Origin of the sequence: Chryseobacterium sp. CBo1 (assembly GCF_001693475.1) — a bacterium.
In the GTDB taxonomy this organism is placed as follows: Bacteria; Bacteroidota; Bacteroidia; order Flavobacteriales; family Weeksellaceae; genus Chryseobacterium; species Chryseobacterium formosense.
In genome coordinates this window covers 1-57,671 of record NZ_MAUH01000018.1, presented here as the reverse complement: position 1 = coordinate 57,671, position 57,671 = coordinate 1, and the positions used below count along the sequence as shown (strand labels likewise).

General features: G+C 34.6%; 48 protein-coding genes and 2 tRNA genes (1 of these 50 running past the window's edge). 21 read left to right on the top strand and 29 right to left on the bottom strand.

The annotated features are described in order from the left end of the window. The 3 genes in view from BA768_RS11745 to BA768_RS11735 are tightly spaced (at most 24 nt apart) and all read left to right on the top strand, a layout consistent with a single transcriptional unit that may run on beyond the window. Positions 1-155: the 3' portion of an RNA polymerase sigma factor gene (locus tag BA768_RS11745; RefSeq protein WP_065720907.1), read on the top strand. The gene continues 934 nt to the left of window position 1, outside the view; the window shows 155 of its 1,089 coding nt (coding positions 935-1,089); its start codon lies off the left edge, out of view; it ends in the stop codon at positions 153-155. Between the two features lie 12 nt (positions 156-167). After that, entirely contained in the window at positions 168-1,052 is an 885-nt protein-coding gene (locus BA768_RS11740) for a hypothetical protein (RefSeq protein WP_034674256.1), read from the top strand. 24 nt (positions 1,053-1,076) lie between these two features. Then, entirely contained in the window at positions 1,077-2,057 is a 981-nt protein-coding gene (locus tag BA768_RS11735; RefSeq protein ID WP_065720906.1) for a chorismate-binding protein, read from the top strand. An 84-nt stretch (positions 2,058-2,141) separates the two neighbouring features. Here the strand turns inward: BA768_RS11735 and BA768_RS11730 are convergent, their stop codons facing one another. The 9 genes from BA768_RS11730 to BA768_RS11690 form a co-directional block, all read right to left on the bottom strand. Continuing rightward, positions 2,142-2,342, bottom strand: a complete 201-nt coding sequence (locus tag BA768_RS11730; protein ID WP_034674250.1) for a hypothetical protein — start codon at positions 2,340-2,342, stop codon at positions 2,142-2,144. A 3-nt stretch (positions 2,343-2,345) separates the two neighbouring features. Beyond that, complete coding sequence (locus BA768_RS11725) at positions 2,346-2,948, bottom strand: MarC family protein (protein WP_034674248.1); 603 nt, start codon at positions 2,946-2,948, stop codon at positions 2,346-2,348. A gap of 42 nt (positions 2,949-2,990) precedes the next feature. Beyond that, on the bottom strand, positions 2,991-4,724 hold the full coding sequence (locus tag BA768_RS11720) for a BatD family protein (RefSeq protein ID WP_034674244.1): 1,734 nt from the start codon (positions 4,722-4,724) through the stop codon (positions 2,991-2,993). Then, positions 4,724-5,464, bottom strand: a complete 741-nt coding sequence (locus BA768_RS11715; RefSeq protein ID WP_065720905.1) for a tetratricopeptide repeat protein — start codon at positions 5,462-5,464, stop codon at positions 4,724-4,726. Before BA768_RS11715 ends, BA768_RS11720 begins: the two co-directional genes overlap by 1 nt. 102 nt (positions 5,465-5,566) lie before the next feature. Next, positions 5,567-6,574 (bottom strand): vWA domain-containing protein, encoded by a 1,008-nt coding sequence (locus BA768_RS11710; RefSeq protein WP_065720904.1) that lies wholly within the window; start codon positions 6,572-6,574, stop codon positions 5,567-5,569. Further along, positions 6,574-7,566 (bottom strand): vWA domain-containing protein, encoded by a 993-nt coding sequence (locus BA768_RS11705; RefSeq protein WP_065720903.1) that lies wholly within the window; start codon positions 7,564-7,566, stop codon positions 6,574-6,576. Before BA768_RS11705 ends, BA768_RS11710 begins: the two co-directional genes overlap by 1 nt. Further along, complete coding sequence (locus BA768_RS11700) at positions 7,559-8,461, bottom strand: BatD family protein (protein WP_065720902.1); 903 nt, start codon at positions 8,459-8,461, stop codon at positions 7,559-7,561. Before BA768_RS11700 ends, BA768_RS11705 begins: the two co-directional genes overlap by 8 nt. A 71-nt stretch (positions 8,462-8,532) precedes the next feature. After that, positions 8,533-9,396 carry a DUF58 domain-containing protein gene (locus BA768_RS11695; protein ID WP_034674235.1) on the bottom strand — a complete coding sequence of 288 codons (864 nt, stop codon included), beginning with the start codon at positions 9,394-9,396 and terminating at the stop codon, positions 8,533-8,535. 81 nt (positions 9,397-9,477) lie between these two features. Continuing rightward, positions 9,478-10,482: an AAA family ATPase gene (locus BA768_RS11690; RefSeq protein ID WP_065720901.1), complete on the bottom strand. Its 1,005-nt coding sequence runs from the start codon at positions 10,480-10,482 to the stop codon at positions 9,478-9,480. A gap of 251 nt (positions 10,483-10,733) precedes the next feature. Here BA768_RS11690 and BA768_RS11685 point away from each other — a divergent pair, with 251 nt between their 5' ends. The 7 genes from BA768_RS11685 (at position 10,734) to BA768_RS11655 (ending at position 17,936) form a co-directional block, all read left to right on the top strand. Continuing rightward, complete coding sequence (locus tag BA768_RS11685; RefSeq protein WP_065720900.1) at positions 10,734-11,204, top strand: DinB family protein; 471 nt, start codon at positions 10,734-10,736, stop codon at positions 11,202-11,204. A gap of 65 nt (positions 11,205-11,269) precedes the next feature. Beyond that, positions 11,270-12,067, top strand: a complete 798-nt coding sequence (gene rlmB / locus BA768_RS11680) for a 23S rRNA (guanosine(2251)-2'-O)-methyltransferase RlmB (RefSeq protein ID WP_065720899.1) — start codon at positions 11,270-11,272, stop codon at positions 12,065-12,067. 51 nt (positions 12,068-12,118) lie between these two features. After that, positions 12,119-13,165, top strand: coding sequence for a DUF6263 family protein (locus BA768_RS11675; protein ID WP_083206658.1), 1,047 nt, complete (start codon positions 12,119-12,121; stop codon positions 13,163-13,165). A 100-nt stretch (positions 13,166-13,265) separates the two neighbouring features. Continuing rightward, positions 13,266-13,493, top strand: coding sequence for a hypothetical protein (locus BA768_RS11670; RefSeq protein WP_065720897.1), 228 nt, complete (start codon positions 13,266-13,268; stop codon positions 13,491-13,493). Between the two features lie 193 nt (positions 13,494-13,686). Next, a complete protein-coding gene (locus BA768_RS11665; protein ID WP_065720896.1) occupies positions 13,687-16,227 on the top strand; it encodes a YfhO family protein in 2,541 nt (846 codons plus the stop codon). A 58-nt stretch (positions 16,228-16,285) separates the two neighbouring features. After that, positions 16,286-16,591: a GIY-YIG nuclease family protein gene (locus BA768_RS11660; RefSeq protein ID WP_065720895.1), complete on the top strand. Its 306-nt coding sequence runs from the start codon at positions 16,286-16,288 to the stop codon at positions 16,589-16,591. Positions 16,592-16,643: 52 nt separating this feature from the next. Next, on the top strand, positions 16,644-17,936 hold the full coding sequence (locus BA768_RS11655) for a glycosyl transferase family 1 (RefSeq protein ID WP_065720894.1): 1,293 nt from the start codon (positions 16,644-16,646) through the stop codon (positions 17,934-17,936). A 37-nt stretch (positions 17,937-17,973) separates the two neighbouring features. On the opposite strand, the gene BA768_RS11650 is transcribed toward BA768_RS11655, so the two are convergent. Next, entirely contained in the window at positions 17,974-18,609 is a 636-nt protein-coding gene (locus tag BA768_RS11650; protein ID WP_065720893.1) for a hypothetical protein, read from the bottom strand. A 153-nt stretch (positions 18,610-18,762) separates the two neighbouring features. Between BA768_RS11650 and BA768_RS11645 the strand changes: the two genes are divergently transcribed. Beyond that, positions 18,763-19,725 (top strand): YpdA family putative bacillithiol disulfide reductase, encoded by a 963-nt coding sequence (locus BA768_RS11645; protein WP_065720892.1) that lies wholly within the window; start codon positions 18,763-18,765, stop codon positions 19,723-19,725. Between the two features lie 85 nt (positions 19,726-19,810). Here BA768_RS11645 and BA768_RS11640 read toward each other — a convergent pair whose 3' ends face one another. From BA768_RS11640 to fbp, 5 genes are all read right to left on the bottom strand, one after another. Then, positions 19,811-21,841: a TonB-dependent receptor gene (locus BA768_RS11640; protein ID WP_065720891.1), complete on the bottom strand. Its 2,031-nt coding sequence runs from the start codon at positions 21,839-21,841 to the stop codon at positions 19,811-19,813. A 323-nt stretch (positions 21,842-22,164) separates the two neighbouring features. Beyond that, complete coding sequence (locus BA768_RS11635; RefSeq protein ID WP_410493508.1) at positions 22,165-23,379, bottom strand: MFS transporter; 1,215 nt, start codon at positions 23,377-23,379, stop codon at positions 22,165-22,167. A 223-nt stretch (positions 23,380-23,602) separates the two neighbouring features. After that, positions 23,603-25,276 carry a glutamine--tRNA ligase/YqeY domain fusion protein gene (locus BA768_RS11630; RefSeq protein WP_065720889.1) on the bottom strand — a complete coding sequence of 558 codons (1,674 nt, stop codon included), beginning with the start codon at positions 25,274-25,276 and terminating at the stop codon, positions 23,603-23,605. A 233-nt stretch (positions 25,277-25,509) separates the two neighbouring features. Continuing rightward, a complete protein-coding gene (locus BA768_RS11625) occupies positions 25,510-26,514 on the bottom strand; it encodes an o-succinylbenzoate synthase (protein ID WP_065720888.1) in 1,005 nt (334 codons plus the stop codon). Then, complete coding sequence (fbp, locus tag BA768_RS11620; protein ID WP_034674206.1) at positions 26,515-27,531, bottom strand: class 1 fructose-bisphosphatase; 1,017 nt, start codon at positions 27,529-27,531, stop codon at positions 26,515-26,517. 313 nt (positions 27,532-27,844) lie between these two features. Between fbp and BA768_RS11615 the strand changes: the two genes are divergently transcribed. From BA768_RS11615 to BA768_RS11595, 5 genes are all read left to right on the top strand, one after another. Beyond that, positions 27,845-29,083, top strand: a complete 1,239-nt coding sequence (locus tag BA768_RS11615) for an aspartate kinase (RefSeq protein WP_034674204.1) — start codon at positions 27,845-27,847, stop codon at positions 29,081-29,083. Between the two features lie 22 nt (positions 29,084-29,105). Next, positions 29,106-30,947 carry a lysophospholipid acyltransferase family protein gene (locus BA768_RS11610; protein WP_034674202.1) on the top strand — a complete coding sequence of 614 codons (1,842 nt, stop codon included), beginning with the start codon at positions 29,106-29,108 and terminating at the stop codon, positions 30,945-30,947. Between the two features lie 96 nt (positions 30,948-31,043). Beyond that, positions 31,044-31,116: transfer RNA gene (locus BA768_RS11605), tRNA-Phe, on the top strand. Positions 31,117-31,367: 251 nt separating this feature from the next. Next, positions 31,368-32,588, top strand: a complete 1,221-nt coding sequence (locus BA768_RS11600) for a site-specific integrase (RefSeq protein ID WP_065720887.1) — start codon at positions 31,368-31,370, stop codon at positions 32,586-32,588. A gap of 245 nt (positions 32,589-32,833) precedes the next feature. Further along, a tRNA-Phe gene (locus BA768_RS11595) sits at positions 32,834-32,906 on the top strand. A gap of 326 nt (positions 32,907-33,232) precedes the next feature. Here BA768_RS11595 and BA768_RS11590 read toward each other — a convergent pair. The 8 genes from BA768_RS11590 to BA768_RS11555 all read right to left on the bottom strand — a co-directional run bounded on the left by BA768_RS11590 (position 33,233) and on the right by BA768_RS11555 (position 45,359). Next, positions 33,233-34,279: a hypothetical protein gene (locus tag BA768_RS11590; RefSeq protein WP_065720886.1), complete on the bottom strand. Its 1,047-nt coding sequence runs from the start codon at positions 34,277-34,279 to the stop codon at positions 33,233-33,235. A 26-nt stretch (positions 34,280-34,305) separates the two neighbouring features. Next, on the bottom strand, positions 34,306-34,599 hold the full coding sequence (locus BA768_RS11585) for a hypothetical protein (RefSeq protein ID WP_065720885.1): 294 nt from the start codon (positions 34,597-34,599) through the stop codon (positions 34,306-34,308). 78 nt (positions 34,600-34,677) lie between these two features. After that, on the bottom strand, positions 34,678-37,140 hold the full coding sequence (locus BA768_RS11580; protein WP_065720884.1) for a S8 family peptidase: 2,463 nt from the start codon (positions 37,138-37,140) through the stop codon (positions 34,678-34,680). Positions 37,141-37,148: 8 nt separating this feature from the next. After that, positions 37,149-38,129, bottom strand: coding sequence for an AAA family ATPase (locus BA768_RS11575; protein ID WP_065720883.1), 981 nt, complete (start codon positions 38,127-38,129; stop codon positions 37,149-37,151). 59 nt (positions 38,130-38,188) lie between these two features. Then, positions 38,189-38,749, bottom strand: a complete 561-nt coding sequence (locus BA768_RS11570) for a recombinase family protein (RefSeq protein WP_065720882.1) — start codon at positions 38,747-38,749, stop codon at positions 38,189-38,191. A 193-nt stretch (positions 38,750-38,942) separates the two neighbouring features. After that, complete coding sequence (locus BA768_RS11565; RefSeq protein ID WP_065720881.1) at positions 38,943-44,084, bottom strand: Eco57I restriction-modification methylase domain-containing protein; 5,142 nt, start codon at positions 44,082-44,084, stop codon at positions 38,943-38,945. Next, complete coding sequence (locus BA768_RS11560; protein ID WP_065720880.1) at positions 44,084-44,764, bottom strand: hypothetical protein; 681 nt, start codon at positions 44,762-44,764, stop codon at positions 44,084-44,086. The genes BA768_RS11565 and BA768_RS11560 overlap by 1 nt, the downstream gene beginning before the upstream one ends. A 76-nt stretch (positions 44,765-44,840) precedes the next feature. Continuing rightward, the gene (locus BA768_RS11555; RefSeq protein ID WP_065720879.1) at positions 44,841-45,359 is read right to left on the bottom strand and encodes a DUF6449 domain-containing protein; all 519 of its coding nucleotides are present in this window, start codon (positions 45,357-45,359) and stop codon (positions 44,841-44,843) included. A 49-nt stretch (positions 45,360-45,408) separates the two neighbouring features. On the opposite strand from BA768_RS11555, the gene BA768_RS11550 reads away from it, so the two are divergent. Together BA768_RS11550 and BA768_RS11545 are read left to right on the top strand one after the other, a co-directional pair. Next, positions 45,409-45,702, top strand: a complete 294-nt coding sequence (locus BA768_RS11550; RefSeq protein ID WP_123947106.1) for a hypothetical protein — start codon at positions 45,409-45,411, stop codon at positions 45,700-45,702. A 54-nt stretch (positions 45,703-45,756) separates the two neighbouring features. Next, entirely contained in the window at positions 45,757-46,032 is a 276-nt protein-coding gene (locus BA768_RS11545) for a DUF6520 family protein (protein WP_065720877.1), read from the top strand. 110 nt (positions 46,033-46,142) lie between these two features. On the opposite strand, the gene BA768_RS11540 is transcribed toward BA768_RS11545, so the two are convergent. Further along, positions 46,143-46,352: a hypothetical protein gene (locus BA768_RS11540; RefSeq protein ID WP_065720876.1), complete on the bottom strand. Its 210-nt coding sequence runs from the start codon at positions 46,350-46,352 to the stop codon at positions 46,143-46,145. 181 nt (positions 46,353-46,533) lie between these two features. Beyond that, positions 46,534-46,692 carry a hypothetical protein gene (locus tag BA768_RS21290; protein ID WP_165601788.1) on the bottom strand — a complete coding sequence of 53 codons (159 nt, stop codon included), beginning with the start codon at positions 46,690-46,692 and terminating at the stop codon, positions 46,534-46,536. A gap of 172 nt (positions 46,693-46,864) precedes the next feature. Between BA768_RS21290 and nhaA the strand changes: the two genes are divergently transcribed. Further along, positions 46,865-48,217: a Na+/H+ antiporter NhaA gene (gene nhaA, locus BA768_RS11535; protein WP_065720875.1), complete on the top strand. Its 1,353-nt coding sequence runs from the start codon at positions 46,865-46,867 to the stop codon at positions 48,215-48,217. After that, a complete protein-coding gene (locus BA768_RS11530) occupies positions 48,207-49,499 on the top strand; it encodes a DUF389 domain-containing protein (protein ID WP_065720874.1) in 1,293 nt (430 codons plus the stop codon). Before nhaA ends, BA768_RS11530 begins: the two co-directional genes overlap by 11 nt. Positions 49,500-50,096: 597 nt before the next feature. Here BA768_RS11530 and BA768_RS11525 read toward each other — a convergent pair. Continuing rightward, positions 50,097-50,462, bottom strand: a complete 366-nt coding sequence (locus tag BA768_RS11525) for a hypothetical protein (RefSeq protein WP_065720873.1) — start codon at positions 50,460-50,462, stop codon at positions 50,097-50,099. A 402-nt stretch (positions 50,463-50,864) separates the two neighbouring features. On the opposite strand from BA768_RS11525, the gene BA768_RS11520 reads away from it, so the two are divergent. Next, on the top strand, positions 50,865-51,245 hold the full coding sequence (locus BA768_RS11520; protein ID WP_083206657.1) for a response regulator transcription factor: 381 nt from the start codon (positions 50,865-50,867) through the stop codon (positions 51,243-51,245). A gap of 45 nt (positions 51,246-51,290) precedes the next feature. Here BA768_RS11520 and BA768_RS11515 read toward each other — a convergent pair whose 3' ends face one another. From BA768_RS11515 to BA768_RS11505, 3 genes are all read right to left on the bottom strand, one after another. Then, positions 51,291-53,801: an ATP-binding protein gene (locus tag BA768_RS11515; RefSeq protein ID WP_065720871.1), complete on the bottom strand. Its 2,511-nt coding sequence runs from the start codon at positions 53,799-53,801 to the stop codon at positions 51,291-51,293. Positions 53,802-53,986: 185 nt separating this feature from the next. Next, positions 53,987-56,506: a prolyl oligopeptidase family serine peptidase gene (locus tag BA768_RS11510; RefSeq protein ID WP_083206656.1), complete on the bottom strand. Its 2,520-nt coding sequence runs from the start codon at positions 56,504-56,506 to the stop codon at positions 53,987-53,989. After that, positions 56,506-57,671 (bottom strand): RagB/SusD family nutrient uptake outer membrane protein (locus BA768_RS11505; protein WP_065720869.1); only part of this gene is annotated, 1,166 nt, incomplete at its 5' end. The genes BA768_RS11505 and BA768_RS11510, both read right to left, overlap by 1 nt.

Below are 57,671 nucleotides of genomic sequence, written 5' to 3'. Positions count from 1 at the left end.
GCATAGATTTAAGCAAAGAAAAACAACCAAATAAAACAAAAAACTTAGTATCTTCAAAAATTATAAATAAAAAAGATTCTGCTAAAACTACGGCACATAAAGTAATTGTCGTAAAGAAGATCATTCAGAGAGACACCATTTATATCGAAAGATAAACTGACTAAACCATGCTTTTAAGAAAAATAATTTTACTTTTTTCTGCCATCGTATTTATCCAAACCTTTGCGCAACGCAAAAAAACAGATACGGTATATGTTTATGAAAAAGTGATTGTTTATGACACGATCTATATCGAAAAAGCCATCAAAATAAAACTTGCACATCTCACTTTTTCACCTCTACAGATTCAGCATCAGGAGATTCTTTCAAATAGCAAGATCATCAATAAAGAGGATCTTGAAGAACAGATAAAAAAAACTTCAAACACAGGCTTTAAATATGGAATTCAGGCCGGAATTGGTTTAAAAAATGCTAATTGGGCAGAAAATTTATCTGGTAAAAAACAGCAGTTTGGGCAAAATCTGGGTATCTGGATTTCAAAAAGCATTATCAATCCCAATTTTTCGCTCATGCTTTCTGCAAATGTTTTTCACTGGAATTCTACATTCGATCTTGATGCCAATCGGGAAGAGACTTTTCTGAACGGATTTTATTTTACTGAAAACTCTAAACCTTTACTTTTTCAGAGATTCAACAATAAACATTATGAATATGTTGTACAGCTAAAAGCAATCTACGAATGGAAAAACTTTCGTCCGTTCGCAGGTTTTCTAATCAATAAAAATAGGTACAAAATGCAGTTTTTAGTTCCTGAGAATAACATTTTGAATAAGTTGGATGATTTTAAAAGTGATCAGATCAATCTTGGTTTTTCATTTGGGCTGCAATATCGAATTTTCAGCCGTTTTCTGATCGATCTCGAATATCAACACTATAAAATCAGGAATCTTTCGTTAAAAAACAGTTCATTTGATTTTGACATTTTTAAGACTAATAATACCTTTGCTGAAAGAAAAATCAGTTTAGGAATTTCTTATTTCATTTCTAAATAATGATGCTCTTAAATTTTCAAAATTATGATCTATTTCAAATTTCCTTTTGACGAAAAACTCTATTCTACAGACGAAAATCAGAATACACATTCAATTACTTTTCACTCTTTTAATAATGATGAGAAAATTAATATTTCAGGAAATATTGTTGAAAAAGATCAGTCAGAATTTGATAATTTAAGGATCAACTCACAAATCCTACCGGAAGACAGAACACAGTTTACTGCAGAAAATAAAGAAGAATATCTGCAAAAATTGGAAGAAGTTATTGAAATTATTAAAGAAAGTAATCTTCCGAAGTTAGTTCTTTCCAGAAGAAAAATCTATATTGATTTTAAAGAAATAGATCTGAAAAGCAGCTTCAATAATCTGTGTAAAAGTTATCCGAATGCATTCAAGTATTTGTTTTATAAGGGAGAAACTTCGTGGATGGGAGCTTTTTCTGAAGTTTTAGGGAAATTCAACAAGTTAACCCATGAGTTTGAAACGATGAGTCTTGCAGGAACAATTCCTGTTGCCGAAGAATGGACGAAGAAAGAAATTGAAGAGCAGAAACCTGTTTCTACATACATCAGAAATATTTTAGAAAAATACAGTAATTCCAATTCAATTCAGGAGTCTGAAACGTATGACCATATTTCAGGAAATATCAAGCATTTACGCACCGATTTTAAAATAAAAATCAATCCTGAAAATTTAGACCATTTAATAAAAGATCTTCATCCCACCCCTGCAGTTTGCGGAATTCCCAAGGATTTTTGTAAAAAGATTATTGAAAAAGCGGAAAAATTCCCTCGTGAATTGTATGCCGGATTCATCAAGATTGAGACCCAGGATTACATACAATATTTTGTGAATCTGCGTTGTGCAAGATTATATAAAAATTCTGTTCATCTGTTTGTCGGAGGTGGAATTACCGCTCAAAGCAACCCTGAAAAAGAATGGAGAGAGACGGAGCTGAAATCTGAGGCGGTGCTGAAGAATTTGGTTATAAATCATTCCTAAATTTAGATGAAATTTAAAGTAATATAACTTACAAAAAAACCTCTTCCAAAATGAAAGAGGTTTTATTTTTATACTGATAAAGAATTACTTCTTTACGCCAATCTTACTCCACGTATTCAGGATGAAAAGGAGACCTATACCCAGCAATCCGCAAGCGATTGAAATTAAAAACTTCATATTGTCTTCAGAGGTAAGATCTGCCCCTAAATTTCTGCTTAAGGCATAACCATTAATGGCAATAATCACGATAAACACGATCAAAAATACTTTATAAAACTTCTGCATGATCTAAAAATTAATATAATTTGACACAAGTTGTGCAAAATTTGCGGTAAATAATTTAATTGAAATTGCAAGGAGAATAATTCCGAAAACTTTCTGAAGAATTGCCAAAGACGCCTCCCCCATTTTCTTCTCGATCCACTTCGCCGATTTCAGCACCAAATATACGAAAATTGTATTGAGAATGATGCCACAAATAATGTTAATATCATGAAACTCCGCTCTTAAAGACAAGGTTGTCGTTAAAGTTCCTGCTCCTGCAACCAAAGGAAACGCAATCGGAACGATGGAAGCAGATTTGGCTTCGGTGGTTTTATTGATCTCAATTCCTAAAATCATTTCGAGAGCGATGATAAAAATAACGAAAGCTCCCGCAATCGCAAAAGAATTCACATCTACCCCGATGAATTTCAAGATTTTATTTCCTACAAAAAGAAATACGATCATGATCAATCCTGCCGTAATTGAAGCTCTTCCCGCTTCAATCTGTCCGAATTTCTGCTGAAGGCTTACCACAATAGGAACCGATCCGATGATATCGATCACTGCAAAAAGTACCATAAAGCTGGTAATAACCTCCTTTATAGAAAAGCTGTCAAATATTTCCATTTCTACGATTATTAATTTCGCAAAAATATAAATAAAAAATGATTATTTACTAATTAAAGAATATAATTTAACAATATCTTTTAGCAGATCGTTAATAGAGTCTTCTGAAGTAAGCGGAGAATATTTCTCAATCTGAATTTTCTGCAGAAGCTCCTGATAACTTTCAGCAACAGATCTTCCGTTATGACGTTCAAGAAAAACTTTAAAATCTTCTTTAGAGCTTTGGAAATACTGGCTTCTCACTTCCTGATCCATCTCTTCAAATGTTTCGAAAAACTTTTGGTAATCTCCCGAAATTTTAAGATTTTCCAGATAAGCAAAATAATCGGTAATATCAGTTTTTAAACTTTCTCTAATCTCCTGTTCTGTTTCCGCAACAGATCCTAAAGGTTTCGAAGTTGGCTTTTCTTTAATTATATCTCGGTTTTTTTGCCAATTTCTAAACACCAGATAGGCTAAAAACAGCACAATTAAAATAGATATGTTCACCAAAAGCACATTCCAGTTGAACTTACTTTTTTCTTTAACCTTGAATGAAGTTGTTTTTAAAACAGGGCTATCAACGGTTTCAAGCAAAGTATTGGTGTAGTCATTTACTTTTTCTACGGTAGATCTTGCTTCAAGAACCTCATCATGAGAAAAGGAGGTAAGATCTAATTTTTCCTGTCCCAGATTTACATACTCTTTTGCTGCCGGATTGAAATAAGCAAAAGGTTCTGTTTTAACAATAAGATCACCCGCTTTTTTAGGAATCAGAATATACTTTGCCAAAACTTCTCCCTTCAATCCTGTAAGTCCCGGGCTGAGTCGGGTTGTAATTTTTGGTGCAAAAACATCATAATCGGGTGACTCTTCAATTTTAGGAAGATTAAGGTCTGCAAGATTTCCTTCTCCCGAAACTTTTACCGTTACATTAACCGGTTTTTTAACCTCAACTTTTTCTTTTGATGAATGAAAGACATCCACTTTAAAATTACCCACCGCATTTTTAAAACTTTCCGGTGAGCCTTCAGGAAGCTTTTTTACATTAAGCTTTACTTTATTGGAAGCTATTTTACTTTTATTTGAAAAAGTATTGACAGACGCAGAAACTGCAGGAACTTCAACGTAGCCTGCTTCATTCGGGAATACCATAAATACAGCCAAAATCTGCGATGCCATATTCCCATAGCCAGACGGATCTATTTCTGATCTTTTTAAATTAACTGGATGTACATTGATATTTTCCTGTTCAGGAAGCTTGATGTTCTTTACTTTTCTGAAATTGTCGATGTTTTTGGAATAAACTCTGAGAACTGCTACTGTAGGCTGATCCTGATACACTTCACGATCGTCGATTTCCATATTGAGGTAAACATCATTAGAAACATTGGCAATCGGTTTCTTTTCAATATCTCTGATGAAAATATCGAAAGGTTCGGTCTTATAGATTTTATTATTAACCGTCACTAAAACGGAACCAATGCGGATTTTGCCTTTCTGTTTGGGTTCAAGCGCAATTCTGGTGACATATTCGTCGATTGCAGTATTGGTTTCAGCGTCTCTTACCCCCTGATTAAAAGATCCGCTGCCGATCATATTAAATTTAGATAAATCCGGCAGCATCAGTTTACTTTGCTGAACAAGGTTGTCTCCGTTTAATTCTAGGGTGATCGTAAGATTTACGACTTCTCTTCCACTATAGTCCGTTTTATCCGGCTTCATGGTAAGTTTTACCTGTCCGTAAGAAATTACAGATAAAAAGGTAAATATTGCGTAAATAATTCTTTGTGTCATCACCAATCTTTCTCGTTGCTTTGCGGCTTTGAAGAAGATTTTTCGTCTAAAATTCTTCTGGCAGTTTTTCTTTCTCTACCGTTTATCGTATCAAGGATTGCTTTTTCTAATTCCTTAGGAAGCTGCTTTCCTTTACTACCATTACCTTTGGGTTTAGAATCTTCTCCTTTATCCTGTTGCGGACCATTTCCCTGTTCATTTTTCTGATTCTTGGAGTTTCCTTCCTCTCCCTTCTTTTTATCTTCGCCACCTCCGTTTTTACCGGATTTGTTCTCCTGTTCCTGTTTTTTGTTTCTCTGTATTTCCTTCAGCCTCAACTTTGCAATTTCATAATTTTTCCTTGTTGCTTCTTTGTAAGGATCCTGTTTTAGAGACTGCTTGTAATAATCTGCTGCTTTTTCGGGCTGATTCATCTGCATCATCGTATTTCCCAGGTTGTGAAGCGCCGCTGCTTTGTCTGGTAAAGTCTGAGAAAGTTTTTCTGCTTTGGCATACTCTTCTTTCGCTTCCTGATACATTTTCTTTTTATACAAAGCGTTTCCTAAATTATAATGTGCCGTAAAATCACCAGAGTTTGATTTTATAGCTTCCATATATTTTGAGGAAGCACCATCATAGTCATTAGCATCAAATTTTTTATTGCCTTCGTAGACTAAAGTCTTATAACTTTCCTGCCCAAATAATATACCTGAGAACGAAAAAGCAAATATCAACGCTAAAAATACAATTTTAGTATTCATCCCTTGCAAAATTATCCCTTTATATGTTAATAAACAGCGTATTATTTGTTAAAATTGGGTTAAAGTATTACCCCTGCAAAACTCACCATCACTTGGGTCTTTTTAAACATTAAAATCTCTTTTAGGATTAAAAAGATAAATAATGACAAATAAAAATATTGAAACTGCCAAAAAATACTGGTAATAATGATTTGCATTTTGAGTCTTTACGGTTGTACTGGTATTTGCAACTTTTTTGTTGAGCTCATCTGCAATTCTTTTCGGAGCATCATTCATATTGTTGCCATCAATATAGTTCCCACCGGTAGACTGTGCCATTTTTCTTAAGGCTTCAGTCTGTCTTTTTGAAATAACGGTTTCACCATTGCTATCAAATTTATACCCTTGCAATTGCCCATATTCATAAACAGGAATCGGAGCTCCTTCATCTGAACCAACACCAACCGAAGTAATAGTTATTCCTTCCTTATTAGCGAGTCGGATGGCTGCATTGTCATTTCCTTCATTATCTTCTCCGTCACTTATCAAAACTACTTTTCTGGCTCCTTTATTTATATTTTTAAATTTAGCTACCGCACTCTCCATTGCCTGCAGAAAATCTGTCCCCTGAATGGTGATATCTTTCGTCTGAAGATCGGAAATATAAGTTTCCACACTGCCATAATCTGTTGTCAATGGCATTACTGAGACTGCTTCCCCTGCAAAAACTACGATTCCGATTTTGTCATTTTTAAGTTCATGAATGGTATTAATGATCAGATTTTTTGCCTGGGTAAGTCGATCGGGATCAATATCTTCCGCATTCATCGAGTTCGAAACATCCATCATGAAAATTACATTATTCATTTTCTGATTGGTTTCTATTCTTTCAGAACCGCTCAAAAGATCAATAATAGAAAAGATTAAAAATAATATAGCAAGAAAATAAAGTACAGGAAAAATCTTCAAAAACCGGGAGCTTTTTTCAAACAAAACTTCATGAAATTTTGGGTCTGCAAACAGCTCTCTCTTTCTTTTTTTCCATCGTAAAAAATTGATCAGAAAAAAAGATAAAAGCGGCAGAAACAGCAATAATAACAAATACCAATTGTTCCCTAAATACCAGTTCATCAGCTTAAAAATTTATAAAGTACCCAACGTAAAATGGCATCAAAGACCAACATTCCTAGAGCAATCCAGAGAAAAAACTTGAAATACTCTTCATAATTATAATTTCGGGAAACCCGAATATCTGTTTTCTCCAATTTATTAATATCGGAATAAATTTCATCAAGCTTATTTTCAGAATCGGCTCTGTAGTAAATTCCGCCTGTAGTCTGCGTAATTTCACGCAGCATATCTTCATCGATAGAAACAGGCTGTTCACGGTAATAATATCCGAATTCATCATAATCATAAGGCATTAAAGCATATCCGTTTGTCCCGATCCCGACACAATAGACTTTAATATTATTCTCTTTGGCTAAAACTGCAGCAAGCTGTGGCGGAAAGAGTCCGCTTATCCTTGTATTTTGTCCGTCAGTCATCAGAATAACAATTTTACTTTTTGCCTTACTTTTCATTAAATGATTTACCGCAACTGCCAAACCGTCTCCTACAGAAGTTCCGTCGGTCATTTCACGCTGATTCATGTTTTCAATCTCATATTTTACGGCATCATGATCAAAAGTCAGCGGAACTTTCAGGAAGGCTTCTAATTTATAATTAACAAGACCAAATCGGTCATTCGGACGCTTATTGATAAAATCAACAGCAATTTTTTTCAGAACAGCATATCGATCGGGATCAAAATCTTTAGAAAACATACTCAACGACACATCTACAGCCAGCATAATATCAATTCCTTTCGACTCATCTCTATCCTGAGAAACCGAAAAAGTTCTCGGTCTCGCCATAGCAATGATTAACGCAGAAAGAATAATATATTTTGAGATTTTCAGCAGAAAAAGTACGGGCAGAATTCCACTATTACCATCCATATTGCTGGTCGTAGGAACTTTAATTCCTTTTCTTTTTTTCTGACTGAAATCCCTGAATAAAAGCGGAATAAACACCAAGAACAGCAGAAAAAACCACGGACTGTAAAACTCGAAATTAAACATCTTTTCTCAGGTTTTCAAATTCAATATCCTCGGATGATCTTTTTACAAAATCCCGTATTTCTGTAAAATCTTTTTCCATTAGATCTTTATCTGGGAAAGTCTTGGCAAATTTTACCAGATCACCTCTTAAAAATACATCTTCCACAATTTTTTCGTTGTCTTGTGAGATGGTATTATTTTCTTTCATTAAAGCCACCAAATCATCCGTCAATAAAACATCTGCAGGAATTCTGTATTGTTTAGTAATAAACTTTCTCGAAATATCGATCAGCTCAACATAAAACGACCGGTAATTTCCTTCTTCAATATATTTTTTCTTTTTTAAAGAATCTAATTCTTTCAAAGTCTGATTGGTCGTTACAACAGGTGAGCTTTTCTTCTTTTTTCCGTATTTCACAAACATGACGACTACAAAAATCAAAGCGGTAACGGCTAAAGCTGCAAAAACATACCATTTATAAAGTTCCCAGTAATCTATTGCTTCCAGATCAACTTCTTTATTTTTCATAATATCGTTGATCTGATCTTCTTTGGTTGCTGTATTGACAACTTCAATCTCGTAAGGAATTGTTTTTAAAAGTTTTTCTCCAACTTTAAATTCAAGTTCGGGAATTTTAAAAGTTCCTTCTTCGTAAACTGCGAATTCTATACGTCGCTCATAAGTATTGGCGTTAATACCGATACTGTCTTTGATTTCTTCAAAATGAAAAGGCAACAATTCATCTTTCGGAGCCGTGATAACCGCCCGACTTCTGAGATTTTCGATCTTAATTACCAAATGATCTGTTTCTCCCAATGCAAGCGTTTTCTTCTCGAGATTTGAAGAAAGCAGCTGTGAAAATGTATTTACACAGATAAAAAATAAGAGTAAAAAGAATATCTTTTTCAATTTCAATTCTAAATTTTGGCTAAAGCCTATTTTCTGTTTTATAATTAAAAGCGGACTAAAGTCCGCTACTGAATATTTTATTTTTTCTGAAAATAATTATATAATAATCTGGAGTAATCTGTTCCGGTATTGATATTCATAAACTCTGCTGAAGAATTGGCAAAATCTTCTTCCAGATTTCTCTGTTTCTGTTTTTGAGCTTCCGCAAAAGTGTATCTCCATCGTGCGCTCGATGTATTTACCCAAATCTGTTTTCCTGTTTCTGCGTCGTTTAAAAGTGCATAACCTACATCCGGAATATCATTATCTTTTTCGTCATAAATTCTCATTCCCAAAAGCTGATGCTTTTTAGAAGCCACTCTCAGAATTTTAGAATCATAATCATCTTCAAAATCTGAAAGTAAAAACACGAGTGATTTTCTTTTAAAAATCCCCATCATATATTCTAAAGCCTTATCGATTTTTGAAACTGCAGGTATATAATCCGCAGTCAAAATTTGGCTGATCATCGACAAAATATGTTTTCTTCCTTTTTGTGGCGGAATCACTTTATACACTTTATCTGCAAATAGAATCAAGCCTACTTTATCATTATTTCCAGCTGCTGAAAAGCCTAAACTTGCCGCAATTTCTGCGACATATTCTCTTTTAAGCTGAGTTTTCGTTCCGTAATCCATTGATGCGGAAATATCAACCAAAAGCATCATCGTCAGTTCACGCTCCTCCTCCATTACTTTCACAAATGGTTCACGAAAACGTGCGGTTTTGTTCCAGTCGATTCTTCGGATTTCGTCTCCAAACTGATAAGGACGAACTTCGGCAAACGTCATTCCCTGCCCTTTAAAAGCACTGTGATATTGCCCCATCAAAGTAGCCTCCGTTTTCCTTCTGGTACGGATTTCTATTTGCTTGACTTTTTTTACAATATCTTTTATCTGCATTGAATTCAAAATTTGAGATTCAATATTCAAAATTCAGATTCTATAAAAATTTTGAATTTTAAACCTTGAATATAGAATTAATTAGGGAGCTTGTATTTTCGCTAAAATTCTATTCACGATTTCCTCCGACGTAATTTCTTCTGCTTCCGCTTCGAAGGTTAATCCAATTCTGTGTCTTAAAACATCTTGTGCTAAAGCTTTTACATCTTCAGGAATTACAAAAGCTCTGCCTTTCAAAAATGCATACGCTCTCGAAGCAATTGCCAAATTGATAGATGCTCTTGGCGAAGCTCCGAAGCTGATATAATTTTTCAGTTCAGAAAGTCCGTATTTTTCAGGATAACGGGTTGCAAAAACCATATCCAGAATATATTTTTCAATCTTTTCATCCAAATAAATCTGATTGACAAGAGATTTTGCTTCCATAATATTTTGCAGAGAAATCACCTGTTTAATTTCCGGCTGATGTGATGTAGAAACCATTCTCATCACTTTTCTTTCATCTTCAAATTCAGGATAATCGATTTTACATTTCAGCATAAAACGGTCGCTTTGCGCTTCCGGTAAAAGATATGTTCCTTCCTGATCAATCGGGTTTTGAGTCGCTAAAACTAAAAATGGTTTTGGCAATGGCATTGTTTCGTCTCCAATCGTCACCTGTTTTTCCTGCATTACCTCAAGAAGAGCTGACTGCACTTTTGCCGGAGCACGGTTGATCTCATCTGCCAAGACGAAATTCGCAAAAACAGGACCTCTTTTTATGGAAAAATCATTTTCTTTTATGTTGTAAATCATTGTTCCTACAACATCCGCAGGAAGTAAATCGGGTGTAAATTGAATCCTTGAAAAATCGCCATGAACAGCTTCTGCCAAAGTCTTAATTGCCAACGTTTTAGCCAATCCCGGAACACCCTCTAAAAGAACGTGCCCATTTCCTAAAAGCCCTATCAAAAGACGATCGATCATGTATTGCTGACCAATGATAGCTTTATTGATTTCCTGCCTCAGAAGATTAAAAAAGAAATTTTGCTCTTTCACTTTCTCCGTCAGCTGACGGATGTCTTCTGCTTGATATGAATCTGACATTCTTTTAAATTAAATTAATGGGTAAATTTCTGATAAATCCACGCATTAATCAACATAATAAATGCCATATTTGAGTTAAAGTTTGTTAAATATTCTGATTAATTTTTTTGGCAATCAAGAGACATTTTTCTAAATCATTATCACTGAAACCTTTAATTTCATAAAAATCTATAAATTTTCGTCGATTGAATCAATCAAGAATTGTCATTTTCAGTTTATTAAACTATTTTTGAAGATTAAAATATTGCAAAATGAATTATCATTTTCAAGCTCACCGACAAGTAAGAAAAAACCTTTTAGATATTCTCCAAAACACTTCTCACGAAGATCTTTTGCTGATTCCTGATGGTTTTAACAATAATATTTACTGGAATATTGCACACACCGTTGCCACACAGCAATTGCTGCATTATTACCTGAGCGGAAATCCTTTCAGAATTGATAAATACTGGATTGAAACCTACAAAAAAGGAACTTTACCCAATCTGAACGTACAAAAATCTGAGGTGGAAGATCTGGAGTTTTTGCTGACTGAAACTTCAAAAACTTTAATGAAAGATTTCGACAGTGATTTCTTTTCGGATTACACGCCTTACACGACAAGTTTCGGGATGGATCTGAAAAGTATTCAGGATGCAATTATTTTCAACAATATGCACGAAAGCCTGCATTATGGTTATACCATGGCGCAGAAACGTGCAATTTTAGGAGAAAAGTATTAAAAGAGCCAAGTAAAAACAAGTTTGAATAATTAGCCTTATTCATTAAAAAAATAAAAAATAATATTTTGGAAGATTTTCAACATAGAAACTCAAAATCTGAATTCAGAAATTCAGAACCTAATAAAAAAGATGATTTCATTTTCGGATTGCGTCCCGTGTTAGAAGCTATTGAAGCCGGAAAAACAATTGACAAAATTTTTGTGCAAAATGCATTGCAAGGAGAAATTTATGCTGAACTGAAAGCTATTTTGGCGAAACATAAAATCCGTCCCAACTACGTTCCGGTAGAAAAACTTAACCGTTTTACAAGAAAAAACCATCAAGGTGTCGTTGCTTTTATCTCTGATGTTCCTTTTCACAGAGTAGAAGATATTATTCCTGAATTATTCGAACAGGGAAAAACGCCTTTCATTCTAATTCTGGACAGATTAATGGATGTGAGAAACTTCGGAGCAATTTGCAGAACTGCAGAATGTGTAGGAATTGATGCCGTTGTAATCCCTGAAAAAGGCGGAGCACCGGTAAATTCAGACGCTATTAAAACTTCAGCCGGAGCGATGTACAATATTAAGATCTGTAAAGAACCTAATCTTGCTCATGTTGTTGACTTTTTACAGCAAAGTGGAATTTCTGTATTTTCAGCAACAGAAAAGGCGCAGAAATTGATATATGATGTCGATTTCACAGAACCTTGTGCGATTGTAATGGGTAATGAAGAAACCGGAATTTCTAAAGAAGTTCTGCATCATTCAGACGAAAAAATAAAACTTCCGATCGAAGGGAAAACCCAGTCTCTAAATGTTTCAGTGGCTTGTGGAGCAATTTTGTACGAGGCGATGAGACAGAAACTGGTGAAAATTTAATTATTAAAATGACTTTGCTAATAAGCATATCCTAAACTAAGAAAATTTATTATGAAAAATATAGCAGCTTTAGCGCTTATCTCAATAGCAGTTGTTTCATGTAAAAAAGAAACAGCAACCATCACCAAAGTAGATCCAAAAACCGGGAAAACAATCACCGTAGAAGTTCCTGCAGATTCTGTAAAAGAAGTAAAAGCAGATGCGGCGATTAAAGATTCTTTAGGATTTTTCAAACAAACTTTCAAGCTTGAAAAAGGAAAAACTTATCCTTTGACAACCTATCAGAGAGATACAAAAACAATGACCGATCCGCAAGGACAAACCATGAACGGAACCAGCGAATCTACCGATGAAATGAGCTTTACGGTAAACGACATCAAAGGTAACATTTACGATATGACCATCAATCTTATCGGAAAAAGAAATTCTCAGTCAGCTCAGGGTAAAACCATTGTTGTTGATACTAAACTGCCAATTCCGAAAGAAGATGATCTTAAGATGCTTTGGAATGTCAACAAAGCACTTACAGGAAACAAGCTGAATATGAAGATGGATAACAAAGGAAATGTGATTTCTATTACAGGTTTTGATGCAGTGTACACAAAAATTTCCAATGCTCTTAAAAATATCGTGAAAGATGCCAATCAAAGAGAAAGTGTGGTTGCGAGTTTAAAAGAAAGCTTCAATGAAAAGGTTTTGAAAGATCAGTTTGAAAAAAACCTTTCTATCCTTCCGAAAAAAGGAGCTAAAATCGGTGACAAATGGAGCACTTCTGAAAATGCCGATGCAAACGGAAAAATAAAAGTAACTTCAAATTATACTTTAAAAAGCGCAGGAAACGGAATTGTAGAAATTTCAATTGCCGGAGGAATTCCGAAAAAAGAAGAGAAAAAATCGCAAGGTGCAATGACGCACAGCATGAGCAGCGAATTGTCTCAAAACGGAACCATCAAGTTTGATCAAAACACAGGCTGGATCAAAAATCAGAACATCAGTGTAAAAACAACGCAGGTAGAAACAATTTCAGACGGAAAACAATCTCAGTCGATGAAGAGCGTTTCCAATTCTTCTGTAATGGTGAATCCTTCGTCTAAATAAGTTGGAAAGTTTGAGGGTTTTAGAGTTGCAGAATTTGAGTAAAAATGAGAAATTCTAAAAACCTCGAATCTTGAACTTTGAATATTAAATAAAAAGTAATATGTCTTTTATCAAAGGGATTTTTGAGATTGTTCTTGCTACGATTATTATCTTTTTTGTCTGGAATATTTTAAAAAGAATTTTCTTCAAGAAGTTCTATAATTTAATGGGATTGAAACCAAATAGCAATCAACAGCAGGAAAACAAAAACTCAAAATCAAGTATTGAGAAAAAAGTAAAATGGGACGCAGAAACTGTGGACTATGAAGAGGTGAAAGAGAAAAAATAATCTTTAAAAGTTTTAAAATTTATGCTTAAAACATTAAGACTGTTGAGTTTTAGAGGATATTAAGTATTAAACTTAATTTGCCATCGGCAAACCTTATAAACCTTATAAACCTTATAAAATTCTTAATGGTAAATTAAAGTAATTCAGAGCTTTTAAACCTAATGAAAATTTAAAAATCTACTTAATAACCAAGATGGCAAAAAACAAAAGCTTAATATACATTGCAGTTTCACTGATTGCATTTTTAGTTTTAGCATTTTTATATTCTACTCCTGTTTTTACGGGAAAACAGCTTTTCCAACATGACATTGTACAATATCGTGGGGGTGCAAAAGAGTTGATTGATTACAGGGAAAATTTTGATAAAGAAACCTACTGGAGCGACTCTATGTTTGGCGGGATGCCAACTTATCAGATGGGAAGCCGCTTTGAAGGTGATATTATTAAAAAATTAGACAGCTATCTGAATATTTTGCCTAGGCCGGTTAATTATCTCTTTTTACTGTTTTCAGGATTTTTTCTTCTGGGAATGGTTGCCGTACGAAACTGGAAGTATGCGCTTTTAGGAGCCACATTTTTCGGACTTTCCACGTATTTCTATATTATTATTGCGGCAGGACACAACGGAAAAGTAAATACCATTGAATATTTTGCGCCACTTTTAGCCGGAATTTTATTGGTTTACATTCGTAAAAAATATGTTATTGGTTTTATTGTCACCACCCTTTTCTTCGGATTACAGGTCGCGGCAAATCACCCGCAAATGACCTATTATTTGTTCTTAGGACTTGGATTTTTATTTATATCTGAATTAGTAAGAGCGATTAAAAAGAAAGTTCCGATGAAACATTTCTTGATTTCATCAGGAATTATTGCGGGAGCTTTAATCATCGGAGTTGGGATGAATTCACAGCGAATCATGGCAAATTCCGAGTATATTAAAGAGACAGTAAGAGGAAAACAAGTTTTAACAAACGACAGTCACAAAGCCGGAAATTCAGGGATGGATAAAGAAAGTATCCTGATGTGGAGTTATGGAAAACTGGAAACTTTAAACCTTTTCATTCCGAGATTAATGGGTGGCGGAAGTCAGGAACCGGAAGGCGCTGCAATGATGGAGAAAGTTCAGCAAATGGTTCAGGATAACGTCACTTCTCAGGCAGAAATGGACAGAATTTCCAAAGGATTCGGAAGCTTAACTTATTGGGGAGATCAGCCGGGAACTTCAGGACCCGCTTATCAAGGTGCAATTGTTTGTTTCTTAGCACTTTTAGGATTCTTTTTTGCTCCAAAAAAATACCGTTACTGGATTTTAGGAGCAACCATTCTTACAATTTTATTGGCATGGGGAAGCAACTTCATGTTCTTATCCGATTTGTTTATTGATTTTGTTCCGTTCTACAGCAAATTCAGAGCGCCGTCTTCAATTTTGGTTGTCGTGGAATTGTTATTCCCATTAATCGCAATTATCGGATTGTACAGATTCTTCAAAAGTGAAAACCTTGATGCAGAATACAAAAAGAAAATCCTTACGTATGTTGGTGGCGGAACTTTAGGGTTAACTTTAATTCTAATTCTTTTCGGAAAATCAATTTTAGGATTTGCTACAGACAACGAAAAATTATATTTACCGCCTTTCCTGCTTGATTATTTGGTAGATGAACGTTTTAATATGTTCAGAACAGATGCAATCAAAGCATTACTTTATGTAGGAATTACCGTAGCTGTTTTATTCTTTGCTTTAAAGGAAAAATTAAACCAGAATATTGCCTTAATTATCATTGGTGCCGTAAGTTTATTTGATCTCTGGTCAGTTAACAGGCGTTATTTGAATGATGACAATTATGTAGATAAAATCTTTGCTGAAAACCCATTCCAAACTGAAGGTTCAGATTATCTGGCTGAAAAAGTAGGTGATAATGCCAACTTACAGTCTATTTTAGCAAGTATTCCGGTAAACAAAACATTGGAAACTATTGCAGAGAAAGACCAGAAGCATTACAGAATTTACAATCAGGTTTTAGGAACAACCAGCGAAACCAATACGTCTTACTTTAAGTCGTCAATCGGAGGTTATCATGCCGTAAAATTGAGAAGATATGATGATTTACTAAACGAATACATCGTACAACCAGACAGTGTAAAAACGCCGAAAATTTTAAATTTACTCAACACAAAATACATGATTTTCGGAAATCCGGGAGAGCCACAAGTTGTTCCAAATCCGAATGCAAACGGAAATGCATGGTTTGTAAGTGATCTTAAATTTGTAAACACTCCGAATGAAGAAATCAAATCGATCGGGGAAATCGACAGTAAAAAAACGGCAGTTATCAATGCTTCTGATAAATCTTATTTCGACAATAAGCAGGTTCAGGCAGATTCAACAGCGACAATCAATCTGACAAAATATGAAGCCAATGAGCTGGAGTTTAAATCTCAGTCGAAAGCTCCGCAATTAGCCGTTTTCTCAGAAATTTATTATCCTCATGGCTGGAAAGTTTTTGTTGACGAAAAAGAAGTTCCATATATTAAAGCTGATTATCTGCTTCGCGCAGTACATGTTCCTGCAGGAAATCACAACATCAAAATGATTTTCGAGCCGGAAGTTATCGAAAAAGGAAAATGGATTTCTCTTATTTGCTTCGGATTGTTCATTGTATTGAGTGCTTTTGGGATTTTCTGGTTGAATAAAAAGAAAAAAGAGGCTACCCTTGTTGAAAAAGCCGTTTAAGATTTTGTCATTCTGAACGTAGCAAAGCGGAGTGAAGAATCTCATTAAAATTTAAGCAATGAAAACTTTGGGAACTCATAATTATTACGTTTATATTTTAACAAATAAAATAAAAACGGTTTTATATACTGGAGTTACCAATGATTTAAAAAACAGATTATATGGGCATCAAAATCCTGAAGTAATTGATAAGAATTTCACTACAAAATATAAATGCTTTTATTTAGTTTATTTTGAACAATTTATTGATGTAGAAACTGCTATTAAAAGAGAAAAACAAATAAAAGGTTGGACAAGAATTAAAAAAGAAAATCTTATTGGTGAATTTAATCCAAATTGGAGTTTTTTAAATGACAAAATTTAAAAAGATTCTTTATTACGCTTTGCTCCATTCAGAATGACAGCCTTGAAAATACATGGAAAATAAAAAAATCCTTATCATTACCTATTATTGGCCACCTGCAGGAGGACCGGGAGTTCAGCGATGGCTGAAATTCGCAAAATACCTTCCTGAATTTGGCTGGAAACCTATTATTTACACTCCAGAAAACCCCAGTTATCCTTTATTGGATGAAAGTCTGATGAAAGATGTTCCAAAAGATTTAGAAATTATCCGAACAAAAATTTGGGAACCTTATCAACTTGCTGAAAAGCTGAATAAAAGCAATAAAAAATTCAAAGCAGGGCAATTTGATGTGGGAAAAAATCAAAGCTGGAAATCTAGGCTTTCAATTTGGGTAAGAGGAAATTTTTTCATTCCGGATGCCCGAGTTTTCTGGGTAAAGCCTTCTACAAAGTTTTTAGAAAAATATTTAAAGGAAAATAAGATTGAAAACATCGTAACTTCAGGACCGCCTCATTCGATGCATCTGATTGGTTTAAATTTAAAAAAAGCAATGCCCACTCTGAAATGGATTGCCGATTTCCGTGATCCGTGGACAGAAATTTCTTATTATAAGCATTTAAAACTAACGAACCGATCCGATAAAAAACACCGTTTTCTGGAAAGTGAAGTCTTCAAAAATGCTGATATTACTTTGGCGACAAGTTATACCGATGCAGAAAATTTCCGTAAAAACGGCGCCAATGCTTTTTGCATTACCAATGGGTTCGACGAATCAGACTCAAACTCTCAAACCCTCAAACTCTCAAACTCTCAACCAAAATTCACGTTGAGCTACATCGGCGTTTTGGAACAGTTGAGAAACCCGGAAAACCTCTGGAAATCATTAGATAATTTAGTTAAAACTCATTCAGATTTTGCTGAAAATTTCAGCCTGAAGTTTGTTGGACGAATTGATGATAAAATTTTAGAAACGATTGAAAATTCAAGTTTAAAAAATCATATCCTGAATCTTGGTTACGTTTCTCATGACAAAGCGGTCGATGAAATGTCGAAATCTTCGCTGCTTTTGATTACCAATTTCCCAAACGATTCGTCAAAAGGGATTATTCCGGGGAAAATATTCGAATATCTGGCAACCGGAAAACAGATTATTTCATTTGGCCCGGAAAAAGCAGATGTTTCGAAAATTCTTGATGAAACAAAAGCTGGAAAACATTTCGGCTATGGTGATTCACAAGAAATTGAAGATTTTATTTTAGAAAAATTTGAACTGTGGAAAAATGGAAACCTTTCAGAAAACACCGAAAATATCGAACAGTTTTCTAGAAAAAATTTAACCAAACAACTTTCCGAAATCTTATAAAATTATTCCCCATCTGCAACAGAAGGGGAATTTTAATTTATATCGTCCATTCATCATTAATCACAGCAACCACATAATATTTTCCTTCAAATTCTTCAAAGACAAAACGAAGCGCATTCCAATCCATTCCGCCATTTTTCTCTGAACCGGAAATATAATTTTCTGTGAAATCTGTATTCGGATAGACTTCTTTTAAATTATTTAAAGAATTTCCGCCGCCCAGGAATTTATTGAATGCATATTCGGATTTTGTAAAATCTTTCTTAAAAATCCAGTCTTTAAAATACTGTTGAATGGTAGCCTTATAAATTTCACCGGAACCATCTCTTGAACCCCATGTAAAAACGGTTTTTGCAGGAAAATACTTTTCGAAATCAGCTTTTGAAAAATGCTTGTCTTCATTACTATTAATAAAAGCATACATTGAAAATCTGACACCCTTCTGTGGATGAATATAATTCGCAAAAACATCGTAATAACCAACTTTTATAGCTTGTAAAAGTTCATCATTGGTCTTTTTTAAAGCAACTTCTTTCGAGAAAGCTTCCTGCTCGGTATCGGTTCTTTCGTTTGACCTTTTCAGGTTATCTGTAGAAATTGCAGGTTCTTTATCTATTTTCTTTTCACATGATAAAGCTGCTAAAAGTAAGAATGCCAAAAAAGTCTTTTTCATTTCAAAATTTTTGAAAAAAGTTCAAAAGCGATGCCACATTGAGTTGGAGAGTTTAAGTATTTTTGACATCAATAGAGTTTAAATATAAAATTGATTGATTTTCACTTATTTCTTTAAACCGATTACTTAAAGCTTTTTTTGTATTTTTGATATATGGAAATTCTTGATATTCTGATTATCGGAGCAGGGCCAATTGGTCTCAACTGTGCGCTCGAAGCCAATAAAAACAACCTCAATTATTTAGTTATCGAAAAAGGAACCATTGTCAATTCACTCTACAATTATCCTTTGTATATGAAGTTTTTTTCAACCGCAGATAAACTTGAAATTGATGAAATTCCTTTTATTTCTGCTGCACCAAAACCCGGAAGACAGGAAGCTCTGGAATATTATCAGGGAATCGCAAGACAGAAAAATTTGAATATCAATCTTTATGAAAAAGTTTTAAAAGTTTCTAAAAACAATGAGATTTTCGAAATTGAAACTTCAAAATCAAAATATTACGCAAAAAAAGTCATCATCTCAACTGGATTTTATGATATTCCGAATCTGATGAATATTCCCGGAGAAAATCTGGAGAAAGTTAAACATTATTACACCGAACCTTATCCTTATGCTAGACAGAAAATCGTTGTTATCGGCTCAAGTAATTCCTCAGTTGATGCTGCCTTAGAAACGTATCGAAAGGGTGCAGAAGTCACGATGATAATCCGTAATTCTGAGATTTCGCCAAGCGTAAAATATTGGGTAAAACCTGATATTGAAAACCGAATTGCAGAAGGAAGTATTGCTGCTCATTTTAATTCTGAACTGATTGAAATTAAAGAAAATTCTGTCATTTTTAAAGATAAAAACGGAAAAATCAATGAAATTGAAAATGATTTTGTTCTCGCAATGACCGGCTATCTTCCCGATTTTGACTTCCTCAAAAATTCAGGAATTGAATTGCAGGGCGATTGTTTAAATCCTTTTTACAACACTGAAACTATGGAAACCAATGTTCCGAATTTATATTTGGCAGGCGTAGTTTGTGGCGGAAAAGACACCCATCTTTGGTTTATTGAAAACTCCAGAAGTCATGCGGAAATGATTGTGAAAGATATTCTTTCGAAATAGCTAAATGATCTCTCCCAGATTTAGCTGATAAAGCAGATTTAGGGATGGAAAATCTGCGTAATGTGCTTAATCTGCGTGAGTAAAACTAAAAATCAACCTTCATTCCCAAGACAAAATTTCTTTTTGCTGCGGGATTGTAATAACGGTTTCCGAAAGCATTAATGTCAAAACCCAAAACATAATTTTCATTATATAAATTCTGAATCTGAAGATATAAATTGACTCTCGTTTTTTCAAAATCTACAGGAAATCTAAACTGAATATTTCCGATTAAATTTGATTCTGACCAAACGGAATTGGCATCATTCAAAGGTATTTTTGAAGTGTAAAAATGCGAATAATCAATATTCAATTTTTTGAAAAAAGTGAAATTTAATAAACTGTTGATTGTCGTTTCTGGAACTCCCGTTAAATCATTCCCTGAGAAATCATTTTCATTTTGCTGATAATTTTTAAACTTAAAATCATAAAAGCTTCCTGAAAATCTGAATTTAAATTGGCTGAAAAAGTCATTCTTTAAATTGAAACTTTTAGATTCCAAGAGCATTTCAAAACCTTTTTGAGCGGTTTCACCTGAATTGACAAAATATTCTTGTCCGGCTTCATTCTGTCGTCTTACAATCGCATCTTTCATTCGAAAGTCAAAATAACTTCCTTCTAAGAAAAGAAAATTTCCAAATTGTTTTCTAATACCTATTTCTTTATTCCAGCCATACTCCGGATTTAGATTTTGATTAAATTCCTGCGTTGAAGAACGGATTTCTTCATTAGTGGGAGCAGAATTTCCTTTACCAATTTTTCCTCTCGCCGAAAAACCATTTCCTAAAAGATAAGTCACTCCGAAATTTGGAAGCCATTGATTTTTAAAATGAATTTTCCCATTTTCAGTTCGTGGAAAAATTCTTTCCCAATCATATGAATTTGAGTTTAAACTGATGGAAATATCGGTAAATATCTTTTCATTAAAATTCATTTTCTGAGAAAGAAAGTAAAATCCTGATGTATTTTTTAGTTTGTCAAAATTTTGCGGATTTCCTTCAATTCCTTTGTTATTATCATAATTTTTAATCAGAATATCATTCATTCCGCCTTCAAAACCCAATCGGTAGGCTAAAGAAATTTTCTCCCAGTTTTTTTCATAATTAAAGTGGGTTCTTAAAGCGAAATTCTTCTCAAAACGGTTTTCAAAATTGGTAATAAACGGATTTTCAAAATCAACATACGATCCCTGAACCAAAATAAAATGCGAAAGATTGGGATTAAACTGATATTCATTTGAAAGTCCGGCTAAAATCATTTTATTCCGAATTCCTGCGTTTTGTTCTTTTGCTCCGGGAACAGTTGCAGTTCCTGGTCTTGCCTGTTTTCTGTTGAAATTCATTTGCTCTAAGGTCAGTCCGCCCGGAGTTTGATAATCGAGGTCTGAATACATCAACATGGCTTTCAATAATCCTTTTTGAGAATATTGGAAATTGTCTTTCAGGAAAATCTGTTTTCGCTGCACTTTCGATTGTTCACGATAAGAATCGGTCTGGTAATAATTCTGAAAAACTTCAAAAAAATGTTTCCCCATCTGTTTTGAAAAATCTATACTCTGATTGAAAGTTCCGTAACTTCCGACAGATAAATTTGTAGACAGATTATCTGCTCTTTTTGTTTTCAAAAGCACTGTTCCGCCTGTCACTGCACCATAATCACCGCTTTCCGGGCCTTTGTAAATTTCCATTCTGTCGATCAACTCAGGAGAAATCACATTGAAATAGGTATTTCCAGAAGCATCCGATAAAATGAAATCATCAAGATAAACTTTCACATTGCGAACGCCAAAAGGTGATCTCAACGTGCTTCCACGAAGCGAAATCCTGTAGCTTCCCGGTGAGCGTTCTTCCATTCTTGCTCCTGCAATCTGGTTGATCGATTCGAGCATTCTTTCAGGCGTATTTTGATTGAGTAAATTCTCAGAAACAACGGAAACCGACTTTGTGGAATTAATAAATGCCGTCGGCTTTTTGTAAGCATCAATTCTTACTTCTGAAATTAATGTTGCGGAATCTTTTTTTTGAGCTAACAAAAAAGCAGCAGAAAAAAGAGGAAGAATAATGTAGATTTTTTTCATTGCGAAAAGCTATGCAAAAACTGTACTGTTTTAAGGCTCAAATTTAAAGTTGTGGTAGAAAAAATCTTGTCAAAGTTTTGAACTTTGACAAGGCTGATATTTTCTGTTGACAAACTTAATTTTGTATTTCACACTAAACCGCGTGAGGGATGCGGCGGGCGGCGACGAAGGAGCCGGTGCGAGTGAGGAACGAACGAGTACGGAAGCGAAGCGAACCCCAAAGCAGCCCGACCCGAAGTTTTGCGACGGAAAAAACCTCATAGATTTCTAAAATCTATGAGGTTTAGCCTGGGAAAACGTAGGGACACGCCCAAATTAAAAAATTACTCTTCAGAATTTTTATTGCCAATCATCCAAGGAACAATGTAATAAAAAGCAACAGCCGTGATTCCGAGAAGGATTCCCGTACCAATCCAGAGAATTGTAAAGCCAAAATTCTCGGCAATGAAAGTTCCCAAAGATGGTGTAATGATGAATGAAAGCGAAAATGCGATTCCTAAAAGTCCCATATAAGCCCCTTTATTGTGCGTTCCTGAACGAAGTGAAGTAATGGTCGCCATAAACGGAAGAGCCCAGATTTCTCCTAAACTTAAAATGGATATTGACACCACTAAAAGCCAGATTGAAGTATCTGCAGCCAACATTCCGAAGGAAACGGCACAGAAAAGAGTTCCTAAAAACATTGTGGTTTTCAGCTTTAAATATTTTTCTGCAATCTGAACCATGATCATTTCCATAACTACAACGATAACCCCGCTGAATCCTAAGATATACCCGATGGTCTGAGCCGAAAGCTCCGCTTCCTGCTTGTAGAAAATCGTCAATGTATTCAGCAACTGGAAAAAGCATACGGAAAACATAAAACATGCAGCCGCAAAAAGAATGAATTGGGTGTCTTTATAAGGAGAAATTGCTTTTGGATCAGCCGTTTTATCGATCTTATCTTTATTTCGATAACTTCTGTTTCTAAAAAAGAAAACATACGTTAATCCCGCCAATAAAGCCCCGATTGCGTTGGAGTAAAAGAGAAAATCATAAGAAATCGCCGCTAAAATTCCGCCTAAAGCCGGACCTACAGAAAACCCAAGATTGACTGCCATTCGGTTTAGAGAGAATGCTCTGGTTACATTTCCCGGTTTTGCATATTTTGAAACCGCCACAGAATTCGCAGGTCGAAAAGCTTCACTGATCGAACTTTGAATAAAAATAATTGCAGCCAAACCCACTTCTGTATGAAAAAGCGGGATTAAGCAAAACATGGGAACACTGAGGAAAAGGCTTAAGCTCTGAACCTTAAACTCTCCTATTTTATCGGTGATCATTCCGCCAAACCAAGAACCTACTACGGAACCGATTCCGAAGAAACTTAAAACGATTCCGGCACTTTTGAGGTCGAAATTCAAATGATCTGTCATGTAAACTCCCAGAAACGGTAAAACCATCGACCCCGACCGGTTGATGAGCATTACCAAAGCGAGCATCCAGCTTTCCGCTGAAAGTCCTTTGAATGAGTTGATGTATATCTTTAAAAATTTCACAATTTTGATTTTTTAATTTAATTATTATTTAATAGGATTGCATCCTATCCTTTAGAAGGTCGTCCCTTCGGGACTCTTTTAAACACAGATTGCATTATTTTTTCACGAATGACGCAATTCATATTTGTCGGATTTGTGATGACTGTTTGTGCCATTAGTGTTTAAATAAAAAACAGGACTTAAAAAATTAAGCCCTGTTTCATTTATATGGTATAAATAATTTTTACTCCGGCTTATAAGAGTCTTTTAAAGTCACAGTTCTATTAAACACAAAATTTGTATCTGTAGAATCTTGATCCTTCGTGAAATAGCCAATTCTCTGAAATTGAAGAGGTTCTCCAACTGCCACATCCTTTAAGCTAGGCTCACCAAATCCTTGAATGACATTGACAGATTCTGGATTGATGAAATTCAAGAAATCTACATCTTTCTCAGCATCTGGCTGTTCAACAGTGAATAATTTTTCGTAATTTCTTACTTCCACAGGAATTGCATGTTTCGCAGAAACCCAATGAATTGTTCCTTTTACTTTTCTTAAACTTTCTTCAGTTCCGCTTCCGGACTTAGATTTTTCGTCGTAAGATGCATAAATAGTCGTGATTTCTCCATTTTCATCCTTCTCAACTCTTTCACCTTTAATGATGTAAGCAGATTTCAGACGAACTTCTCCTCCTAATCTCAATCTAAAGAACTTGTTTCCAGCTTCTTCCTTGAAATCTTCACGCTCAATATATAATTCTCTTGAGAACGGAATTTCTCTTGTTCCTGCATCTTCCTGTTCGTTATTATTTTCGGTTGTTAACCATTCTTCTTGTCCTTCAGGATAGTTTTCAATGACTAATTTAATAGGATCAACAACCGCCATTACACGTTTTGCAACCTTATTCAGATCTTCACGAACACAGAAATCCAATAGCTGAATTTCAATTAAATTTTCTCTTTTCGCAACTCCTACTTTATCAATAAAATTCCTGATAGCGTTGGCTGTAAAGCCTTTTCTCCTCATTCCTGAAATTGTAGGCATTCTTGGATCATCCCAACCGTTCACCACATTTTCAGCAATCAGCCTTTGTAGTTTTCTTTTGGAGGTGATCATGTAAGAAACGTTCATCCTTGCAAATTCTCTCTGCTTATTTTTCACCTTTCCTTCCTCATACACTTGATCTAAATACCAATTGTATAAAGGTCTATGGTTTTCAAACTCCAAAGAACATAGCGAGTGAGAAATTTGTTCGATATAATCAGATTCACCGTGAGCCCAGTCGTACATCGGATAAATTTTCCAAGCTGTACCGGTTCTGTGGTGAGGTTTATTCAAAATTCTGTACATCACAGGGTCACGCATATTCATGTTTGGCGAAAGCATGTCGATTTTTGCACGCAGAGACATTGAACCACTTTCGAATTCACCGTTTTTCATTCTCTCGAATAAGTCTAGTGACTCTTCAACAGGACGGTTTCTAAAAGGAGATTCTATTCCCGGCTCTGTAGGATTTTTTCTTTGTTCAGTAATCACTTCAGACGGCTGCTCATCTACATAAGCTTTTCCTTCTTTAATCAACTGAACTGCCCAATCGTAAAGCTGCTGGAAGTAATCGGATGCGTACAAAACTTTATCCCATTTGAAACCTAACCATTCAACGTCTTTCATGATAGAATCTACGAATTCCTGATCTTCTTTTTCAGGGTTCGTATCGTCGAAACGAAGGTTTACGGGAGCATTGTATTTTTCACCCAAACCGAAGTTGATGCAGATCGCTTTTGTATGACCTACATGCAGATAACCATTTGGTTCAGGCGGAAAACGGAAACGGATCTGATCTCTTTTCAAACCGTTTGCCAAATCATCTTCGATAATTTGCTCAATAAAATTGAGTGATTTTTTTTCTTCTTCCATTAAAAATTCGCTTTAATATGCCGCACTTACGACAATTTGCAAATTTAGGAAAATTTAAAATTCTATGAAAATAATAATTTAAGACTAAATTCACATATTATTGAATTTTTTTTCGGAAATTTACATTCAGAAAAAACAGATATAATAACATCATGAAGAAGATAAAAAGACAGCTTTTGAATATCATTGAATCTATAAAAAAAGCCATTTTCATTGACGGTGTAATTTAAATATCAGCCTTTATAAAAAAGTTTTTCGCCATTAAGCTCTAAACAGCTTTTAAAATTATTAGTAAATAAACTTCCTGTTCCTAAACCTTGGGGCATCTGATTTCTTTTTGTAAAGGTATATTGAGCGATTGCATTCAAACCGATATTACTTTCCAATGCTGAAGTAATCCACCAACCAATATCTTGCTGCTCAACTAGAGATATCCACTCGTCAGATCCCGAAAAGCCACCTAATAATGCTGGTTTCAAAATAATGTATTGAGGTTTTATAACTTCTAACAACTCTTTCTTCTTATTAAAATTAATGATTCCGATGAGTTCTTCATCCAGAGCAATCGGCGTTGGAGTTTCAGCGCACAATTCTGCCATGTCATTCCAGTTCCCCGCTTTAATCGGTTGTTCAATTGAATGAATATGTAGATCAGCTAATTGCTGTAAGACAATTTTGGCTTCGTCTTTCGTAAAACCTCCGTTTGCATCTACACGAAGTTCCAACTGATCTTTTGTAAATTTTTGTCTTAATTTCTGAAGAATTTCATGCTCTGATTTCCAATCGACACCGATTTTTAGTTTAATGCAATGAAATCCTTGTTCAAGCTTTTCCTGAATCTGTTCTTCCATAAAACCAATATCACCCATCCAGATCAAACCATTGATCGTGATAGGCGTGTTACCTTCAGTGAATTCACTTGGAAAATAAAGGTTGTCACCATTTTTTAAATTTAAAAGAGCCTGTTCATAGCCAAACCAAATTGACGGAAATTCTTCTAATTCTTGTTTTAAAAATTCAGAATCTTGATTGATATTTTCGCAAAGCCATTTTAATTTTTCTTCATAATCGGATCTGTCATCAAAACTCAATCCTCTGAAAACAGCACACTCTCCCACTCCTTTTTTATCATCCTGAAAAATCTCAAGAATAAAAGTCTCTTTTTCAAGCAAAACGCCGCGAGATGTTCCACTCGGGCGTTTGAATTCTAATAAATATTGAAAATATTTTGCTGTCATTTATTTTACGCTGTCAATTCGCATAAATTCTTCTGCTTTTTCAACCATATCAATACTTCCGCAGAAAAATGGAATTCTTTGATGCAGTTCTGTCGGCTCTACTTCCAGGATTCTTCTGAAACCGTCTGTTGCCTTTCCACCCGCCTGTTCAGCCAAAAATGCCATTGGATTACACTCATACAATAATCTCAGTTTTCCGTTTGGAGCCTGTGAATAAGATGGATAAATGTAAATTCCGCCTTTCAGCATATTTCTGTGGAAATCGGCAACCAATGAACCGATGTATCTCGAAGTATAAGGACGGTCGCCTTCTTCCATCTGACAATATTTCAGATAATTCTTTACACCTTGAGGAAATTTGATATAGTTTCCTTCGTTGATTGAATAAATTTTACCTGTTTTTGGAAAAGTCATATTAGGATGAGAAAGGTAGTATGTTCCTAATGAAGGATCGAGCGTAAATCCGTTTACGCCATTTCCTGTCGTGTAAACGATCATTGTAGAAGAACCATAGATCACATAACCTGCCGCAATCTGGTTGATTCCTTTCTGTAAAAAATCTTCCAACTGAACAGGAGTTCCTGGCTCAGTAACTCTTCTGTAGATTGAGAAAATTGTTCCCACAGAAACATTTACGTCAATATTCGAAGAGCCATCAAGCGGATCAATCAGAACAACATATTTACTTAGATGTCCATTTTCACCACATTTAATATCAATAAAATCGTCATTCTCTTCAGAAGCAATTCCGCAGACAACTTCTCTTTGCGATAAAGCAGTGATAAAAATATCATTAGCAATAACATCCAGTTTCTGCTGTTCTTCACCCTGAATATTCTGGTTTCCTGCAGCACCCGTAATATCTACAATTCCTGCTTTATTTACTTCTCTGTTTACCACTTTTGAAGCTAATCTTATTGCGCTCAGAAGACGTGAAAATTCTCCTGTGGAATATTGGAAATCTTCCTGTTTATCAATAAGAAATTCTCCTAAAGTTTGTAATGACTGATCTGACATATTTTTCTTTTTACACTTTTCCCAAATTTCGTAAAATTTATCCTATTTTTAAAATAAATCTCAATTCAGACCTTAACAACTGTAAATCAATTAAATACAACTATAAACAAATTCTTCAAATATAAAATTTGATGTTTAGAAAAAACCAAATCATTGCAGTAAATACACTATTTGGAGACAAATTTTGATTTTAATAAAATCTTAAGAACATCATTCTCGCAGTCTATTTCATATCTCGGTGTAAATTTATAATTTTGACATCTTAAAATTTCGACAACGCAATTTATCTAACAATTTTATTTTTAATACTTTAATGAAAATCTTTAAGTTTGGTGGGGCTTCTGTGAAAGATGCCGAAAGTGTAAAAAATGTTTCTATGGTACTTCAAAGCCAGGGTTTTGAGAAATGCCTGCTTGTAATTTCAGCAATGGGTAAAACGACCAATGCGCTGGAAAAAGTAGTAGAAATGTACTTTAAGAAAGATAACTATCAAACTGAAATTGAAGAGATAAAACAGAAACACATCGAAATAGCTAAGGGGCTTTTCTCGGAAGATCATGCAGTTTTTGCAGAAATCAATCTGTTTTTTGATGATATCGATTCATTTTTGAGAAGAAACAAATCTCCGAACTACAACTTTGTTTACGACCAGGTTGTAAGCTGTGGTGAAATGATTTCGACTAAAATCGTTAGTGAATATTTGAATGATATTCAGTTTACCAACCAATGGCTCGATGCAAGAGACTATGTAAAAACGGATAACTCTTACAGGGACGGAGTTGTAGACTGGGCAAGAACAGCAGAATTTATTTCAAATTTAAATAAAGAAATCTGCTACGTTACGCAGGGTTTTATCGGTTCTGATGAAAATAATTTCACCGTAACTTTAGGAAGAGAGGGTTCAGATTATTCAGCTGCAATTTTTGCGTATTGTTTAAATGCAGACGCAATGACGATATGGAAAGACGTTCCCGGCGTAATGACGGGAGATCCAAGAAAATTTGAAGATGTAAGTCTTCTTTCTAATATTTCTTATGAAGAAGCAATTGAAATGGCTTATTACGGAGCGAGTGTCATTCACCCAAAAACGTTACAACCGCTTCAGCAAAAAAACATTCCTTTTTATGTGAAATCTTTCATAGATCCCTCAAAAGCGGGAACCAAGGTTGGGATTTCAGATAAAAACCAAAGTGAAGAATCTTATATTTTAAAAGAAAACCAAACTTTATTGAAAATCTCAACAAGAGACTTCTCATTTATTGCAGAAGATCACATGAGTTTAATTTTCAATAATTTAGCTAAATATAAAATTAAAGTATCTTTAATGCAAAACTCGGCAATCTCGCTGGAATTATGTCTGGAAGATAAATTTAATAAAGTGGATGAGTTGAATGACGAACTTCAAAAGGTTTTCAAGACTGATGTTATAAAAAATGTATCTTTATTTACGGTAAGGAATGCAAAGATGGAAAACATCGACAAATTTTACCAGGGAAAAAGTGTATTATTGGAGCAAATTGCAAAAAATACACTGCAAATGGTAACACATTAAAACTAATTTCGACTAAAAACACATGAGCTTAATCTCGAAAAACGATTTAATTAAAGCTTCCGGCTTACATAAGATAGGTTTTCTAAAAAACCCTGTCGCTTCTGCTGTGATGAGCATTGCGAAAATAAACGAAGTCAACAGACTCTATGATAAACTAAAAGATAAGGAAGGTAAAGACTTTTTCGATTCATTTGTAAGAGAGCGCAACTTAAGCTATGTTGCTTTTGAAGAAGATTTGGCAAAAATTCCGAAAACGGGGCCGTTTATTTTGGTTTCCAATCATCCTCTTGGAGCGATCGACGGAATTCTGATGTGTAAAATTCTGTCGGAAGTCCGTCCGGATTTTAAGGTGATGGGAAACTTTCTTTTAGAGAAAATAAAACCAATGGAACCTTATGTAATCCCTGTAAATCCTTTTGAAGGGAGAAAGGAAATCAGAAACAGCTCAACCGGAATGCGTGAAACTTTAAAGCATCTCGAAAATGGTGGCTGTGTCGGAATTTTCCCGGCAGGTGAAGTTTCCAATAAAAATAATCCGTACAGTGAGATTTTAGATAAAGAGTGGGAAAAACCAGCTTTAAAGCTTATAAAAATGGCTAAAGTTCCAGTGGTTCCGATGTATTTTCATGCTAAAAACAGTACATTATTTTATCAGGTTGCCAAAATCCATCCTAATTTACAGACATTAATGCTTCCTGCAGAAATGATGAATGACAGGGAAAAACCGATCCGGATAAGAATCGGTCGTCCGATTACAGTAAAAGTGATGGACGAAATGGAAAACATCGAAGAACTGGGAGAATTTCTGAAACGTAAGGTTTACATGATGAAATCTTACTACGAAAAAAGAAAATCTCTGGCTCAGGCTATAAATCTGAAAAATCTATATGTAAAATTCCCTTTATTACGGGAAGAAAATATTGTTCAGAACATTATTGATGAAACGCCGAAAGAAGATATACTGAAAGACATCAGTAAAATAAGAGGAACCGACAGGATGCTTTTCAGCAACGGTAATTATGAAATTTATTTTACACCTTACGAAGAAATACCTTCGGTAATGAGAGAAATCGGTAGACAGAGAGAACTGACATTCCGAGCTGTAGGTGAAGGAAGCAATCTTCCATTTGACCTTGACGAATACGACAAACATTATCATCACTTATTTTTGTGGGACAATGCTGCCGAAAAATTGGCAGGAGCTTACCGAATGGCTTTGGGTAAAGACGTCATGAAGAAATTCGGAATCAAAGGGTTTTACACCAGTTCTTTATTTGAGTTTGAACAGGATATCCATCCGTTTTTCAAAAAGGTAATTGAAATGGGAAGAGCTTATATCTGTGAAGAATATCAGCAAAAGCCACTTCCTTTATTCCTTTTATGGAGAGGAATTGTACACGTCTGCCTGAGAAATCCGGATCATAAATTTTTGATGGGCGGTGTAAGTATTTCCAATAAGTTTTCTGAATTTTCGAAATCATTGATGATCGAATTCATGCGATCAAATTATTACGACTCAGCTGTTGCTCAATATATTACTCCAAGAAATGATTACAAAGTAAAGCTGAGAGATCGCGATAAAAATCTGTTCATGAATGAAATGGAATCTGATTTAAATAAATTAGACAAAATCATCGATGATCTTGAACCGGAGCTGAGAATGCCTGTTTTAATAAAAAAATACATTAAACAAAATGCGAAAGTAATAGCATTCAATGTTGATCCTAATTTCAATGATGCGATTGATGGCTTAATGTACATAAGAATAAGTGATCTTCCGGAAAGCACCATAAAGCCAGTTTTAGAGGAAATGAGCGAACAAATAAGAAAAGAGCAGGAAAATAATCAGACTGAAAATCAGTAAGTTTTTATTTAATTCAAAAAAACTTCGATTAATATTTGCTTCATATACCAAAACTTCCTACTTTTGCATCACTTTAAAACAACGAAGTAAAAAAGAGGTTTCTTAGCTCAGTTGGTAGAGCAATGGATTGAAAATCCATGTGTCCCTGGTTCGATTCCTGGAGAAACCACTTAGAAACTAATAATTTCTAACAAAACCCCTCAAATTGTACAATTTGAGGGGTTCTTTTTTTATATTTAATATCAGAATTACACAAATTGTCTCAAATGAAAGGTGACCTTCTCGGTGACCTGAGCATTTTGACTTGTAAGGTAACCGAATTTCTCCAAAAGCCCCGCTACAAAGGCAATCCCGTTCAAATTTTGAACATCTTGATTTGTAGTTTGTCGAAAAAGTAATTTTAACCTTAAAAGTAATATTATGCATTCAAAAATTTCTGTACTATTCTACGCTAAGAAATCGAAAGTAAAAAGTAATTTACAAATCCCAATTTACCTTAGGATAACAGTCGATGGTAAACGCGCTGAATTCTCGACGGGGAAATCTGTAGACATAAGCAAGTGGAGCTCTACCGCAAGTCGTCTAAAAGGCAATTCTGAAGAAGCTCGGACAATGAACAAGTATTTAGATGTTTTAACCTCAAGCATCCTTCAAATCGAAAGAAATCTAGTCTTATCTGGCGAATCTTTTGACGCAACAGATGTGAAAAATATTTTAACCGGAAAATATGAAACGAGTCGCTATTTAGTTCCGATTTTTCAAGAGCATAATAATAAAATGGAAAAGCTTGTAGGAAAAGAATATGCAATAGCTACGCTTAAAAATTATAAGACTTGTTTATCACATCTAAAACAATTTCTGTGGAGCTTTCACAAAAAGCCTGATATTAATATTAGGAAAATTGAGCACTCATTCATGAATGATTTTGATTTCTATTTAAGAACTGAAGCGAAATGCAATAATAATTCTACCGTTAAACACACCAAAAACTTAGGTAAAATTCTGAAAATGTGTTATCATAACAATTGGATTGAAAAAGATCCAGTAATGTACTACAAAGGAAAATTTAATGAGGTAACTGTAAATTTCCTAACAGAGGAAGAAATAAAACACATATGGAATAAAGATTTTGCTGGTAAAGGACTAAATCTTGTTCGTGATATTTTTATTTTTAGTTGTTACACAGGATTAGCATATATCGATATTTATAATCTTAATAAGGACAGTATAAGCCAAGGAATTGACGGGAATCTATGGATTATGACCAATCGGCAAAAAACAGGTACGGTTTCGAACGTACCTCTCCTACCTATAGCTGAGGAAATCATTCGTAAATATGAAAATCATCCCGCTGCTTTACAAACAGATAAATTGCTTCCTGTCTACACCAATCAGAAAATTAATGAGTACTTAAAGACCATTGCTGATAATTGCGAAATTAATAAGAAGCTTACTTTTCATATTGCACGACATACATTTGCAACAACAGTAACACTTGGAAATAATGTATCTATGGAAAGTGTTAGTAAAATGCTTGGCCATAAAAGTATTAAAACTACTCAACATTATGCTAAAATACTGGATAAAAAAGTGAGTGGAGATATGATGGTTTTAAAAAGTGTATTAGAAAGTAAAATGTGATTGCTATATTATTTCAATGAGTAAGTAGAAATTAATGATGCTCAATTTTATTTGTAAAGATTGAGCATCATAATATAAATCTCCGCGTTTATTTAGCAATACTGTAAGTTTTTTAAAATTTAAAATACTGTTAACAAGATAGTTGAATTTCACAAGAAAGATTTTGTGAAAATTTATTTGTACGGTACTACAAAAACTTATATTTTTGCACCACTTTAAACAACAAAGTAAACCATAATAACAATGGTTCCTTAGCTCAGTTGGTAGAGCAATGGATTGAAAATCCATGTGTCCCTGGTTCGATTCCTGGAGGAACCACTAGAAATTAGATTTCTAAAACACCCCCCTCAAATTCTACAATTTGAGGGGCATTTTTTTATTCTTAATTAATTGTGAAATGTGGATCTTTGAGGTGACCTGTGCAAAAACAGACTTTTAAGGTCACCGAATTACCTAAACATACATAGGATTCAGCAGATATCTTGAGTTGAGCGGAGAAATTAATTCATAAAAGATAATTATATTAATATTCAACTAATTATCGTTTTTTGAGACTAAATTTTAATTATAAATAATGGGCTACTGCTTAGCGATATGGAGCTATATAGATCTTACCCCATTCCCTGAATCTTGCTTAATACTTTTTAAGATTCTATTTTTTCTGTAAATGCGAAATAATTGATAGGAAAAGCTTTATTATACCTAATATATGGAGTATATTTATCCGATATTATATTAATCAGTTGACAATAACTTTGTCTCCATTTAAAGGTTTTCCTATCATAAAATTTTGGCGATATATAAACATTTTCTAGATTATTTATTATATGAAATGACAAATATTTTTGGAATTCAAGTTCATTAGAAATATTATCTAGCTCTTCTAAGTATTTCATAGCTAATAAATCATCCGGAAATGCAGCTAAAATAATAACTGTTCTTTCGGCAAAAGGTAAAACAGTTGTGAAAATATCAGAATAAGAAATACTTTCGCTATTACTTAAATTAAATGGATTACCATTTTTGAAATGCCCTGGTGTAGAAACACCTGCACACGAAACGGGACATCTATATGGATATTCGTAACAATAATATTCTAAATCTTCATAGTTTTTATTTATTAAAATTTCATCTAAGCGTTTTTTTGGAATTTCTAAGTCTTGAAGAGCAAGTTTTACACCCTGTGTTACTTTATCAACATCTCTTCCGTAAAACTTATTTAAATAATTAAGTACTTCAGGTTCTGATGATGTGAAAAGTTTATATTCTTCGTATTTTCTATGATAAGAATGAGAAAATGACCTGTAAGTGTGCAAAAAGCAATGTAAATTATTATCAATATCAGTCGCCTCAGGATCATTTTCGATCTCTTTAAAAAGTTCTGTATCGTGAAAATCACAAAAACCATAAAATGTAGATGCATCCTTTCTTCCAATTGGCTTAAGATCTAAAAAGTTATATTTCTTGTTAATCTGCCTTTCAGTGTGACAGTATATGAAAGAATTTCCCTTAACAGTTTTTTCTAATAATTTTAAGGAACCTTGTCGCTGTAAACTATGAGCATTTTTTATTGGTAAACGACATTCCCCTTTAATTGGATGAGAACAATCTTTAATTGTTCCTCCTTTGGAAATTAATAAAGTAAGTCGATTTAATTCTTTTTGTTGTCGTATAAATTCTTCTTGTTCCATGATTATTTTTCATCGTTTTTTGAGATTTATCCTTTAATTTCGGGATAAATTTTTCTACCTAATGAAGCAAATAATTCGTTGATAATATTTTTACCAAGAATGTCAATTACTAATTCTTCAGTTTCATCCTGATAATAACTATTAAATCCATTATTATCAAGTACCGATTGAAGTATCTTATAATCAAAAAAATAAGTTACTTCACTCATTTTTACAAGTAATAAACAATCTGAATCGAGTGACAATTCCACATAATCCCCACTGGGAATAGATAATTTATTATTGACTGCGAATAAAAGCTTTGTTAAATTAAATCTCATTTGAATTTGATTTTTAAATGTTTTATAATACTTATGTAGTTAAATTTATCCGTTTCTATCGTTTTTTGAGATTATTAATTAAATTTCAATTGGAACTTGTAAAAGAACTGGAGTGTAAATATCAACATCTATATTTGATGTTTCAATCGTTACAATTAAGCTATAGCGAATCTGCTTGGTATAGCGAGCAAGTTGCTTTCTATTTTTCCACCAACCACCTACAGGATAAATTGCAATTTTATTTCGCGTCGAAAGATCTATAGCTGTTCCTTTCCAAATATCTTTATGGATAGATCCTTTATCACGAGCTTTTGAGCCAAGAATCCAATGCTCATTTCCTTCGGGAATATAATTGTCATCGCGAGCTGCTTTACTTACTCTTGCAGAAAATGCCTCTTCGCTCTCGTTTGTATCAATCATTTTAAATCTTAAACCATGCGAACGGTAGCTTGCTGCAAGTTCATATTGACGATTACCTGGATTAGGCTCGATGAAATACGACAACGTTAGTTTTAACTGGACTGGAGTATTCATTAGTTCTTGAAGAACATCAACAGGCCATGGTAAGTCTATAAGATGAAATTCATTTGTTTTAACTCTATTATCTTCAAATTTATATGGTTTGAGATATCTTTCAATAATTAATGAAAGTGAATTGTTAGCACTAAATTTTGCTTTATTAAAATTCGGAACACCATATCCCACAGTTGATAAAAGAGCAAGTTTACGATCAATAGATAACTCCGAGATCTGATGTCCGCCCAACATAGAGTCAGTCCAATCTGCTGAATGAATAATTAATGCTCTAATAGTCTCAGGCCAATATGTTGGATACGATTCATAAAGCTCAGCAGCAAACTTACTTGCTAAAGCCGTTGCAGCACTTGTATCACCAAATGTTGTAAACCATGAACGTCCTAATCCACCTTTCGCTGTCGATAAAAGAGACAACGAATCCGGGTCAATTATTCCTTCACTAAAAATTCCTTGATTTCCACCCTCCATAACAATATCAGGTTTTCTTGGCCATTCTTGTTGCCACATTATAGATGTTTTATTACATGGTGCCATATCTCCCCTTTGAGCAACCAATAATGCTTCGGGAAACTGATTAAAATCTATTGCATCCTTCAAAGTATAAGCACCTACAGTAACTGCATTAAAGGATTGCGCAGGATCCTCAATTGAATATTCATCATTAATTATTGGGAAATTTATCCGATCATCCATCGGAATGTTACCAGAGGATACAAAAAATAGAGTTGTAATATTTGGATTATCTGGATCTCCAAAAATTCTTTGATCTATTGCTGCTGACCAAGATGAAGGTCTTCCTAAATGCGCTAATGTATCACTGGTTACTGCCATGCAAACAATCCTTTTACTTCGTGGATTGATTAATTCTGCTCGAGCAATAGCCTCCTGTGTTATAGCACCATATAGTTCAGGATTATTCGGTTGACTTGGTTCAATAATCTTTATACTTTCAAGATCATGGTAAATCTCAATCCTGTTAAATCCATCCATGGCATCACTCAAATCCCCGTACATAATCAATCCCGCCATAGGCGTTCCATGGCCCTGTCTATGAGAATCACTTTTAGACCATGATGGTTCAATTGCATCTAAATTCCCTATATCAATTAAGCTTTCTAACAGAGGGTGAGCAATATTAACACCTGTATCTAACAAACAGACAGATACATTGCCTAACAGCTGATAATTATCTACGCGCTGATTGAGATTCTGAATCCAATCATTTTGCTCTGGTTTATCTAGGCATGTAAAAAAATCAGCTGTTTCTTTAGGCTTTCGTAGTTCTGAGAGTGAATCAGTATATAAAATCGAATTACCCAACTGGATTGCATTTCCATAAACTAAGAAAACAATATGTTCTGGAAAAGAAAGATATCTACCCCTTCCAATTTGGATTCCAGCATTTCTCAAAATTTCGAAAATTCCTTCTAGTTGTTCATCAGTTGATATTAAAGAATTTCTATATATCCAGATTTCCCACCATGTATTCTCTCCAGATTGCGGAAATGCAAGTTCAGGCTCCTGCCAAAAACTTTTTAATGTTGCACTTTTAATTGACTCAAGATTAGCAATGAGATTCTGATGTTTAGGATTTCCCCTAGCTGTTTCTTCACCAATATACTGTTCCACTTTTCGTAAAAAGCCACCAATAGCTCTAGGATTCATGCATACAGTTGCTTCGTAGACATCGTCTTCTGAGTTTTCGCCAGATATTCTCCTGTATGAAGCGAGTCTGTAATTCAAATTTGAATCCTCAAATTTATCGATGTCTAAAAGAAATCCTGGTGCCGATTTGAAAACAAGATAAACGAACTCAACTTCAGGTGCAAGTACCTTAAAAATATTAACAGCTTCGTTAAATTCATTTTGTATTTTTTGCCCTTGAACTGCTCTGTCAAGATTCAGGCGCGGTTTTACTTTACTTCTCCCCGTAGAAATAGAGGTATAAGGCATTGGAGCAGTACGTTCTTTGAGAAAAATGTGATCACGTAAAAATTGAGGCATATTTTAGGTTAAAATGGTTTCTTTCTATGCTTTATTGAATCAATAAAGTGACCCTCGGAAATTTCATCTATCCCATACACCAAAATATCTTTTGCAAGATCTTCACAAACTCTAGAAATCTCAGAATAACTGAGGCCAATTGACTCTGTAGCAATTTTTTCTAAATTAAAACTATTACTTAAATTAAGTTCATCCAATCTTTTCACATATAGCTTTTTAATTTCCGGTAATTCCGGTAATGTGTAAATGATTATATCATCAAAACGTCTAAAGAGAGCTGTATCTAAAAATTCAGGAATATTAGTAGCAGCAATGATTACACTGTTGGAATTATCCTTCTCCAGCTGCAATAGAAAACTATTTAAAACCCTCTTAATTTCTCCAACCTCATTAAGACTTGTTCTGGTAGTTCCTACACTATCGAATTCATCAAAAAGGTAGACAGCACGGAATTGATTCATTGCATTAAAAATTTGTCTAAGCTTAGCAATCGATTCTCCCATATATTTGCTAATCAAACCATCCAGCCTGATAACAAATAATGGTATAGCTAGCTCGTTCGCAAGAGCACTAGCGGACATTGTCTTACCACATCCCGGAGGACCCGCAAATAATAGTTTTTTTCTAGGGTGAAGATTATGATGTTTTAAAAGTTCAATTTTGGATTGCTCATCTAATATTCGTCTGAGTGACTTGTTGATTTTAGAAGATAAAATCATATTATTAAGCTTAAACTCTGGTTGAATAAGTTCTAATAATTCGCTTAGTTCCTTTTGACCAACGCTATCATGAAGTGGTCTTATAACACCTGCAAATTTTGATTTGCTTGACTTTGCATTATCAATAAGCTTCTTTATCTCATCAGCTAAAGTGACATGCCCTTTTTTAGCTTCAGCGGCAGCAATTTGCATTGCGGTAGCATAAAACCTGCTATCGTCACCAACCCCGTATGATTTAATTAAACTCTTTATTTGTTCTGCTGCAGCCATAAGTATATAATATACAAAATAACAATAAATATTTGAAATCTGATTAAATAGCTATCAACTTAAGATTTAACTATTTTATAAAATGTTGTTTTGCTTCCAATTTTGAAAACTTTCATAATTTCTTCAATAGGAAGATTTTTACTTTCATAGGAAGTCTTCACTAAAGGAGCAATTTTTTTATATTTTTCTGTCATTCCTTTTGGTCTACCTCCATTTTTCCCTCTTGCTCTAGCTGCTTTCAATCCAGCATTTGTTCGCTCTATCAAAACGTTTCTTTCATGCTCAGCCAAAACGCAAAAAATCTGGAAGATTAATTTTCCACTAGCAGAGCTGGTATCTATATTCTCAGAGATAGATCGAAAGTGTATTCCTTTCTCGTTCAATTCTGTTACGAATTGAATTAATCCAACTGTTGTTCTTCCAATCCTGTCTAATCTCCAGACCGTTAAAGTATCTCCCTTCCTAATATATTTCAATAAATCATTAAGTTGCGGCTTTTCTGATTTTACTCCACTAACTTTGTCAACATAAATTTTTTCAATTCCAACTTTTTTTAAAGCATCTGTTTGTAAATCTAAATTTTGTTCAAACTTGCTGACTCTTGCATATCCTATTATCATTAGTACATTTTACTCATTTTTAACAAATATAATGTAATTTGATTTTATGTACAACGAAAATGTACTTAAAAAGACGAGAATAAGCTTTAATTAAAAAAATCAATGCAATTGCATAAAACCGACCAGAATTTAAAACTGTAAAAGTTGAATAGGTACCTTAAAGCAAAATGAAACTTGTGTAATAAAAATCACCTTATCTTTTCATTCCTGAATAAACTGATACCTCACTACTAAATTCTCTTTCTTGTGATAGTGAAGAATTTTCTTTGTTAAAAACTTCGTGTTCAGTTTGAGGATAAAAAAGTGCCTTGTTTTCTATAGCTCTGTCACTTATAAAATCCAGCAATAAATCAGCTCTTAACCTTTCATCCTTTTCCTTTTTATATTGAGCAATCAAGTCCTGTCTAATAAAAGGAAGCTCATCTAATTTTTTATCCAACTCACCTATTCTCTCATCAGTGGTTTTAGTTTGAATTTCTATTTCTTTAACATTCACTCCTTTTTCAGCCAAGTTTTGAATAGTTTCTTCTAATTGAGCTTTATGCATATCAATTGTTTTCTGATACGATGGTAATTGGTTTTTCCAGTAATCCGAATTTATATCGCCATTTTCTGAGTATCCTAAAATCCTATTATAAGAATGTTCAGCTTTAGTTACCAATTCCCTCACTTTTAAGAAATCTTCATACTTCCTTAAAACAAACGCATTATCAGCCAGATGCTTATTTTTCTCACTTTCAATCTTTCTTTTTAGCAATTCAATTTCAATATTAGCTCTTGTTTCCGGATTTGTTATAATTGATGTTTTGAGTTCCTGCGTACTTATATCCGAAATATCCAAAACATTCGCTCCCTTTTTCATTGCTTCCAAATATCTTGCTTGTTTTGATTGAAGCTTCTGAAGCATAAACACATCGATGCTGTCATTAGTAAGCATAAAATTGACCCTCACATTTTCGTACTTATTTCCCTGTCTCCAGGCACGACCTTCAACCTGTCGTAAGGTTGTAAAATTGTAGGGAAGAGAAAGCATATACAAATCCGTGGTGTTTTGCTGAAGATTCATTCCTTCCTGAATCGCCTCGCTTCCGAGAATAATTTTGACTTTTCCCGAATTGAAATCATCTTGAATTTTCAGCCTATTTGGTTTACTCGTTGCTCCAGTAATGACACCAATTTCTTCAGGTTTAAAACCAACTTCCGTAATGAGATAATCTTTTATTTTCGGAAATTCTGCAACAGCCAATTCTGAATATAAAATCTGACCGGAATCAGGCATATCTCTTTTATTCTGCTGTATCAGATTCATTGTCTCTATCAACTTAGGGGAATTCTCAATAAATTCTTTTATTGAAGGAAATTCCCCGTCATAGTAAGGAGACAGATAAGGAGAAATAGCAATAAGTCGAGCATTAAGAATATGTGTAAGAATTGCTCCCTTTTGAGAATCGTCGAAATTCTCTGTTAGCAAATCATATTGTTGTTGCGTTAGATCATTCTGCTCAATTTTATATTCTTTATTAATCTTGGTTGGACGAATTAATTCAGGATTATCTTCTTCGCCTTTTATATCAATAAACTCAGATAGGAGCTGTTGAAACAACGAATTATTTTTAAACCTACGTACATTGGCTTTAAACTTTACATCTCCTTTCGCATCAATTTCCATATCATTATCCGCCTCCATAAAGGTTTCAAAAAAAGTATTGACATTAAAATATCCGGATTCTTCAAGACGCTTATTCGCAATCAATGACAATATCGAATAATACTCCAAAGGTTTATTGGTAAAAGGAGTTGCTGAAAGAAGCGTAACATTTCTACCATCATATTTATCCTGAATATATTGAGATGCCATCCATGTATTAATTCCCAATCTTGAAGTCTGCTGATTTTGACTTCTAAAATCAGAGGCAAATCTTCGATCCTCAATTCTTACCTTTCCAACAATGTGATTGGCATTATGAACTTCATCAAAAGTCAAATGATCAAAACCAAAATCTTCCCAGTCATAGATTTTGCCACGTTTCATTTTTCCCTGCAGCTCTTTTTCTTTTTCTAATTCTTTCTGAAAATCTCTTTCGCTAATTGAATTAACACTACGCAATTCACTCTCTGAAATGTAAGAAAACTTGGAAGCTAAATCTTGAGTAATATTTTCGGAGAAACCGATATTATTAAAACCTTCATAAGTAACAATTGTGATTTCTCCATCTCTGTTATCAAATCGGGAAAGGTCATAATCTTTTCCAAGATTTCCCAAGACATTTACTTTCGCATTCGGAATTGTTTCAAATATTGTTTCGACCCACTGTTTTAAAATACTGTCATTAGGTACTACAATCAATGGTCTTTTAGAATTTCCACGCTCCATCGCTTCGTGCATTGATAATATTCCGGAAAGTGTTTTTCCAAAACCCACTTCGTGTGCCAGTAGACCAACTCCTTTTGTCGTTAGCCTTCCGATTCCTGCCTTTTGTACTTCGGTCAGCCTAAGTTCTTTCCCTTTAAAATTGAGATGAATTTTGGAAAATAGAGGAAATTTGGAATAGTCCGGAACGTTGATATTATTATAATTTCTGTTGAATTCTTTTATAAAACTCTCTCTTAAATCGTCTGATAATTCTTCACGAATGAACTTTTCAAATAGGTCATTTGCTGCAGCCTTTCTTCTTTCACGGACCAAGGCATTTCTTTCTTTATCACTACCCGTAACCGTTTCATTGTCTACATAACTTCGAACCTCCCAGGCTGAAGAACCAGCGAAAGCTTCGCTGGATAAATTGCCAACAAAGTCCTTGAATTTTTCAGCTAAATTGTAATCAACAATTACTGTTTCAACCTGTCTTGTAGATTGATTGTATTTTTCTTTCTCTACTTGTCCCAATGCAAATTGGTGGACAAATTCGTGATTGGGACTTATAGAAATTTCCTCCAAAGATTTGGGAGTTGGCAGAACACTTAACAATAATTCCTTTTGCTTCTCATATTGGTTTTCAGTTCCGCCGATGGCATATTTATCTACAAAGTCTTTTTCCAACTGTTCAAGCTTGGAATAGATATTTCCTTCAGCATAATAAAAATCGTGCACCCATTTCCCATCAATAAAATTGGCAAACTTGTAGTGCTCTCCTCTATTATTCAACGTCCCGTCGTAATCTGTATCACGAAAAGCAGCGATTTGCTCTGCTGAAATATCTGAGCTGTTTTGTAATGACGTATTTACAATTGTGTCTGACTTTGAAAAAAGATATTTTAAAACACCTTTTTTTATCTCAGGTTTTGTTTGAATCCTGTACTCAGAATCAAGTTTCTTCTGGGATTGGATGAGCTTTTCAGATTTATCACAAATCTCCTTGAGCCTTTCTGCAGAAAAGGATTTTACATCTTTATCGATTTGGTCTTTTAGCTCGGTATATTTCTCAATTTCTTTTACAACAGCAGGAGACTTAAATTTGATTTCTTGAAATGTTGAAAGAACATCATCTATTTTTTCTTTAGCTTCGGAAAGGTAATTTTCATTTTGAATTTCAACTGAAATGTCTTTTCTAACGGAAATTTTCTCTTTTACTTCCGCTTGCGTATTCTCGAAGAATAAATCTTCAAACAAATTACCAATACGCTCGTTTTGCTTCTTAGTTCTGAGTTGTTCTATTCTTGCTAATGCTTCATCCAGACTACCGTGGACATAATTTTCCATTCGCCCAAAACGATTACTTTTCTCTCGAATTTCCCCCAGAATATTTTCAGGATTTCTTTCGAAATAATTAGAAACATCCTGTGTGATTTTTTGTGAAGCTTTTCTCAGAATGATGATATCGGTTCCAATCTGCGTTCCTGCGAAAGAACCGGTTGGTAAACGATAAGCATTGGAAATTTCTGCATTTTCTAGTTTCTTTTGTCGATTAAGCCAACCTGAAGGAAGCACCATTGCCAAAACTCCATTCGGTTTTAAAGAGTCCAAAGAGCGCTTGACAAAATAATCTTCATATTTGCTTATTTTGGGTTCCTCTCCCAGCCCTTTGTACAAACCACGATGTTCTCCATAAGGTGGATTTCCAATTACCAAATCATACTTTTCAGAGAATTCTTTCGATTCTCGCTTAAAACCTTTTTCGTCAATAAATTCAGTTTCAAAGGAACGTAGGTTGACATCGGCTTCAGGATGAAGGATTTTAGAAATTTTAGCAGTTGCTTCATTAATCTCAAAAGCAGAAATATTGATTTTTAAGCCAAGGTCTTTCACAGCATACAGAAAATTTCCAGTTCCAACACTAGGTTCTAAAACTGAAATTTCTTTTTGATTTTTAAAATGGTCTTTGATTAGGTTGCGAATAGTATCAACAATCTTAGAATCCGTGTAGTACTCATCTAAAATTCCTCGACCTTCTTTTGCTGTACCACCGCTTTTATATTGATTACAAATGTTTTTTAATTCATCTGACACATCAACATTCGGATAGATAACGACTTTATTATCTTTAGAAATAAAACAAGCTGCAGAAACCACTTCTGCAACTTGGTCATTGGTCAGTTTTTGACCTTTATATTTTGAAATGAGAAACTCTAATCCCTCGATATTTTTAGAGTTGTCTACCTCTCGTCCGTCTCCGTCGGATACAGTTCTCCCGGGTACGATTCTGCCCAAACGTTTTTGTTTGTCTTCATTTTGCTCAGCATTTTGCGGTTGTGTTCCGTCAATGGATTTTCCTCCTCCGTTTCCTGAATTGCTCCACTCTGTGCCTTTAAATCCATTTCCAGCATTTTTGCTGTCCACATTTTGTCTTCCTGAGTAATCTCCGTTTTGCTTGGATGGGCTTTTTTGCAAAGTTCTACCAGAATCTCGTCTAGGAATTTCGGTTCCCAAGTGCTGAGTGTTGGATATTCTTTCTGATCTAACATTAAGGTTTGCATTTTCTGATTTTTTTGATTCAACTAAATTAATATTTTTATCCTGATGATTCAATTTGTTTTTGAGATATTCATTCAAGTCTTTATTGCCATCATTTGAAATCTCATACATCTTGCGGATATCCTTGATATTCTTTCCTTTGAATTCCATTTGAATTTTAAGAGTTGCCGCATCTCCTATCCTATCTCCTTCCAGACAAAGAAATATTTTCCCATCAAAATTTTGATATCGATTCAGAAATTCTGTTGTATTACTGGCAGAATTAAGTGTAACAAGACTTCTGTTGTTGACTTGATTATTTAATTTTAAAAGTTCCAGAAATGAAAGCATATCGGTTTGTTTTCCAAAAACAACCAACTCATTTTTAGTTCCATTGATAATAGAAATACCATCTATAACTTTTAAAGAATCTACTCCTTCCATCAATTATTTTTTCTGTTGTTTACGAAGTGATTAAATTCAAAAAATTCTTTTGCTTCATCATCCCAACTTTTTCTTGGCAATAGCTGAAGTGTTACGAAAATGTCTGTCTTTTTGTTATAAGAATCAATTCGCTCCAGTCTCCCGTGATAGTCTTTTTCAGCGTGTCTGTAAAATGAATACGGCAAAATTGTATCTGTTGGATAAATATAGAATCTGGTATAATTCCACGGAGAATTAATCTCAAAACGTTTATATTTTTTATTGAATAAAATTGTATCGGAAAGATTTTTTCGGTTTCTGTAATTGGGAATCCAATCTTTTGAAAAGACAGCACCTTCCTTCTTTTCCCAAACCGATTGAGAAGTTTGCCTTTTGGAAATATCTTTGAATATGATATTGCTTCCCAATGACCCGATTGGGTAACATATTGAATCCTCGATGAAATATATTTGCTTGCTGACCTCTGAAAATGTATGATCGGGTACTAATTCGATAAATTGATTTTGCGAATAGTTCAGCTTTGATAGATGAAAACTCTGCATCTGATCCAAACCCTTGGAAGCATCGAAATAGACATTCGAGATTAGATCAATTCCTCCTTTCTCTGATTTGATATTTTTCCGACAAGAGTTTAATGCGAAAAGAAGTATAAAAATTGGAAGTAATAGTTGAATTTTCATATCAATTGGATTTAAAAAAGCGGTAAATCTTTTGATGACTTACCGCTTCCTGTAGTATTATAGGTAAGATAGATGTTTATCGTTTAATGCTCTGCTCCCGAATATTGGCTTTATCGTGACTGTTATCTTGTTCCAAGCCTTCTAAAGGTTTATTGGTATTTATCCGGTTCATCTCGTTGTCATAAAGTTTAAGATTTCTATTCTGTGGATCCAGAACAGCTTCTGCCTCTATGACCTGATCGTTTTCTTTATACTTCACCTTAACAATATTTCCTTTTTCCAGAGACTTTATACTGTTTTCTTTCCATTCCGGATTATCAAATAACAGATTAGATTTTTCAACAATCTTAGCTGTATCCACTCCGTAATTTTTATAGAAATTTTGGAAATAGTAATTACCTTTATCCGTTTTGGGCTCATTAAAATTAAATTGAACAAACGCCGGTTCTGTTTGATTGTTCTTAGGATTGACAAACTCAATTTTCACACTTCGTCCTTCCAAAAGATTTACAGCTTCTTTTGCTGTAAAAAATTGTTCCCGACTTACAGGAAAATTATGAGATATTTCCTCTTTTTTATTATTGGTCAATACCATAAGCGTAGCACAAGTAAAATCGGTAAAACTCCCGGATGGGAAGTATAAAATGGAAAAGCATCCTTTAAAAGTAAACGGATTTTCTACAGTATACCGCAAACTTCTTTTTAATCAATCCTTTTTGAAAGGAAGATATGAATCGGTAAAACGATGGAAAAATTCTAAAGTGGTAGACGTTTATAAAACAGATTCAAAACTGTACATAGGAAGTCTTTACCTGGAAAACCGCGGAGAAAATAAAGTCAGTGATATAATAGTAACCGATCAGTTTTTGTACGCCATCGCCGGGAATAATTTTATCCAGTACCAATTAACAAAGCCTTTATTACAGCATTTAAAATAAGGGGAAGCCGAAAACCTTTACCTAGAGTAGGCACCAATTCAAATCCTTTTTATTATGAAAAAGTTAATTTTTCCTGTAGTCCTAGTATTAATGGGCACAGGTTCAGCGTTTGCTACCAAAATGGTTAAAGAAAGCAAACAAGCCATTGAAGCCGGATACCGTCTTGTCAACCACGGTGAAGGCCAGTTTGAATGTATCAATGCAGACCAAGACTGTAGTAATGTTGCCTCCGGTAAAGTCTGTACCTGGAGTGCCGATCCTTCTGTTCAATTAAGAGCTGTAGGTTCTGAAACAATGTGTGGCGAACTTCTTTATGAGATTCAGCCCTAATTTAATCTTTGAAGGACGCCGTTGGCGTCCTTCTTATTATTTGTTTAATCTCATCAGAAAAAAATCTTTATGTGATTACTTGTAAATCGAAAAAATTTGAAACTAATTCACTACTTATCCTTTAATTTGGAAAAATATTGGTTTCCGATATTCACACCAGCAGAAATTACAAGACCTCGTATAAATGACCAAAATAATATTTCGTTTAATTTGCTCGTAGTATAATCTCCTACACTATAGAAATTAATTTCCATTATAAATAAAACAATGGTCATCAGAAATGTACCTAACAAAATTTTCTCGATTCGTCTTATATCCATATTAGATCGTATTTAAATTTCTTAATCAAATCAGCCAGATTATGTTTTTTTGAGTTGAGTTTATCAATAAAGATTGCTGCTTTTTGTAGCATCATCTTCACATTAAACTTTTTACTTTAAAGATAAAATTTAATTATTGAATGCAATCATAATTTAACATCTTAAGCATTCTCTATTTAAATCAGAGTATCAACCTTAGTTCACCTAATTCATCAACACGATAACTGAATTTCTCACCAGGACTGCTGATAAACATGAAATTTTTAGGAATATTCCAATCATTGCTTAGCTTTTCAACAAGTTCAGGAGTAAATTCGCCTCTAATTGTCACATATTCCATATCAACATCAGGATATGCCCTGTCTAAGATATGATGTAATAATAAAAATTTATTTTTTAAAAAAAGAAGATTTTGACTTAAAGAACAAGAACAAAAATTTACTTTTCACTTAAACCACAGTAAAACTTCACTCTTACTTAGATTTCTTAAATTTGCAGTCAAATAATTTTCTATGGACAATAACTACGCTAAAAAACCTATTGACAAAATCGTTCAACCTATGCAACGTTTCATACAACAGGAAAAGTCAGGAGGATTATTACTTGGTATCAGCGTTGTTATTGCATTAATCTTAGCAAATACATCGCTTTCTCATTCCTATCATGAAATTTTAGAACAATCTTTTGGATTCCGCTGGAACAATGAAACTTATTTCGAGTATAATATTCACCATTGGATTAACGATGGTTTGATGTCCATCTTTTTTTTTGTAGTAGGTCTTGAACTTAAAAGAGAAATTATTGGCGGCGAACTATCTGATTTCCGAAAAGCGCTTCTTCCGATTGTCGCAGCCGTTGGAGGAATGGTTATGCCTGCACTGATTTATTTGCTGTGCAATCCGTCCGGTGAACCTCATAAAGGATGGGGAATACCCATGGCAACAGATATAGCATTTGCTTTAGGAGTTTTGTATTTATTAGGTAACAGAATTCCTCTCGCTTTAAAAGTATTTTTGACTGCTCTTGCCATTGTGGATGATTTGGGTGCTGTACTGGTTATTGCATTCTTCTACACTTCAGACATCAATATGCTTTACCTGATTGTGGGTTTATTGATTCTAGCAATCATGTATTTAGGAAACCGTCTGGGAGTCCGCTCTATATTATTTTATGCGGTTTTAGGAATTTGCGGAGTTTGGACAACTTTTCTTTTATCAGGAGTTCACGCAACGATCGCTGCGGTTCTTGCTGCCTTCACTATTCCTGCAGATGTTAAAATAAAAGAAAATATCTTTATCGCAAAAATCACTGTATATCTGCAAAGGTTTAAAAATATTGACCCTACCGAAAATACTCCCACTTTAACAAATGAACAGCTTCATGTCTTAGAAAAAATGAATGAGGCCACACTGGAAGCTACTCCACCCTTGCAAAGACTTGAGCATGCCATGCATCCCGCAGTATCATTTCTCATTATTCCAATTTTTGCAATAGCCAATGCAGGAGTATCGTTAAGTATTGATTTTGAAAGTCTGTTCAACAATAATATCGCCTTAGGTACTGCTCTCGGACTCGTAGCAGGAAAAGTATTAGGAGTAGTTGGATTCAGCTACTTATTTATAAAACTTAAAATAGCAACAGTACCTGAAGGAATGACCTTTAAAAATCTTCTCGGGCTAGGCTTTCTGGCATCAATTGGATTTACCATGTCACTTTTTATCACCTCGCTCGCATTTTCTCATGAAGAGTATCAGACTCAGGCTAAAATTGGTATTTTCGCAGCATCCCTTATAGGTGGAATTATAGGATACATAATTTTAAGCAGAAATTCTCAAATAAATAATACAGACACAAATGATCAATAATATTTTTAATTTCATCAATCTTCATAATGGTGAAGAAAGAAAAGACAAAGTACTTGAAAACGTAACTGCCAACATTTCTTTCCGTGGATCCAATCTTTGGATTCTTGCCTGTGCCATTATTATCGCATCTGTCGGATTAAATGTAAACTCAACTGCGGTAATCATCGGAGCCATGTTGATATCACCATTAATGGGACCCATCGTAGGAGCAGGTTTTGCTTTGGGCACCTACAATTTTCCGTTGCTGAAAAAATCATTTAAAAATTTACTGATCGCAACATTTGTAAGCTTGACGGTTTCTGCCATCTACTTTTATGTAAGCCCTTTCAAAGATGTACAGTCAGAGTTGCTTGCAAGGACAGCTCCTAACATCTACGATGTCCTAATAGCTTTTTTTGGCGGCTTAGTGGGAGTTATAGCAATTACCAGAGTCGAAAAAGGAAATCCCATTCCGGGTGTGGCGATAGCGACTGCATTAATGCCACCATTGTGTACTGCCGGTTTTGGATTGGCAACATTCAATTTTTCCTATTTTTTCGGAGCATTTTACCTATACAGTATTAATTGTTTTTTTATCTGCATTGCTACTTTTTTTGTTGTTAAATTCCTTCAATATCCTTCATCTATTATTGACAACAAATATGAGAAAAGAATTAAGTATGGTATTTCAGTATTGATTTTAGTGATGATCATTCCAAGCTTTTATTTAGCTTACAATCTTTTTAATGAAAAAACATTTACAAAGACCGCAGAGGAATTTGTACATAAGGAATTTGAAAATAAAGGATTTACCGTTATTTATAAAAAAATTAATTATAACGCCTCACCTAAAATTATTGATATTGCCTTTCTCAACGAAAAGATCACCGCAGATGAAATTTTATCCTATAATAAAATACTTGCAGATTACGGACTATACGATACGAAACTTAATGTTAGACAAGACGGAACCGATATTAAATCTGAAATTCTAAGTGAAATCAGTAAAACAGACCGAAGTATTTCCGAGAAAGACCTGACTATTGCACAACTCAGACAAGAGCTTAATAGTTATAAAATTGCCGACTCCACTCTGCTTCAGGAAATTAAAATCCTGTATCCATCAATGCAAAACGTCACCTATGGAAAAACTGAACTCTACCCAGCTACTGACAGCGCGAGACTACAGTTTACCCTATTGTATACAGGTGATAAGATCGATCAAATACAACTCAAAAACTGGCTGCAGAAAAGACTTAAAGAGAAGAGTGTATTAATTATGAATACAGATGCCAAAGAATAAAGATTCCAGTTATTTAAACCGATGATTCTCTATTTATTTTGTATTTGCGTAAAGTTCCTGAAAAGTATTTTTTTTTTCAGTGAAATTCTTTTCTTAAGATCACTTAGAAAACAATTTTTTTTTTAATTGCTTTTAAATCATGGCTTAGTTAATCAAAAAAATAAACTTCGGAAACTATTTCATAAGTAATACTGTTAGTTCGAACCTTGTATTAGCATTATATATTTTTTTCAGTTCGGCAATATAATTCGTGACTGAGCTAATGCTGCAAGTTTTAAACTTATGTTTTTTTCAGATACTCAGATATTTCCTTTGAGCTATAGCCTTCCTGAAGTAACTCCCTTATTTTTTCTTGTATTCCATACAATCAATTTGCAGACCTAATTGCAATTTTTCTATTTAAACATTCATTCAGTATAAGACAATCTGTATTTTATCTGTATCCAATCTTTCTAAAAAGCATTCTTACAATTTGCAATTATCGAAATAAAGATTTAATCCATAAAATCGTGCTTTGAAATGCTGTGTTCTCAAAACCAATCCGTTTACAATTCAGAGCCTCCAAGAACTCGGCAAGATTTGAATATAAACTCTCTTTTAAAGTTCAATTTTTCTGTTGCGATTATCGAATATTGTAATGAATTCACGTGAACTGTCGTCCACTCCATTTTTATAACCTTTTATTTCCTTTAGTGTGATTTCCCTTTTAAAAAATAATAAATTGTAATAAAGTAATTTTTCATCGTAAATCTTTGCATTAATCAGTTCGTAATAATTGGTTTTCACCAGAAAATAAATCATTAAAAGGAAAATTACAATAAAATAGATAAACCAGAAATAAAGACCTTTTGAAATCATATTATCGTATGCTGCATTGCTAAATACAAATGGTAAAGAAAATGAAAGCAGCATGAGGATAAATCTAAAATACACAGTTAAAAGTCTTTTTATTTTTAATTTCATTTTATTAATTTTTCCATTTTTCTGTCAACATATCTCAAATGCGATATTAGACCGAAGGTAATATGATATGCAAAGATAAATTTTTAAATATAATAATAGCATAGGTTTCAAGCAGTTCATTTGGAGTTATAAGGTTTTGAGTTGTCTACTATAACTGCATTTAATTGGTTTTTTACAGGGTTATAACCGATAGACAGTTCCATGGTGACTTTCTTAACCATCAATATCACCTTCAGCATCTTCTTAGATTTCACGCGACTTTAAAATGTCAGCCTTCAGAGCAAAACACAGCTACGTAAGACAGCACATTAAGAAATGTTAATATTTGCATGATTTTTGATACCCAACAATTTGGCCTTAAACGACATCTATTATAGAACCTAGAAGTAATGGCTCAAAATTATGAAAACTGTTTTTATCCTAGAAGATGAAGCTGGTATCAGAGAAGTATTGGAAATATTATTAGAATCTGAAAATTACCTTGTTTCAACATTTGCTGACATTAAAGAATTTAACAGCAGAAATTTGACAATAGTTCCGGATGTTTTTATTCTGGATGTTATGCTCCCCGATGGAGTCGGTACAGATGTCTGCAACCAAATAAAAAATAATGTACGTACATCTGACATTCCTGTAATTATGATGAGTGCACACGCTAAAGCATTAGAAATGGAAAAAACCTGCAATCCAAATGCATTTATCAGCAAACCATTCGACCTTTCTGAGATACTTACAAAAGTTAAAAATTTAACTTCCGAAGCAAAATTAGGTTTGGTAATTTAACTTTTAAGGGTCAACTACATTCTTTACTGATATTTTTATATTTCTTTAGGAGGTAGTTGGTAACGTAAACCAAAATGTGCTTCCATGTCCTTCCTTACTTGCAACTCCTATTTGTCCCCCATGTCTTTCGATTATTTCTTTACAAATGTAAAGACCGATTCCAAAACCTTTCTTGTTTTTCATTGCTTCACTTTCAACTCTGTAAAAACGGTCAAAGATATAAGGATGATCTTTTTGAGGAATGCCCATCCCCTGGTCAGTCACTGATACATAAACTAAATTATTCTCTGTCACACATGCAATATTAATTACCGTGTCATTTTGAGAATATTTAACAGCGTTATTGATAAAGTTTAAAAGCACCTGTTCAATCTTGTCCTTATCCGCTTCAACCGGCGTAAACTCAACAGGTGCAAAGATAACTTTATGTGAAGTAATCGTCGCCAAAGATTCTTCTTTGGCGATCCGTACAAGATCTGCCATATCAAATGGGATCTTATTAAGCTGAAACTTACCTTCCCCCAATCTCGCTGTTTCTAAAAATCCATTGATCATAGCATCCATACGCTGTGTCTGTCTTGTTAATTTGGACACTGTCTCCGACATAAGATGATCACTATTTTTATCCGCTCTCTTTCCAAGGATGTACGCATAACCTCGAATAGCAGTCAGAGGGCTTCGGAGCTCATGACTTACCATTCCTATGAAATCGCTTCTACGCTGTTCATCCAGCTTCCTTTCCGTTATATCTGCAATTGTTCCTGAAAAATGAGAAATTCCGGGATTTATGGAGTTCGGATACAATTTCCCGGTAGCATATATCCAGCGAAACTTGTTGTCAGGTAAACAAATAATTGGATACTCCAACCCATAAGATTCACCCTTATTCATAGCTGCATCCATTGCGTCAACAACTTTTTGACGATGAGAATCTTCGATCTGATTTATCGTTGCATCATATGGCATTTCTTCGTCAGCATTAAAGCCGAATATTTCTTTCAAACGAGCCGATGCTGTGAATTCTCTGGTTTTTGGATTGATACGCCACGTACCTAGATTTGCAGAAGAAATAGCCATGCTCAAATATTCTTCATTATCCATTACCTCTTGGTGAAGAAGATAGCTTTCTGTGATATCTGCAAAGCTTCCAATAGCTCCTATAATTTTTCCATTCTGATCTTTCAACGGAGTAGAATTCATCCTTAAATAAATAGAATCTCCCAATAAGTTATCAACTAAAAAAACATAATTTTCAACAGGTTTACCCGTCTGAATAGCGACCGTTATCGGATGCTCATCATTAGGAAGCGGCGTACCGTCAAGTCTTCTGTTATTCCATTGAGGTGAAGAATTTTTTAGGTTCAACATGCTCAGCTCATCCACTTTGAAAATCTCCCGGTTTTGTCTATTGGTGTAGACAATACTTCCATTCTCATCTGTGATACCAATTCCCACCCCAACCGTATCAAGAATAGTTTGAAGCCTGTCCCTACTTTGAAAAAGTTCTATATTGCTTTTTTTTAATTTATCCTCTGCTTCACGCAACAGCGTGTTGGCTTTGATAAGATCTTCGTTTGAAGTAATAAGCTCCTGATTTCTTTTTTTTAATTCAGCTTCGCTACGTTGTAAAGCTAACTTGGACTTGACCTGATCAGTAACTTCTACAGCCATATCTATAACTCCCACGATCTGACCGTCTTCGTACAAAGGCGTGTAAGTAAAATTAAAGTAGGCGGTTTCGGTATGACCGTTACGCTTGAGTTTTACAGGCGTTTCATTTCCGTATACAGGTTTTCCAGAGCGGTAAATATCATATAAAAGATCGTAGGCGGGCTGTCCTTCCAGTTCCGGAATTACAGTTAGCAGCGGCAGGCCAATAATGTCATCACTTTTATCAAGAAGCTCAAGCATAGGAGCATTGGCAGTATCAATAAGTAACTCTGGGCCACGAAACAGGATGATAGCCGCAGGAGACTGCTCTATTACGTTTTTAAAACTGCTTTCACTTTTCCTATTATTTTCTTTCAGAGTTAGATTATCCTTTTGAGCCAATTCCAGTTCAATCACCCTTTTTTTAAGAGATAATTTATCAATAACCTGACGGGCTAATGTTCGAAGCGCTTTTTGTTGTGCATCGTTTAGTTTTCTCGGTTGATGATCTATAACACAAATAGAGCCTAATGCATATCCCTTTTCATTGACTAATGGCATACCTGCATAGAAACGAATATAAGGACTTCCGGTGACCAGTACATTATCCCTGAAACGAGGATCTTCCAATGCGTCTTCAACCTGCATCAGAATTTCAGGATGTTCAATGGCATGCGAACAAAATGAATGACAACGGTCCGTCTGTCTAGTATCAAGCCCATAATGAGACTTAAACCATTGTCTGTCTCCATCAACAAAACTAATTAAAGCAATAGGCGTATTACAGATAGACGCTGCCAACTCGGTTATGTCATCAAAATTCCTTTCTTCAGCTGTATCTAGGATATTGTAAGATCGAAGGGATTGGAGCCTCAACTGCTCATCTAACGAATTGATATCAGCCATTAAAATGTAATATATTTGATTGTATACCTAAAAAACACTTAACAAAGATAGAAAATATAAACAGTCCTTTCACAGTAAAACAATATGCAATTAATATATACTAAAACAAACTTTAAGCTATTCGTATAACCAAAGATAACGGACGCCTGAATTGCGTCCGTTACAAATAATTTTATAATTAATTTTCACTTTATCAAGATCTCCTTTTTAATCCAATCAACATCCTCCTTTCCCTTCAAAAAATAATCCCACCATTCCAAAACCCTTCGATTCAGATCAAAAGTTTCAGGGGTCATAATTCCCAAGCTGTGTGACTGATCCTTGTAGTGTAATGCAATAACAGGTTTCCTGTTCCGCAACAAACCAACGTAAAAAGATTCGGTCTGTTCAGGAACCACATTCGTGTCTTTTCTACCGGTCCAAAGAAGAATTGGTGCATTTACATTTTGTACAAAATTTATCGGATTATTATCATCATAAAGCTTTGGATTTTCGGCATAAGAAACATTCATCTCAAATTGCCCATCTTCAAACCTCGCATAATCAGGAACTTCAAACAATCTGTTGTAAGAAAAATAGCTTTGAACTGTATTGGCAACAGAAGCTCCTGAAACAAAAGCGGCAAAGCGCTTGGATTGTGTAGCGATAAAGTCGGTCTCATAACCTCCCATCGAATGCCCCGTCAATCCTACTTTAGAAAAATCAATAGTGGTATGATCCTGAATTGCATCCAAGGCTTTATTCACACAATCCAAAGCAGAAATACCCGTTCCCCTCTGATCGAACACAATATCCGGCTGAAATACAAAATAACCATGTTCAACCAAAATCCTTTTGCTGATTCCATCCTGTGCTACATCACCGTTTAGATAAGTTGAAGCAGCACTGGATTGCTGCTGATAAACCTTTACAACCATCGGATATTTTTTGTTAGGATCATAATCCACAGGATAAGTCAATATTCCTTTTAACGGTACCCCCAAAGAATTATTAAAGTGAACCACTTCCACTTTCATCTTATCCACCTTAACATCCTCTATATTGGTCTGATAAAGCAACTTCTTTTTACTGCCACTATTTGAAACTGAATACAACCCGTCAGGCAGATTAAAATTCTCCTCTATGGTAAAACCAGTCTTTTTACCACTACTCTGCCCAAAAGCAATTTTCTTGATCTTCCTATCAGTTTCAGGAATAAGAACCAATCTCTTATTTCCATTCAACTCCAACACTGATGTTGCACCTTTAAGCGTATTGTATAACTGCAAACGCAAAGGTTTACCCGTGTCTACCGTAACTGTATTGAACTTCGTCTCCAAAAGAGTAAATCCCATAATTACCTTCTTATCCATCAAAACAACCTCCGACTCCTTTGTAATATCCATACCACTCAAAACACCCGTTTTCAGGTCATAAGAATACAAATCTGTCTTTCCGCTAAAAAACAGTTTCTTGCCATCCAAACTATAAACAGGATTTCTTAAATCTGAACCTTTAACATCAGTCATCTTCTGACTGTGAAGATCAAACAATTTCCATATTTTCTCTTTTCTGTCAAAAGATACCGCATACCTCCCATCCGCTGAACCAAATATTTCAGAGGACTTCGGAAATATGAGCGAATATTTTGTCAATTGAGTATCATACAAGAACATATCATACTTCGGATTAACATTCACATAATCAAAAACTTCTTTGTTACTGAATGCCCACAAGTATCGGCTGTTATTCAGTGAAGTAAAGATTTCAAATCTATCCGTGGGAAGCTCATCAACAGTTCCAGAATCATTCATAAGATGCCAGAACCGATATTTAACCTTACCATTTTTTGTAAACCGAAGCTCCCTGTCCGTTCCGTACCAAATTTCAACCATTGGAGTTGCCGGAACCGGAATATGTGTTTCAGCACTAATCAAAAAAGATTCTCCATTCTGAACTTCAGTGACCTTCACGGTTTTCTCAGGAAGATTCTGCAACGCTGCAGGTGCAATTAATCTTCCGCTCTGACAATCCAAAATCTTCATCGATCTCAAGGAAGTCCCTTGTCCAATTTCACGAATACTCAAAAACTTCCCAGAAGGCATTAATTCAATCTTCTCAATAGAATTATCTGTCTCATACAAAGCCACAGCCTTCTTACCATCCCATCTCATTAAAGCAGAACTACCTTTCTCCGATTTAACTGAAAACACAATCTTCCCATCATCTCCCACCAGTTTATCAACATTGTCAATATCATACAAGAGACGCCCATCAGGATGAAAAACCTGCATCTTCCTTTGACTATCCAAGATGTAAAACTGTTTTAAATCTTTAATAATACCGCCATTAACAGCCGTATTATATTCAAATCTTTTCCCGGTTTTCAGATTGACAAAAACCGCTTTGCCAACACCATGAGCAAATAAATAATTCTTGCCTAAAAAATTCCGTGATAAATTATATCCTACAAGAGTATCTATTGCTTTTACCTTATTATGAGAAAAAACAAGCACTGTATCAACACTTCCCATATACGATTTTGTAACCGCAGCGTAAGAAACATCCTCATTGACCGTCAGCAGATTTAAAGAAGAAAACTGCGCTACCCATTTCTTGAGTCCCTCATCCGACATATCCTGTGCACTAAAGAAGGATACAGTACAAAATATCATCATCAACAATACCTTACTCAAGGCACGCTTAAACATCAGTCTACTCATCATTAGTATCCGGTATTTTGAGGATTAAGATTTGAATTAAGCAACAGTTCCTTTTGCGGAACCGGCCATACTCTATGAAACTCTTTCCAGTTCGGCTTGGTAGCCGTTAGCACATTTAAACGATCATTCCTTTTCAAATCCAGAAAACGGTGCCCCATCTCCGTAAAAAATTCCCTCCTGTTCTCATTCAGAATCTCCGTTAAAAGCAAATCCTTCCCGATTCCGGAACTCAATGTCGGAAGTCCCGCCCTTTGTCTTGTTTTATTCACAAAAGGTATAGCATCAGCCACATTGTTCTGCTGAGCCAAAGATTCAGCAAGAAGAAGATACACTTCCTCCAACCTGAACACAACAGAATACTCCAAAGTATTGGCAGAACGGAGCTTATATTTTTCAGCCCTATACCAGGTATTCCCACCAACCGTCACAGCAGACATCCAGTTCTGTTTTCTCAGGTCTCCCGTCGGAAAACTTCCAACCAAGGAAGAAGTCAGTGAAAAAGCAGTCGGTGCAGCATTCACAAAATAATAGATCGATGCCTCCTTCGTGGCATCCCCTGAATTCTTAGGCTTTAACTGCCAAAGAATATGTGTTCCTGACTTTTGAAAAACCTTCGTAATATCGTTCTGAAAAGTATACAGCGGACTTTGGAGAATATCCTTCAGCAAAACCTCTGCATGCATATATTTTTTACGCTGCATATACACTTTGGCAAGAATCATCTCAGCAGTTTTCTTGTTGACAAAAATTCGTTCAGCATTCCTATAGGAATCATTAAGCACTAACACAGCCTCCGACAGATCCATCTCCAGACGATCCAGCACCTCATCAGAAGCCGTCTTAGAAATCGTCTGATTGACCGAATAATTGGTCGTTACAGGATACGGAATATCACCATATATCTGCTGCAGATAGAAAAACAACAAAGAACGGATGGTTAAAGCTTCAGCTTTAATCCGAACCTTATCCTTCTCAGCAATTGCGGCTGAATTCTCAACACCTTCCAAAATACTGTTCGCATAATAAATCTTCTGATACGCAGCCGTCCAGAAAGAGTTCACAGGAATACTGGAATCAATCAGCGTATTGTTAAAAATCTCAGGAAAACCATTATTGGTTGCCGTCGTATGATACGTCAGGTCATCAGTATACATTCCCAAAAGCCTTC

Bases quoted from the DNA above. Each gene is read 5' to 3' on its own strand.
- BA768_RS11740 (WP_034674256.1), top strand. From the start codon at position 168: ATGCTTTTAAGAAAAATAATTTTACTTTTTTCTGCCATCGTATTTATC.
- BA768_RS11735 (WP_065720906.1), top strand. From the start codon at position 1,077: ATGATCTATTTCAAATTTCCTTTTGACGAAAAACTCTATTCTACAGAC.
- BA768_RS11730 (WP_034674250.1), bottom strand. From the start codon at position 2,342: ATGCAGAAGTTTTATAAAGTATTTTTGATCGTGTTTATCGTGATTATT.
- BA768_RS11725 (WP_034674248.1), bottom strand. From the start codon at position 2,948: ATGGAAATATTTGACAGCTTTTCTATAAAGGAGGTTATTACCAGCTTT.
- BA768_RS11720 (WP_034674244.1), bottom strand. From the start codon at position 4,724: ATGACACAAAGAATTATTTACGCAATATTTACCTTTTTATCTGTAATT.
- BA768_RS11715 (WP_065720905.1), bottom strand. From the start codon at position 5,464: ATGAATACTAAAATTGTATTTTTAGCGTTGATATTTGCTTTTTCGTTC.
- BA768_RS11710 (WP_065720904.1), bottom strand. From the start codon at position 6,574: ATGAACTGGTATTTAGGGAACAATTGGTATTTGTTATTATTGCTGTTT.
- BA768_RS11705 (WP_065720903.1), bottom strand. From the start codon at position 7,566: ATGTTTAATTTCGAGTTTTACAGTCCGTGGTTTTTTCTGCTGTTCTTG.
- BA768_RS11695 (WP_034674235.1), bottom strand. From the start codon at position 9,396: ATGCAGATAAAAGATATTGTAAAAAAAGTCAAGCAAATAGAAATCCGT.
- BA768_RS11690 (WP_065720901.1), bottom strand. From the start codon at position 10,482: ATGTCAGATTCATATCAAGCAGAAGACATCCGTCAGCTGACGGAGAAA.
- BA768_RS11685 (WP_065720900.1), top strand. From the start codon at position 10,734: ATGAATTATCATTTTCAAGCTCACCGACAAGTAAGAAAAAACCTTTTA.
- BA768_RS11675 (WP_083206658.1), top strand. From the start codon at position 12,119: ATGAAAAATATAGCAGCTTTAGCGCTTATCTCAATAGCAGTTGTTTCA.
- BA768_RS11670 (WP_065720897.1), top strand. From the start codon at position 13,266: ATGTCTTTTATCAAAGGGATTTTTGAGATTGTTCTTGCTACGATTATT.
- BA768_RS11665 (WP_065720896.1), top strand. From the start codon at position 13,687: ATGGCAAAAAACAAAAGCTTAATATACATTGCAGTTTCACTGATTGCA.
- BA768_RS11660 (WP_065720895.1), top strand. From the start codon at position 16,286: ATGAAAACTTTGGGAACTCATAATTATTACGTTTATATTTTAACAAAT.
- BA768_RS11655 (WP_065720894.1), top strand. From the start codon at position 16,644: ATGGAAAATAAAAAAATCCTTATCATTACCTATTATTGGCCACCTGCA.
- BA768_RS11650 (WP_065720893.1), bottom strand. From the start codon at position 18,609: ATGAAAAAGACTTTTTTGGCATTCTTACTTTTAGCAGCTTTATCATGT.
- BA768_RS11645 (WP_065720892.1), top strand. From the start codon at position 18,763: ATGGAAATTCTTGATATTCTGATTATCGGAGCAGGGCCAATTGGTCTC.
- BA768_RS11640 (WP_065720891.1), bottom strand. From the start codon at position 21,841: ATGAAAAAAATCTACATTATTCTTCCTCTTTTTTCTGCTGCTTTTTTG.
- BA768_RS11630 (WP_065720889.1), bottom strand. From the start codon at position 25,276: ATGGAAGAAGAAAAAAAATCACTCAATTTTATTGAGCAAATTATCGAA.
- BA768_RS11625 (WP_065720888.1), bottom strand. From the start codon at position 26,514: ATGACAGCAAAATATTTTCAATATTTATTAGAATTCAAACGCCCGAGT.
- fbp (WP_034674206.1), bottom strand. From the start codon at position 27,531: ATGTCAGATCAGTCATTACAAACTTTAGGAGAATTTCTTATTGATAAA.
- BA768_RS11615 (WP_034674204.1), top strand. From the start codon at position 27,845: ATGAAAATCTTTAAGTTTGGTGGGGCTTCTGTGAAAGATGCCGAAAGT.
- BA768_RS11610 (WP_034674202.1), top strand. From the start codon at position 29,106: ATGAGCTTAATCTCGAAAAACGATTTAATTAAAGCTTCCGGCTTACAT.
- BA768_RS11600 (WP_065720887.1), top strand. From the start codon at position 31,368: ATGCATTCAAAAATTTCTGTACTATTCTACGCTAAGAAATCGAAAGTA.
- BA768_RS11590 (WP_065720886.1), bottom strand. From the start codon at position 34,279: ATGGAACAAGAAGAATTTATACGACAACAAAAAGAATTAAATCGACTT.
- BA768_RS11585 (WP_065720885.1), bottom strand. From the start codon at position 34,599: ATGAGATTTAATTTAACAAAGCTTTTATTCGCAGTCAATAATAAATTA.
- BA768_RS11580 (WP_065720884.1), bottom strand. From the start codon at position 37,140: ATGCCTCAATTTTTACGTGATCACATTTTTCTCAAAGAACGTACTGCT.
- BA768_RS11575 (WP_065720883.1), bottom strand. From the start codon at position 38,129: ATGGCTGCAGCAGAACAAATAAAGAGTTTAATTAAATCATACGGGGTT.
- BA768_RS11570 (WP_065720882.1), bottom strand. From the start codon at position 38,749: ATGATAATAGGATATGCAAGAGTCAGCAAGTTTGAACAAAATTTAGAT.
- BA768_RS11565 (WP_065720881.1), bottom strand. From the start codon at position 44,084: ATGGAAGGAGTAGATTCTTTAAAAGTTATAGATGGTATTTCTATTATC.
- BA768_RS11560 (WP_065720880.1), bottom strand. From the start codon at position 44,764: ATGAAAATTCAACTATTACTTCCAATTTTTATACTTCTTTTCGCATTA.
- BA768_RS11555 (WP_065720879.1), bottom strand. From the start codon at position 45,359: ATGGTATTGACCAATAATAAAAAAGAGGAAATATCTCATAATTTTCCT.
- BA768_RS11550 (WP_123947106.1), top strand. From the start codon at position 45,409: ATGGAAAAGCATCCTTTAAAAGTAAACGGATTTTCTACAGTATACCGC.
- BA768_RS11545 (WP_065720877.1), top strand. From the start codon at position 45,757: ATGAAAAAGTTAATTTTTCCTGTAGTCCTAGTATTAATGGGCACAGGT.
- BA768_RS11540 (WP_065720876.1), bottom strand. From the start codon at position 46,352: ATGGATATAAGACGAATCGAGAAAATTTTGTTAGGTACATTTCTGATG.
- BA768_RS21290 (WP_165601788.1), bottom strand. From the start codon at position 46,692: ATGGAATATGTGACAATTAGAGGCGAATTTACTCCTGAACTTGTTGAA.
- nhaA (WP_065720875.1), top strand. From the start codon at position 46,865: ATGGACAATAACTACGCTAAAAAACCTATTGACAAAATCGTTCAACCT.
- BA768_RS11530 (WP_065720874.1), top strand. From the start codon at position 48,207: ATGATCAATAATATTTTTAATTTCATCAATCTTCATAATGGTGAAGAA.
- BA768_RS11525 (WP_065720873.1), bottom strand. From the start codon at position 50,462: ATGAAATTAAAAATAAAAAGACTTTTAACTGTGTATTTTAGATTTATC.
- BA768_RS11520 (WP_083206657.1), top strand. From the start codon at position 50,865: ATGAAAACTGTTTTTATCCTAGAAGATGAAGCTGGTATCAGAGAAGTA.
- BA768_RS11515 (WP_065720871.1), bottom strand. From the start codon at position 53,801: ATGGCTGATATCAATTCGTTAGATGAGCAGTTGAGGCTCCAATCCCTT.
- BA768_RS11510 (WP_083206656.1), bottom strand. From the start codon at position 56,506: ATGATGAGTAGACTGATGTTTAAGCGTGCCTTGAGTAAGGTATTGTTG.